This is a genomic window from Sphingomonas sp. URHD0057 (assembly GCF_000620665.1).
Lineage (GTDB): Bacteria > Pseudomonadota > Alphaproteobacteria > Sphingomonadales > Sphingomonadaceae > Sphingomicrobium.
On the sequence record NZ_JIAU01000006.1, the window covers coordinates 224,680 to 279,008 of the forward strand.

Annotated in this window: 59 protein-coding genes, 1 tRNA gene and 2 pseudogenes (1 of these 62 running past the window's edge); 35 read left to right on the forward strand and 27 right to left on the reverse strand. The window is 66.3% G+C overall.

Features of this window, described 5'->3' with window-relative positions:
• Both N539_RS15540 and N539_RS0105060 read right to left on the reverse strand, forming a co-directional pair.
• A protein-coding gene (locus N539_RS15540) for an alpha/beta fold hydrolase (RefSeq protein ID WP_231462888.1) crosses the window boundary here: on the reverse strand, positions 1-714 show its 5' portion. Its footprint begins 246 nt before the window's first position; 714 of the gene's 960 nt are visible here — the first part of the coding sequence; the start codon lies at positions 712-714; the stop codon falls past the left edge of the window.
• 88 nt (positions 715-802) lie between these two features.
• Positions 803-1,753, reverse strand: a complete 951-nt coding sequence (locus N539_RS0105060) for a LysR substrate-binding domain-containing protein (RefSeq protein WP_028969389.1) — start codon at positions 1,751-1,753, stop codon at positions 803-805.
• A gap of 80 nt (positions 1,754-1,833) precedes the next feature.
• Between N539_RS0105060 and N539_RS15545 the strand changes: the two genes are divergently transcribed.
• From N539_RS15545 to N539_RS0105075, 3 genes are read left to right on the forward strand one after another with little or no spacing between them, the layout of a single operon-like run.
• Positions 1,834-2,457: a flavodoxin family protein gene (locus N539_RS15545; RefSeq protein ID WP_051531422.1), complete on the forward strand. Its 624-nt coding sequence runs from the start codon at positions 1,834-1,836 to the stop codon at positions 2,455-2,457.
• The gene (locus N539_RS0105070; RefSeq protein ID WP_051531424.1) at positions 2,454-2,846 is read left to right on the forward strand and encodes a Rid family hydrolase; all 393 of its coding nucleotides are present in this window, start codon (positions 2,454-2,456) and stop codon (positions 2,844-2,846) included. The genes N539_RS15545 and N539_RS0105070 overlap by 4 nt, the downstream gene beginning before the upstream one ends.
• A gap of 32 nt (positions 2,847-2,878) precedes the next feature.
• Entirely contained in the window at positions 2,879-4,306 is a 1,428-nt protein-coding gene (locus N539_RS0105075) for an NAD-dependent succinate-semialdehyde dehydrogenase (RefSeq protein WP_028969391.1), read from the forward strand.
• A gap of 13 nt (positions 4,307-4,319) precedes the next feature.
• Here N539_RS0105075 and N539_RS0105080 read toward each other — a convergent pair whose 3' ends face one another.
• The gene (locus tag N539_RS0105080) at positions 4,320-4,880 is read right to left on the reverse strand and encodes a hypothetical protein (protein WP_028969392.1); all 561 of its coding nucleotides are present in this window, start codon (positions 4,878-4,880) and stop codon (positions 4,320-4,322) included.
• A 129-nt stretch (positions 4,881-5,009) separates the two neighbouring features.
• Between N539_RS0105080 and N539_RS0105085 the strand changes: the two genes are divergently transcribed.
• Positions 5,010-6,758 carry a hypothetical protein gene (locus N539_RS0105085; RefSeq protein ID WP_028969393.1) on the forward strand — a complete coding sequence of 583 codons (1,749 nt, stop codon included), beginning with the start codon at positions 5,010-5,012 and terminating at the stop codon, positions 6,756-6,758.
• Between the two features lie 11 nt (positions 6,759-6,769).
• On the opposite strand, the gene N539_RS0105090 is transcribed toward N539_RS0105085, so the two are convergent.
• A complete protein-coding gene (locus N539_RS0105090) occupies positions 6,770-7,105 on the reverse strand; it encodes a hypothetical protein (RefSeq protein WP_156029766.1) in 336 nt (111 codons plus the stop codon).
• Positions 7,106-7,345: 240 nt separating this feature from the next.
• Here N539_RS0105090 and N539_RS0105095 point away from each other — a divergent pair, with 240 nt between their 5' ends.
• Positions 7,346-8,827 (forward strand): hypothetical protein, encoded by a 1,482-nt coding sequence (locus N539_RS0105095; protein WP_156029767.1) that lies wholly within the window; start codon positions 7,346-7,348, stop codon positions 8,825-8,827.
• A 32-nt stretch (positions 8,828-8,859) separates the two neighbouring features.
• Here N539_RS0105095 and N539_RS0105100 read toward each other — a convergent pair whose 3' ends face one another.
• The gene (locus N539_RS0105100; protein ID WP_028969396.1) at positions 8,860-9,348 is read right to left on the reverse strand and encodes a PilZ domain-containing protein; all 489 of its coding nucleotides are present in this window, start codon (positions 9,346-9,348) and stop codon (positions 8,860-8,862) included.
• A 79-nt stretch (positions 9,349-9,427) separates the two neighbouring features.
• Complete coding sequence (locus N539_RS15550) at positions 9,428-9,901, reverse strand: hypothetical protein (protein WP_037552152.1); 474 nt, start codon at positions 9,899-9,901, stop codon at positions 9,428-9,430.
• Positions 9,902-10,058: 157 nt separating this feature from the next.
• On the opposite strand from N539_RS15550, the gene N539_RS0105110 reads away from it, so the two are divergent.
• Positions 10,059-11,723, forward strand: coding sequence for a thiamine pyrophosphate-binding protein (locus tag N539_RS0105110; protein WP_028969397.1), 1,665 nt, complete (start codon positions 10,059-10,061; stop codon positions 11,721-11,723).
• 1 nt (position 11,724) lies between these two features.
• Positions 11,725-12,201, forward strand: coding sequence for a GNAT family N-acetyltransferase (locus N539_RS15555; protein WP_051531429.1), 477 nt, complete (start codon positions 11,725-11,727; stop codon positions 12,199-12,201).
• On the opposite strand, the gene N539_RS0105120 is transcribed toward N539_RS15555, so the two are convergent.
• The 4 genes from N539_RS0105120 to N539_RS18940 form a co-directional block, all read right to left on the reverse strand.
• The gene (locus tag N539_RS0105120) at positions 12,198-12,386 is read right to left on the reverse strand and encodes a hypothetical protein (RefSeq protein WP_028969398.1); all 189 of its coding nucleotides are present in this window, start codon (positions 12,384-12,386) and stop codon (positions 12,198-12,200) included. The genes N539_RS15555 and N539_RS0105120 overlap by 4 nt on opposite strands.
• Before the next feature lie 100 nt (positions 12,387-12,486).
• Positions 12,487-12,861, reverse strand: a complete 375-nt coding sequence (locus tag N539_RS0105125; RefSeq protein ID WP_028969399.1) for a YybH family protein — start codon at positions 12,859-12,861, stop codon at positions 12,487-12,489.
• Between the two features lie 10 nt (positions 12,862-12,871).
• Complete coding sequence (locus N539_RS0105130) at positions 12,872-14,212, reverse strand: erythromycin esterase family protein (protein WP_028969400.1); 1,341 nt, start codon at positions 14,210-14,212, stop codon at positions 12,872-12,874.
• Positions 14,205-14,858: a protein-L-isoaspartate(D-aspartate) O-methyltransferase gene (locus N539_RS18940; protein ID WP_028969401.1), complete on the reverse strand. Its 654-nt coding sequence runs from the start codon at positions 14,856-14,858 to the stop codon at positions 14,205-14,207. Before N539_RS18940 ends, N539_RS0105130 begins: the two co-directional genes overlap by 8 nt.
• A gap of 63 nt (positions 14,859-14,921) precedes the next feature.
• On the opposite strand from N539_RS18940, the gene N539_RS0105140 reads away from it, so the two are divergent.
• Genes N539_RS0105140 through N539_RS0105150 form a run of 3 tightly spaced genes read left to right on the forward strand, consistent with a single transcriptional unit; the run spans position 14,922 to position 17,640 of the window.
• Entirely contained in the window at positions 14,922-15,728 is an 807-nt protein-coding gene (locus tag N539_RS0105140) for a class I SAM-dependent methyltransferase (protein WP_028969402.1), read from the forward strand.
• A 37-nt stretch (positions 15,729-15,765) separates the two neighbouring features.
• Entirely contained in the window at positions 15,766-16,710 is a 945-nt protein-coding gene (locus N539_RS0105145; RefSeq protein ID WP_028969403.1) for a hypothetical protein, read from the forward strand.
• A gap of 42 nt (positions 16,711-16,752) precedes the next feature.
• Complete coding sequence (locus N539_RS0105150; RefSeq protein WP_156029768.1) at positions 16,753-17,640, forward strand: hypothetical protein; 888 nt, start codon at positions 16,753-16,755, stop codon at positions 17,638-17,640.
• Here the strand turns inward: N539_RS0105150 and N539_RS0105155 are convergent.
• The 3 genes and pseudogenes from N539_RS0105155 to thiS form a co-directional block, all read right to left on the reverse strand.
• Positions 17,637-18,029 (reverse strand): PIN domain-containing protein, encoded by a 393-nt coding sequence (locus N539_RS0105155; protein WP_028969405.1) that lies wholly within the window; start codon positions 18,027-18,029, stop codon positions 17,637-17,639. The two genes, N539_RS0105150 and N539_RS0105155, sit on opposite strands and share 4 nt — an antisense overlap.
• Entirely contained in the window at positions 18,030-18,272 is a 243-nt protein-coding gene (locus N539_RS0105160) for an AbrB/MazE/SpoVT family DNA-binding domain-containing protein (protein ID WP_028969406.1), read from the reverse strand.
• 27 nt (positions 18,273-18,299) lie between these two features.
• Positions 18,300-19,310, reverse strand: a pseudogene (thiS, locus tag N539_RS0105165) (sulfur carrier protein ThiS).
• Positions 19,311-19,349: 39 nt separating this feature from the next.
• On the opposite strand from thiS, the gene aroQ reads away from it, so the two are divergent.
• From aroQ to N539_RS17655, 5 genes are read left to right on the forward strand one after another with little or no spacing between them, the layout of a single operon-like run.
• Complete coding sequence (gene aroQ / locus N539_RS15560; protein ID WP_051531435.1) at positions 19,350-19,820, forward strand: type II 3-dehydroquinate dehydratase; 471 nt, start codon at positions 19,350-19,352, stop codon at positions 19,818-19,820.
• Between the two features lie 48 nt (positions 19,821-19,868).
• Entirely contained in the window at positions 19,869-20,330 is a 462-nt protein-coding gene (accB, locus tag N539_RS0105180) for an acetyl-CoA carboxylase biotin carboxyl carrier protein (RefSeq protein ID WP_028969409.1), read from the forward strand.
• A 10-nt stretch (positions 20,331-20,340) separates the two neighbouring features.
• Entirely contained in the window at positions 20,341-21,684 is a 1,344-nt protein-coding gene (accC, locus tag N539_RS0105185; protein ID WP_028969410.1) for an acetyl-CoA carboxylase biotin carboxylase subunit, read from the forward strand.
• The gene (locus tag N539_RS0105190; protein ID WP_051531437.1) at positions 21,666-22,058 is read left to right on the forward strand and encodes an ACT domain-containing protein; all 393 of its coding nucleotides are present in this window, start codon (positions 21,666-21,668) and stop codon (positions 22,056-22,058) included. Before accC ends, N539_RS0105190 begins: the two co-directional genes overlap by 19 nt.
• Positions 22,059-22,112: 54 nt before the next feature.
• The gene (locus tag N539_RS17655; protein ID WP_051531440.1) at positions 22,113-22,823 is read left to right on the forward strand and encodes a hypothetical protein; all 711 of its coding nucleotides are present in this window, start codon (positions 22,113-22,115) and stop codon (positions 22,821-22,823) included.
• 5 nt (positions 22,824-22,828) lie between these two features.
• Here N539_RS17655 and N539_RS15570 read toward each other — a convergent pair whose 3' ends face one another.
• The gene (locus tag N539_RS15570; protein ID WP_051531444.1) at positions 22,829-24,211 is read right to left on the reverse strand and encodes a L,D-transpeptidase family protein; all 1,383 of its coding nucleotides are present in this window, start codon (positions 24,209-24,211) and stop codon (positions 22,829-22,831) included.
• A gap of 57 nt (positions 24,212-24,268) precedes the next feature.
• Positions 24,269-24,838, reverse strand: coding sequence for a glycine zipper domain-containing protein (locus N539_RS17660; RefSeq protein WP_051531445.1), 570 nt, complete (start codon positions 24,836-24,838; stop codon positions 24,269-24,271).
• 202 nt (positions 24,839-25,040) lie between these two features.
• On the opposite strand from N539_RS17660, the gene arsC reads away from it, so the two are divergent.
• Positions 25,041-25,388: an arsenate reductase (glutaredoxin) gene (arsC, locus tag N539_RS0105210; RefSeq protein ID WP_028969412.1), complete on the forward strand. Its 348-nt coding sequence runs from the start codon at positions 25,041-25,043 to the stop codon at positions 25,386-25,388.
• 10 nt (positions 25,389-25,398) lie between these two features.
• Positions 25,399-26,136 carry a leucyl/phenylalanyl-tRNA--protein transferase gene (aat, locus tag N539_RS0105215; RefSeq protein ID WP_028969413.1) on the forward strand — a complete coding sequence of 246 codons (738 nt, stop codon included), beginning with the start codon at positions 25,399-25,401 and terminating at the stop codon, positions 26,134-26,136.
• A gap of 35 nt (positions 26,137-26,171) precedes the next feature.
• Here the strand turns inward: aat and N539_RS18115 are convergent.
• Positions 26,172-26,405 (reverse strand): annotated as a pseudogene (locus N539_RS18115) (DUF2155 domain-containing protein); the annotation flags it as partial.
• Here N539_RS18115 and N539_RS18735 point away from each other — a divergent pair.
• Positions 26,334-26,564, forward strand: coding sequence for a hypothetical protein (locus N539_RS18735; protein WP_028969414.1), 231 nt, complete (start codon positions 26,334-26,336; stop codon positions 26,562-26,564). The pseudogene N539_RS18115 and the gene N539_RS18735 overlap by 72 nt on opposite strands.
• Here N539_RS18735 and N539_RS0105225 read toward each other — a convergent pair.
• From N539_RS0105225 to N539_RS0105240, 4 genes are read right to left on the reverse strand one after another with little or no spacing between them, the layout of a single operon-like run.
• Positions 26,540-26,935 carry an NADH:ubiquinone oxidoreductase subunit NDUFA12 gene (locus N539_RS0105225; RefSeq protein WP_443027620.1) on the reverse strand — a complete coding sequence of 132 codons (396 nt, stop codon included), beginning with the start codon at positions 26,933-26,935 and terminating at the stop codon, positions 26,540-26,542. The genes N539_RS18735 and N539_RS0105225 overlap by 25 nt on opposite strands.
• A gap of 36 nt (positions 26,936-26,971) precedes the next feature.
• Positions 26,972-27,433, reverse strand: coding sequence for a DUF192 domain-containing protein (locus N539_RS0105230; protein ID WP_037552161.1), 462 nt, complete (start codon positions 27,431-27,433; stop codon positions 26,972-26,974).
• A complete protein-coding gene (locus tag N539_RS15580; RefSeq protein ID WP_231462890.1) occupies positions 27,433-28,029 on the reverse strand; it encodes a cold-shock protein in 597 nt (198 codons plus the stop codon). The genes N539_RS0105230 and N539_RS15580 overlap by 1 nt, the downstream gene beginning before the upstream one ends.
• Positions 28,030-28,070: 41 nt before the next feature.
• Positions 28,071-28,637 carry a regulatory protein RecX gene (locus tag N539_RS0105240; protein WP_037552312.1) on the reverse strand — a complete coding sequence of 189 codons (567 nt, stop codon included), beginning with the start codon at positions 28,635-28,637 and terminating at the stop codon, positions 28,071-28,073.
• 90 nt (positions 28,638-28,727) lie between these two features.
• On the opposite strand from N539_RS0105240, the gene N539_RS0105245 reads away from it, so the two are divergent.
• Together N539_RS0105245 and N539_RS0105250 are read left to right on the forward strand one after the other, a co-directional pair.
• Positions 28,728-30,494: a fatty acyl-AMP ligase gene (locus N539_RS0105245; RefSeq protein ID WP_051531450.1), complete on the forward strand. Its 1,767-nt coding sequence runs from the start codon at positions 28,728-28,730 to the stop codon at positions 30,492-30,494.
• 62 nt (positions 30,495-30,556) lie between these two features.
• Positions 30,557-30,820, forward strand: a complete 264-nt coding sequence (locus N539_RS0105250) for a PilZ domain-containing protein (RefSeq protein ID WP_028969419.1) — start codon at positions 30,557-30,559, stop codon at positions 30,818-30,820.
• A gap of 1 nt (position 30,821) precedes the next feature.
• On the opposite strand, the gene N539_RS17665 is transcribed toward N539_RS0105250, so the two are convergent.
• Positions 30,822-31,514, reverse strand: a complete 693-nt coding sequence (locus tag N539_RS17665) for an anti-sigma factor family protein (RefSeq protein WP_051531452.1) — start codon at positions 31,512-31,514, stop codon at positions 30,822-30,824.
• Positions 31,511-32,008: an RNA polymerase sigma factor gene (locus N539_RS0105260; protein ID WP_028969420.1), complete on the reverse strand. Its 498-nt coding sequence runs from the start codon at positions 32,006-32,008 to the stop codon at positions 31,511-31,513. Before N539_RS0105260 ends, N539_RS17665 begins: the two co-directional genes overlap by 4 nt.
• Before the next feature lie 216 nt (positions 32,009-32,224).
• Here N539_RS0105260 and N539_RS0105265 point away from each other — a divergent pair, with 216 nt between their 5' ends.
• The 8 genes from N539_RS0105265 (at position 32,225) to N539_RS15605 (ending at position 40,063) form a co-directional block, all read left to right on the forward strand.
• Positions 32,225-32,821 (forward strand): hypothetical protein, encoded by a 597-nt coding sequence (locus tag N539_RS0105265; RefSeq protein WP_028969421.1) that lies wholly within the window; start codon positions 32,225-32,227, stop codon positions 32,819-32,821.
• A gap of 46 nt (positions 32,822-32,867) precedes the next feature.
• Entirely contained in the window at positions 32,868-34,442 is a 1,575-nt protein-coding gene (locus N539_RS0105270) for a ShlB/FhaC/HecB family hemolysin secretion/activation protein (RefSeq protein WP_037552164.1), read from the forward strand.
• Between the two features lie 77 nt (positions 34,443-34,519).
• Complete coding sequence (locus N539_RS15590; protein ID WP_081774213.1) at positions 34,520-36,013, forward strand: S8 family serine peptidase; 1,494 nt, start codon at positions 34,520-34,522, stop codon at positions 36,011-36,013.
• A 96-nt stretch (positions 36,014-36,109) separates the two neighbouring features.
• Positions 36,110-37,108: a hypothetical protein gene (locus tag N539_RS18395; RefSeq protein ID WP_028969423.1), complete on the forward strand. Its 999-nt coding sequence runs from the start codon at positions 36,110-36,112 to the stop codon at positions 37,106-37,108.
• Between the two features lie 114 nt (positions 37,109-37,222).
• Positions 37,223-37,699, forward strand: a complete 477-nt coding sequence (locus tag N539_RS0105285; protein WP_028969424.1) for a GNAT family N-acetyltransferase — start codon at positions 37,223-37,225, stop codon at positions 37,697-37,699.
• 44 nt (positions 37,700-37,743) lie between these two features.
• Complete coding sequence (locus tag N539_RS15600) at positions 37,744-38,454, forward strand: ferritin-like domain-containing protein (RefSeq protein ID WP_051531458.1); 711 nt, start codon at positions 37,744-37,746, stop codon at positions 38,452-38,454.
• A 32-nt stretch (positions 38,455-38,486) separates the two neighbouring features.
• A complete protein-coding gene (locus N539_RS0105295; protein WP_028969425.1) occupies positions 38,487-38,915 on the forward strand; it encodes a GtrA family protein in 429 nt (142 codons plus the stop codon).
• Complete coding sequence (locus N539_RS15605) at positions 38,912-40,063, forward strand: glycosyltransferase family 4 protein (protein ID WP_051531460.1); 1,152 nt, start codon at positions 38,912-38,914, stop codon at positions 40,061-40,063. Before N539_RS0105295 ends, N539_RS15605 begins: the two co-directional genes overlap by 4 nt.
• Here the strand turns inward: N539_RS15605 and N539_RS15610 are convergent.
• Entirely contained in the window at positions 40,027-40,617 is a 591-nt protein-coding gene (locus N539_RS15610) for a cytochrome b (RefSeq protein WP_051531462.1), read from the reverse strand. The genes N539_RS15605 and N539_RS15610 overlap by 37 nt on opposite strands.
• A 294-nt stretch (positions 40,618-40,911) precedes the next feature.
• On the opposite strand from N539_RS15610, the gene N539_RS15615 reads away from it, so the two are divergent.
• The 4 genes from N539_RS15615 (at position 40,912) to N539_RS0105325 (ending at position 47,291) form a co-directional block, all read left to right on the forward strand.
• The gene (locus N539_RS15615; protein ID WP_156029782.1) at positions 40,912-42,006 is read left to right on the forward strand and encodes an efflux RND transporter periplasmic adaptor subunit; all 1,095 of its coding nucleotides are present in this window, start codon (positions 40,912-40,914) and stop codon (positions 42,004-42,006) included.
• Between the two features lie 6 nt (positions 42,007-42,012).
• Entirely contained in the window at positions 42,013-45,168 is a 3,156-nt protein-coding gene (locus tag N539_RS15620; RefSeq protein WP_037552167.1) for an efflux RND transporter permease subunit, read from the forward strand.
• Between the two features lie 57 nt (positions 45,169-45,225).
• Complete coding sequence (locus N539_RS0105320; protein WP_028969426.1) at positions 45,226-47,172, forward strand: CocE/NonD family hydrolase; 1,947 nt, start codon at positions 45,226-45,228, stop codon at positions 47,170-47,172.
• 43 nt (positions 47,173-47,215) lie between these two features.
• Positions 47,216-47,291: transfer RNA gene (locus N539_RS0105325), tRNA-Trp, on the forward strand.
• Positions 47,292-47,307: 16 nt separating this feature from the next.
• Here N539_RS0105325 and N539_RS19110 read toward each other — a convergent pair.
• Together N539_RS19110 and N539_RS0105335 are read right to left on the reverse strand one after the other, a co-directional pair.
• On the reverse strand, positions 47,308-48,222 hold the full coding sequence (locus N539_RS19110) for a calcium-binding protein (protein ID WP_028969427.1): 915 nt from the start codon (positions 48,220-48,222) through the stop codon (positions 47,308-47,310).
• Between the two features lie 43 nt (positions 48,223-48,265).
• On the reverse strand, positions 48,266-48,577 hold the full coding sequence (locus N539_RS0105335; protein WP_156029770.1) for a hypothetical protein: 312 nt from the start codon (positions 48,575-48,577) through the stop codon (positions 48,266-48,268).
• Positions 48,578-48,739: 162 nt separating this feature from the next.
• Here N539_RS0105335 and N539_RS0105340 point away from each other — a divergent pair, with 162 nt between their 5' ends.
• Positions 48,740-50,314 carry a winged helix-turn-helix domain-containing protein gene (locus N539_RS0105340; protein ID WP_028969429.1) on the forward strand — a complete coding sequence of 525 codons (1,575 nt, stop codon included), beginning with the start codon at positions 48,740-48,742 and terminating at the stop codon, positions 50,312-50,314.
• On the opposite strand, the gene N539_RS0105345 is transcribed toward N539_RS0105340, so the two are convergent.
• A complete protein-coding gene (locus N539_RS0105345; protein ID WP_028969430.1) occupies positions 50,311-52,383 on the reverse strand; it encodes a TonB-dependent receptor in 2,073 nt (690 codons plus the stop codon). The two genes, N539_RS0105340 and N539_RS0105345, sit on opposite strands and share 4 nt — an antisense overlap.
• 157 nt (positions 52,384-52,540) lie before the next feature.
• On the opposite strand from N539_RS0105345, the gene secE reads away from it, so the two are divergent.
• Both secE and nusG read left to right on the forward strand, forming a co-directional pair.
• Positions 52,541-52,741: a preprotein translocase subunit SecE gene (secE, locus tag N539_RS0105350; protein WP_028969431.1), complete on the forward strand. Its 201-nt coding sequence runs from the start codon at positions 52,541-52,543 to the stop codon at positions 52,739-52,741.
• A 19-nt stretch (positions 52,742-52,760) separates the two neighbouring features.
• On the forward strand, positions 52,761-53,300 hold the full coding sequence (gene nusG, locus N539_RS0105355) for a transcription termination/antitermination protein NusG (RefSeq protein ID WP_028969432.1): 540 nt from the start codon (positions 52,761-52,763) through the stop codon (positions 53,298-53,300).
• A gap of 91 nt (positions 53,301-53,391) precedes the next feature.
• Here nusG and N539_RS17675 read toward each other — a convergent pair whose 3' ends face one another.
• Positions 53,392-54,126 (reverse strand): hypothetical protein, encoded by a 735-nt coding sequence (locus N539_RS17675; protein ID WP_028969433.1) that lies wholly within the window; start codon positions 54,124-54,126, stop codon positions 53,392-53,394.
• Positions 54,127-54,329: the final 203 nt, after the last annotated feature.

The following is a 54,329-nucleotide window of genomic DNA, read 5'->3' on the forward strand; positions in this document are numbered from 1 at the left end:
ATAGCTTCGCCACTCCGCATAACGGGCGTCCTCGTGGCCAAAAGCATACATTAGCTCGACCTGGATATCCTTCCGTCCCGGCTGGTCGAGATGATATTGGTCGACGATCCAGGCCTCTGGCGGAATCGCCTCGGGGTCGACGGCCCCCAGCTTGTGATACTTGATGCGCGTCGTCACCTCGTAGGAATTGCGCAGCCGCGCCTCAGCGGCGGCATCGCGTCGCTCCCAGAACGGATCGAGCCAAACTTTCGGCTTGCTCGGATCCTTGCAGATCACGCCATTCTGGACAGCCAGTATGGTCACCTTGGCCGGGTCGGCCGCCGCAAGCCGAAATCCGACCGACACGCCCCAGTCATGCATCAGGAGCCCGTATCGGCTGATACCCAGCACGACGAGAAGGTCCCGAGTTACCTGCGTCAGGTGATCGAAGGTGTAAGCGAACTGGGCGGGCGCAGGCGCACTGCTCTCGCCGAACCCGGGCAAGTCGGGGGCGATCACATGATACTTACCGCCGAGCAGGGGAATGATGCGCTCGAACTCGCGCGACGACGTCTCGCGGCCGTGCAGGAGGATGAGCGTCGGAGCGCCTGGTTTCCCGGCCTCGCGATAGAAGATCTGCAATCCGTCGACCGTCACCGTGCGGTAATGCACCGTGGTCCGCGCAGCCGCGCTGCATGAAGATGCGCCAAGCAGCGCGGCGACGGCGGTCGCCATCATCGTCAATCCCATCGCTCGGTGCTTTCCCGCACCGCGCCGTCACCGCAAACGAGTCTTGCTCACCTTCGCACAAGATATTCGACGGTCACTTCGGCTCTGCCGCAGCCTCGCTCAGCACCCAATTGCGAAAGGCGCGGATTCTCGCCTCCTGCGAACGATCGCGGCGGCACAGCAGCCAGTAGGAGAAGGCGTCCGGGATCGAAATGTCGAAAGGTTGCGCCAACCGTCCCGAATGAAGGTCGTCGATCACCAGGATTTCGGGAGTGAGCGCCAGCCCCTGGCCGGCCATTGCGGCCTCGACCGTGAGCTGAGTGCTGCCGAAGTGCGGCCCGAGCGGAGCATCGTCGCCAAGCCCCGCGGCGTTGAGCCACGTCGCCCAGTTGAGGCGCCTGAAAAGCTCTCCCCCGGCGGCCCGCGGCGTCGGCTGGGCCGTCCGCAGTAAGCTGAAGCGAAGCACGTCGGCGGGATCCCGAAGCTCGCCGCGCTCGACGATCGCCGGTGCGCACACCATCACGATCTTGCCCGGGGCCCAAAGCTGAATCACCTCGACCCCATGGTCGTCCGGCTCCGGCCCATAGCGCAGCGCGACATCGGTCCCGGGTTCCCGCGCCAGGTCGACGCGACGGTCTTCGCCTTGCAGGCGCAAGTCGATATGCGGATGGAGCGTATGGAAACGGTGCAACCGCGGGGCCAGCCATTTGGCGGCAATGGAGGTTGCCGCCGATACGCTCAAGGAAGCGGGACCGCCCAGCTTCCCCTGGTCCGCAAGCGAGGACAAGCTGCGCTCGAGCGTTCGAAAGGCCTCGTGCGCGGCACGAGCCAGCTGTTCCCCGGCGGGGGTCAGCCGCAACGATCGGTGAAGCCGCTCGAACAGGCTGAGCGCGAGCGCGGCTTCCAGGCTCTTGATCTGGTGACTAACCGCGGCCGGGGTCACCGCCAGCTCGGTCGCCGCGGCCTTGAAGCTGCCGAGCCGTGACGCCGCCTCGAATGCACGCAGGGCGCCGATCGGCAGCGAGTTCAGGCGGGATCGCGACACGTCTTCGGGTTAGCTGAGTTAATGCGAGCGGCAAAATATTGTCGTTTGCCGGCCGGCGGAGTGGCTGCCACTCGACCAGCATGATTGATGGAAATCGCAGCCCTTCGACGGAACTGGCGACACGCCGCTTCCTGTTTCTGCTCACCGGCAGCCGCCGCGATGGCAACAGCGAAGCGCTCGCCCGGCGCGCGGCCGAGCACCTGCGTGAGAATTCGGCGCAGCGCTGGCTGAGTTTGCTCGATCTCGATTTGCCGCCTTTCGAAGATGTTCGCCACGCGGCGTCCGGCGAATACCCCTTCCCCGATGAGCCGGGTGCAACGCTTCTCGACGCGACTTTGTGGGCGACCGACCTCGTGCTGGTCGCTCCGCTCTATTGGTATGACGTCCCGGCGCGGGCGAAGAACTACCTTGATCACTGGAGCGGCTGGATGCGCGTTCCGGGCATCGCGTTTCAAGACAACATGGCCGGCAAGACCATGTGGGCAGTAACGGCGCTCAGCGACGAGGACTATCGCGTCGCCGAGCCGCTTCTGGGCACCTTGCGGCTGTCGGCGGCCTATATGCGCATGGGCTGGGGCGGTGAGCTGCTCGGCTACGGCAATCGCCCCGGCGATATCCTCAACGACGCGGCCGCGCTTGAAAAGGCGACGTCCTTCTTCGCGCCTGCCGTAGCGAACCGTCGGCTACGGACCGCGTCCAGATGAACGTCCGATTCAATTCCATGCCCGTGACGCCGGGTTTCGAGACCATTTATTCGGACGCCGTCGAGGTTCCCGCCGACAGCCGAATCCTCACCGTCTCGGGCCAAATCGGAAGACGCGCCGATGGGTCGGTACCGGCGTCCTTCGAGGAGCAGTTCAGGCTGGCGATCGCCAATCTCGAGGCTGTCCTGGCCGTCACCGGCATGGCGATCGCGGACATCGTCAAGCTGACCTTCTATCTCACGCGCGCGGCGGATCTCGAAACGCTGGGTAAGGTGAGGCGCGAATTGTTGGCGGTCGCGCCCGCCGTGACCACGCTGGTCATTTCCGGGCTAGCCGCTCCGAATCTGCTGGTTGAAGTCGAAGCGATCGCGGCAAGGCTGGCGCGTTGAAGACTGGCGCGGGCCAGCGTAGAGGGCGCGCCATGGGATATGAAACCTCGCTCAAGCTCTTCATCGACGGCGTGTGGAAATCGGGCGAAGGCCGCGATTGCCACGATGTCATCAACCCGGCCGACGCGCAGCCGATCGCCGCTTTGCCCTATGCGACCAAGGCCGACCTCGACGAGGCGCTCGCCGCGACGGACCGGGCCTGGCCCGAATGGCGCGCGCTCGACGTCGAGAAGCGCGGCGCCATCCTGCACAAGGCCGCAGCGCTGCTGCGCGAGCGCGCCGACCTCATCGCCCGGACGATGACTCAGGAGCAGGGCAAGCCGCTCAATGAGGCCAAGCTCGAAGTGCTCGCCTCGGCGCAACTGTTCGACTGGTACGCCGAAGATGCCAAGCGCGATTACGGCCGCACCCTCGTCCGCCCCGCCGGGCAGCTCAGCCGCGTGATCCGCCAGCCGGTCGGCCCGACCGCGACCTTTACGCCATGGAATTTTCCGCTCTACCTGCTGGCGAAGAAGGTCAGCGCCGCGCTCGCCGCGGGCTGCACCATCATCTCGCGCCCGCCGCATGAGACGCCGGGTGTCGGGACCGAGATGTTCCGTGCGCTCGCCGACGCCGGCATTCCGGCCGGCGTTGCCCAGCTGGTCCATGGCGACAGCGCCCTGGTCAGCGAGACGCTGATCGCCAGCCGGGTGATCCGCAAGATCAGCTTCACCGGCTCAACCAATGTGGGCAAGCATTTGATGCGGCTATGCGCGGACTCGATGACCCGGCTGACGCTGGAATTGGGCGGCCACGCGCCGGTCCTGATCTTCGACGATTGCGACCTCGAGAAGACGCTCGATACGGTCGTCCCCCAAAAATTCCGGAACGCCGGCCAGGTGTGCGTCTCGCCGACCCGCTTCTACGTCCAGAGCGGCATCTATGACGCTTTCATCAAGGGCTTCGCCCAGCGCACCGCGAAGGTGAAGGTTGGCAACGGCCTCGAGGATGGCGTGAAGATGGGTCCGCTCGCCAACAAGCGCCGGCCGGACGCCATCGATGCTTTGGTGCAGGACGCCAAGGCCAAGGGCGCGCGGGTCATGGCCGGCGGCGAGCGCGGAGAAGGCGGCTTCTTCTTCCAGCCGACCCTGCTCGCCGATGTCCCCAACGAGGCGAACATCATGAACGACGAGCCGTTCGGCCCGGTCGCGGTGTCGCGGCCATTCGACACGTTCGAGGAAGCGATCGAGCAGGCCAACCGCCTGCCCTACGGCCTAGCTGCCTTTGCCTTCACCGAAAACGGCCGCCGCGCTAATTTGATCGGCGACCTGGTCGAGAGCGGCATGGTCGGCATCAACACCTTCGCCATCAGCGGCGCCGACACGCCGTTCGGCGGGGTCAAGGATTCAGGCTTCGGTTCCGAAGGCGGCAAGGAAGGACTGGAGAGCTACCAGGTGGTGAAGGCGGTTCATCAGGCTTAGGTCAAAGGCGCGATCAGCTGTCCGGGTGCTCGCTTTCGAACCGCCATTTTCGAAAAGCCTGCACTGCCGCAAACAGCACGATGAGCGGCGGAAGAACAATCCACCGCCGATCCCAATGACCGTTGATAGTATGAATGACGGAGGCGGCGCCCACTAGGGCAACAAACGCAAGTCTCCCGTAACTCATCTTCCCGAGAATGACTGCGCGCACTTCCTCGGCGGAGCGCGCGTCGGCGACTGCAGCGCGGTCCTGCAATGCGCGTGCCGGGGAACCGTAGATCCACAGCATCAATGCCGTCCCCACCAGACTGATCGCGACCATGCCGGCGAGGAACTGAACGCGCGGCACCTTGGCAACCGCGCCAGTGCCAGTCCCCAAGATCAGCACGCCGAGCAGGACCGTCACAGCGACCACCATCACGCTGAGGATGATGTAAATGCGAACAACATATTGCCTGATGAAACGGTCGCGCTCTTCCGCCGTGACGGGAATTGCCGCGGCTTTCCAGTTGCGGCGGTACAAATAGCCGCCTTCCCCGGTTGCTTCGAACTGCCATTCGAAGCGCTGCCGCATTCTAGGAACGTTGAACGCCATCGCCGAACAGTATCGCGGCCCGGTCCACGGTCAAACACGCGCAATCGCAACCTTGCCCAAACGCCTTGGCTCCTAGAAGCCTGTCGGCGGAGTAAGGCCGGGGGGTTCATGTTCAAGACTGCGTTGATCGTCAGCGGCGTGCTCGCGCTGATCGCCTTGGCCGCACCGGGGCTGGTGATCCTCGGCTTTTTCCTGCTCATTATTCCGGGCCTGATCCTGTCGCTGGCGCCGACGGTCTTCGTCTATCTGCTCCTCATCGCGATCATCCGCGCGGTCGCGCCAGTTCCTCCCGGCGCAATCGGTTGGATCGCTTCGGTCGCGCTCGCGGCGGGCATCGGCTGGGCAGCGACGCTGCCGCTGCGCGAGGCGCAAACGCTGCGCTGGCGCGCTCAGCTCAAGCCCGAAGTGATTCCCGCGGCCCCGCTCCAGCTGGCCGGCGACATCTCGCTCGATCTTCCACCGCCGTTCCGCCGCAAGCGCGACGGATCGGGCTGCGATTATCTGTGCGCTGCGCTACTCGACACGGCGGGTGTCACCAGCGTCACCGTTTCCGACGGGGAGCTCCGGCAGCGCTTCCGGCTGGTGCCGCGTGGCACGGCGCCCGACACGGGCCTTCGCCCCGACTCTCCCGAGGGCATCTCCAACGTCTTCGACACCATCGATCACAAGCAACGCGCCAAGCGCGGCATGATCCGGCCATGGGAGCAGACCAAGGCCATGCGCGAGGCCATCGCCGCCGCATGGACGCTTCGGCTCAACACCCGCGAAACGCTGGTCGCCGAGCCGGTCGGGGACGAGGTAAAAACCGATTGGGCAATCAAGATCATTCGCGACGACAAACGCGGCGATCCAAAGGTCGAGCGGGTCGAGGTGCTCGACCGTGACGGCAAGGCGCGGCTCCGCCGTTCGCTCGTCACCCATCGAATTCTGGCGGATTTCTTCGCCTTCGATTTCGTCGGCGGGATCGAAAATGCGCATTGGGCGATCGCCCGCAAGACGCTGTCGACCGGCAGCAAATACGCCTCGTTCGACGCACCTTACGAGCTGGTCTCGCACGTCGTCCTCGCCCGGCCGGCCGCGCCGGCGGACGCCAAGGCGACGCTGCGGGCCGCGGTCGTCGCCGCGCTCGACGACCCCAATGCCGGCCCCGAGCGCCTGCTCGCAGCGCGCGATTGGCTAAAGTCGCTTGGGTTCAAGCTGCAGCCCGAGGACGAGCAGCTCGTCGTCCGTATCGTTGAAGATCGGCGCGTGCCGGACATTGCGCGATTGCTCTACGCGTTCCTGAACGAGGAGGCCCCGGTCGCTTTCCGTCGCGGCTTCGTTGCGCGGATCGTCAATCCCGCAACCAGCGCCGACGACCGCGGCTATTATGCGCGGTGGCTGGCGCGGATGCCGGTCGGCACTTTCGCCAACCCCACTGCGGACGAGCAAAAGATCTGGGCGGACCGGACCATGTATACCGACGCGGCCCCGTTCCTCGCGCGCCTTGCCGATACCGGCCAGCCCGGCCTCGAGCGGATGATTGTGCTCATCCAGGAAGCGGCGGCGATCGATTCCTGGCCAAAGCGGAGGCCGCTGGTGCGTGAAATCCGCCGCGGCTTCGCGCGCATGGGAGCGCCTGCGGCACCGGCGCTTCCGGTCGTCCTCCCACTGTACAAGCTACGCTCGTCGCCGCTGATGAATGAATGGCGTGAACGGCAGCTGTGGCAAATGACTTTGGTGCGGATGGGCCTGCCGATCGATCAGATGCCCTACCCGTCCAACTTTACGCCCGAGGACATCGCCAAGGAGCAAAAGGAGACACTCGAAGCCGTCGGGAAGTATGATCCCGACCAGCGCGACGGCTACAATTACTAGCTTGTGCTGCGCTACTCGCTCTCGGTGGTGACGACGCCGTTGGCAACGCTCAGGGAGGTCGGCGACAGGTTGAGGAAGTTCCCCGCCGCCGAGATCGCGACCACCTTGCGGATCGAACCGTCACTGGCGGTCACTATCTTGCTCACTCGTCCGATCGGCTTGCCGCCGCTGTTTTGAACCGGCAACCCGGGCGCCAATCCCGCAAGTGCGCTCGCCGGGACCGATTCTTGAGTCATCCGCTGCGGGCGAGGCCGCGAGGCCCAAATGCCCCCGTCCTGCGCTGCGGCCGCGTCGGCAGCGAACAGCGTCGAAACGACGGCAAGCGCCGTCAAACCCTTGTAACGCATCCGAACCCCTTCGATGCAAAACCTGACCAGAACAACCGGTTCCGCCACCATGTGAGCGCACCGCTGATGCCGGAGGAATTATCCGGGGCTTCTTGCAGAGTCAAAGCGCCAAGGCCCGATCGGCCCCGCGCCGACCTGGGGGCCAATTCGTCCCACGGCGGGACAAACCTCCCGCCGCCTTAACCTTTTCTAAGAACCCCGCGCCGAAAGTCGCGACTCAAACGCGAGGGGAAGCACAGGATGGGCGCGCCCGTTCCACACATGAATCCGGTCGAGGACGCCTCGGCCGAAGCCTTGTTGAGCTCGCTAAGGACGATTGCCGCAGCCGAGCGCCGCAAGCACGCCAGCGTGTTCAATTACTGGCTGTCGATTCGCCGCGACCGCCAGTTCCCGCCGATCCGCGATCTCGACCCGCTCGAAATCTCCGACGCCGGGCCGTACAGCCTCCTGCTCGAGATGATCGGCGGCGGCGAGGACGCCGAGATCCGCCACATCGGCCATGCCATCAAGAATGGCATCGATGTCACCAAGGTCGGCGACGCGCCGAACCCGTCGCTCCTGTCGTGCGTGGCGAGCCGCTTGCCCGTCGTCGCCGCGTGCCGCGAGGCGTTCGCGTTCGAGGACAAGTTCGAGACCCCCGAGGGCAAGGTCCGCTGCTGGGTCACGCTGCTGCCGTTCAGCGCCACCGGAACCTGGATCGATTACGTCTACGGCTTTGTCAGCCTCGACCCCGCGGCAGGCGAAGTGACGGCCGAAGCGGAAGTCGCCGAAGAAACGGCGACACAAGCTACGACGTCGATCGAGGAAGCTCCTTCCCAGCCGATTTGGGAAGCCGTCGCGGAGCTCGCAGAGCCCGAAGCTGCCGAGGAGGTTTCCCAGCTCGAACCGGAAACTGCCCCGAAGCCGGACGCGGCGATGGAGCCGCAAGCGATCGCCGAGACCGACTCTGACTTTGAGCCGGAGCCCGGCACTGCGCCGGTCGCGTCCGCTGGCAAGGCCGGCTTCTCCAAGAAATTCTTCGAGAGCCTCGCCAGCGGCTTCTACGGCCGTCCCGCCGAGGTCGAACTCGACATGGACACCGCGCGCCTCGAGGCGGGCGAGCCGGACGAGCAGGCGGTGGTCGAGGGACCGCCCAAAGAGGAGCCGATCGTAATCGAAGAAGCGCCTGAGCTGGAGCCAAATGCGATCGTGGAAATGCCTGAGCCCGGGCCCGAGCCCGCCGCAATCGAGGAAGCTTCCGAGCCGGTCGCGGATGAAGCGCCGGAGCTCGCAGCCGAGCCCGAACCGGTCGCAATCGATGAGCCGGTTGAAATGGAACTCATAACCCAGGTCGAATCAACACCGGAGGGGACCTTGCAAAGCAAACTGACTGATGTCCGCGCTAAGGCGGACGAAGCGCGCCAGGCCAAGCTCCGCGCCAATGCGGCGCTCTACGAGGGCCTCAGCGCGGCCTACGATTTCGCGCTCGACGCGGAAGACGCGCCGGAAGACTATCTGCGGCTGGTCGAGGCCCAGGGCCTGAAGATCCAGCTGCGCTCGCCGATGAAGCCCGTCGTCAAGCTCGCGTTCGACGGCATGTGCGACGATGCGACGATCAAGCAGCTCGAAGCGATCCTCGCCTGGGCGTTCGACGAGGAGCTGCCGCGCGGCACGCTCGCCGAGCGCATCGAATCCGAGGGAGGAATCGCGCCAATCCTGACCGGTCAGAAGCGCGCCGCCTGACGAATCACCTCTCCCGATCGCGGGAGAGGGTCTCAGCCTTTCGCCTGTTTGGCTTCGCCGAGGCGCAGGCCCTCGACCACCGCATCGACCGCGCATTTGCGCGACAGCTCGGTCAGCGTCTGCCGGTCATCGGCCTCCTGGACCGACAAATGGTGCGCGCGATTGGCGATTGCGCGAAGCTCGCTGATCGTGGTCTCCGACAGCTCCTGCTGGTCCTGCAGGAGGCGCTCGAGGACCGCCTCGGCGAGCGGCGTCGCAAATTCGATGCCGGCAAATTCGTGGCAGCGCCAAACGACGCGGCAATATTGGGTCTCGAGGCCGGCGATGCTGAGCATGACCCATGTGTCTTGCGATGCGCCCGAGGTAATCTCAACGCGGCAACCGTGCATTGAAATGTCGATCAGCTTGGCGCCGGTGCGGCTGCGGCCGGGCTCCCGGATCGATGCGTTGAGCCGAATCGCCATGCGCGGCGCGCGGCGCCGATCGGTCGAACCATCGAATCGTGCGGCAGAATCGGTCATGGCGAGCTCACTCTCGCCACTTGGATGCGCCCCTAGGGTGAACAAATGGTTCTCAAACGGGCAGATTCAGACCTTTGGCCTACTGCCCGCTGCTGTCGGTGACGATCACCGCTCCACCGGAAACGCTGAGCTTGCCCGCGGCCACCGGAAAGCTGCGGCCGGTTGACGACGTGACGATCACCTTGCTGATCGACCCGTCCGGCCCCTTCATGACCTGGCTGACCTTGCCGAGAACCGATCCGTCGCTGCCTTTGACAGCCTGACCGGCGGCGATTCCGGCAATGCTGGATGCGCCAAGCGCGCCGGCGCCCGCGACGACCGCGGCGTTCGCATCCGCTGCAACCGCGCTATTCGCGTTAGCGTTGGCGGCCGGGGCCGCGTCGGCGGCAGGCGTCGGATCTTTCGCCTTCTTGTCGGCCGGCTTGGCCTTGCCGCCCTTCGGCAAGTTGCAGCGCGCGGCCCAGATGCCGCCGCACTCCGTCTGGGCGCCCGCCGCGCCTTGAACCATGATCAGCGCCCCCGCTGCCGCCAGCATGAGTGGTTTGCGCAACATGAGTTCCTCCTGATTTCTGACTTTCGTCGTGCAAATCAAACTCATGAGCGAAGATGAAGTTTGCATTTCTGCGGTGCGTTGCCTTTGTCAAGCGACGGACACTTGCCGCGCCTTCGCGGGGGTGACGGGTGAGAGCGCCGAAGCTACAGCGCCGCGCATGACGATACGCACCGGGGGCCGCATCCTCGTCGACCAGCTCAAGATCCAGGGCTGCGACCGCATTTTCACCGTGCCCGGCGAGAGCTTCCTCGCCGTTCTCGACGCGCTCCACGACACGCCCGAGATCGACCTCGTCGTTTGTCGGCAGGAAGGCGGCGTCGCCTACATGGCCGACGCCGACGGCAAGATGACCGGCCGTCCGGGCGTCGCCTTCGTCACCCGCGGGCCCGGCGCGACCAACGCCAGCGGCGGAGTCCATGTCGCGATGCAGGATTCGACCCCGATGATCCTGTTCATCGGCGATGTCGCGCGCGGCGACCGCGACCGCGAGGCGTTCCAGGAAATCGACTTCCCGGACTTCTTCGGCCCGATCGCGAAATGGGCAGCGCGGATCGAGGATGCCCGGCGAATTCCTGAATATGTCGCCCGCGCCTGGCGTGTCGCGACGGCCGGGCGCCCCGGCCCGGTCGTGCTCGCGCTGCCCGAGGACATGCTTCGCGATGAGGTCGAAACGGCGGATCGCCCCGCCGTGCCGCCGCTGGCGGAAGCGCCCGATCCCGGCGCAGTGCAGGCGATGTTCGAGCTTCTGAAGGATGCGACGAATCCCGTTGCGATCGTCGGCGGCGCCGACTGGAGCCCCCGCGCCGGTCACCATTTCGCCAATTTCGCCTTCCGCCACGGAATTCCGGTCGCCGCCGCGTTCCGGCGTCAAGACGCCATCGACAATGCCTGCGGCGTCTATGCCGGCAACCTCGGTTACGGACCCAACCCCGTGCTCCAGCAGCGTATCCGCGACGCCGATTTGGTCCTCGCTATCGGCCCCCGGCTGGGCGAAGCGACCACCGACGGGTACACGCTGATCACCCCCGATCACCCGGGCCAGACGCTGGTTCACGTCCATCCCGACCCCAACGAACTCGGCCGCGTCTATCACGCCGACCTGCCGATCTGCGCCGACATGGGCGAGTTCGCCGAGATGATCGACGAGTGGATGGATCCCGACTGCGTGCGCTTCTCATGTGGGGAGGACGCGCACCGGCAATGGCTTGACTGGTCCGAGCCCACGGCGCGCGACGGAGTCGCCCTCGACCTCGGCCCGTGCGTTGCGGCAATGCGCGACAAGCTCCCGCCGAACGCGATCATCTGCAACGGCGCCGGCAATTTCTCCGGCTGGTGGCACCGCTACTGGCGCTACGGCGCGATGCCGACCCAGCTCGCGCCGACCAGCGGGACCATGGGCTATGGCGTTCCGGCCGCGGTCGCGGGCGCCCTGCGGTTCAAAGACCGGCCGGTCGTGGCGGTCGCCGGCGACGGCGATTTCCTGATGAACGGCCAGGAGCTCGCCACCGCCGTTCAGCATGGCGCGAACCTGCTCGTGATCGTCGTCGACAACGGCAGCTACGGCACCATCCGCATGCACCAGGAGCGCGACTATCCCGAGCGAATTTCGGGCACCGGCCTCAGCAATCCCGACTTCGCGGCGCTGGCCAGGGCCTATGGTGCAAGCGTTGCCGAAACGGTGACCAGGACCGACGAGTTCGCGCCCGCGCTCGACCGTACGCTCGGCGCCAAGGGCCTGCGCCTGATCCACTGCAAGACCGACGTCGAGCAGATCACCAATGCGACGACCATCTCGAAATTGCGCGCGAAATCCAAGGGCTGAATTGGCCGCCGACATCCGCATTGCCGAAGAACCCGTCACCAGCCCAACGGCGCAACATTGCCTGGAGCGCTATTATAGCGAGCTGCGAAAGCGCTTCGAGGAAGGCTTCGATCCGGGCAAGAGCATCCTCCATACGCTCGACGAATTCGCGCCGCCGAACGGCTGCTTTCTTGTGATCTACGCCGATGGAGCGCCGGTCGCGTGTGGCGGATTCACGCCGCTTGGCGCCGACGCTGCTTACCTGAAGCGCATGTGGGTGGCTCCCGAGGCTCGCGGATTGGGCGTTGGGCGGAAGCTACTGAGTGCGCTGGAAGAAAAGGCCCAGTCGCTCGGATATCGCTTCGCCAGGCTCGAGACGCACAAGGCGCTCGCCGAGGCGCAACGGCTCTACCGCTCGTCGGGCTATACGGAAGTCGAGCCCTTCAACGATGAACTCTACGCTCATCATTGGTTCGAGAAGGCGCTCAACCGCGCTTAGCCGTCGGTGCGGTCCAGGCGCCATGCTTGTTCGAACAACGCGGCATGCACGTCGAGCTTCTCCTTCTGCTTACGATCGCGCGCCCCGCGATTGCTCGGCTTCGTCTCCAGCTCCGGAAACTGGTCCACCAGCTCGTCGAAGTGACCGCCGAAGCTGCCCTTCTTGACCTTTCGTCTATGCGGCATTCCCTCGCTCCGCGACAAATATCCCGAGCACGCAATCGGATACGCGCGATAGCGACGATTCGCTCCCGGAATGTTTGTCCAGTGTGAAGAAATTCCCGGATTAGGTCACGAGGTTGGCGTCGCGGAACAAACGCCAGCGGCCATCATCGCACCGTTTGAGGATGGTCAGGGTGTAGCTGGCGCGGTGAACGGGCTCGCCCCCGGCCGGCGTCATCGTCATGTCGAGGCGGTTGCGGATCCAGGCGCGGTCTCCGAGCACCTCGATCTCGACCGTGTCGGCGCGGCCATCGATCTCCATGCCCTTGAGCGACGCCGATTGAGCCGCGAACTGCTCCTTGCCAAACGGCTCGCGGCCGGGCGTCATGAAGATCACGTCGTCGGTCATGAGGTCGAGCACGGCCGGGGTATCGCCCGCCCTGCTCGCCGCCATCCACCGATCCACGACGTCACGGATCGCGCGCTCGTCGTCGCTCATGTCGCCTCCTTCACAGGCCGAACGGATAGGTCTCTTCGTCGCCGCTCAGCACATGCGGCTCGCCGGGCCGCTGCGCGCCCGGCAGCGGTGTCACGGCATGCGTCTCGTCGAACCATACCCACGCATCGAACTGTTTCGGCAGGATCGCCTCGCTGTAGTGGCTCCAGCGCTCGGACTCGGGCCGATAGATGACGCCGATGAACCGCTCGAGCCGCGGCTTCATCAGCTCGCTCGCGAGCCCCTCGTCGCGCTCGCCTTCGCGCAGGTCGAGGAGGAAGCTCGGCACTTCGCTGTCATGGCTCATCCGCTCATGGCTCTCGGGCATCGAGGGGCGGACTCGCTTGATCTTCATCGGTCCGTCCCAATCGTCGGCGGCGGCGACGGTGCCGGTATGCGTGCCGAAGCCGACCAGCCGCGCCTCGGCGCCGAATTTCTCCTTCGCCAGCTGGCCGATGTTGAGCTCGTCGCGGTGCATTCCCATGTCGGTGAAGGCGGCGTTGCCGATATGGCTGTTGTGCGCCCACACGATCGCCTTCGCATTGGGGCCCTTGGCGTCGAGGATCATGTTCAGCGTCTCGAACATGTGCGTGTCGCGCAAATTCCAGCTCTCCGCCGCTCCGTGGTACATGACGCGGTAATAGGCCTCGGCATTCTTCACCAGCCGCGCATTGGCCTGCGCGTCGAGCCACTCGTCGCACTCCTCGGCGAAGCAATCGACGTCGCGCTGGAGGAGGTCCTTGAGCATCTGGATCACCCCGACCTCGCACCGCGCATAGCCCTCAATTAGCGAATGGCGGCCGTAGAGCGCCGGCTCCTCGGCCCAGGGGTCGAGGCAGCCGTAACGGCGATGCGCGAGGCGGGCGAGCTCGGGATCCTCATGCTCGAGGAAGTCGATCACCGCGCGCATCGACGCGGACAAATTGTAGAGGTCGAGTCCGTAGAAGCCCGCCATCTTGTCGTAGGCGCGCTCCTCATTGTGGCCGCGGAGCCAGCGGATGAACGCATCGACCTCCTCGTTGCGCCACATCCAGGTCGGGAAGCGTTCGAAGGCGCGAAACTCGCCTTCGCGCGGCGGCCGGTGGCGGACGTAGCGGTCGAGCGTCGCCGCATCGGGCCAGTCGCCCTCGACCGCGACGATGGTGAACCCGTGCTTCTCGATCAGGTGGCGAGAAATAGCCGCACGGGCGCGATAGAATTCGCTCGTTCCGTGGCTCGCCTCGCCCAGGAACACGACGCGCGCGTCGGCGAACCGGTCGAAGAACTCGCCGAAGGTGCGATCGTCGATTTCGGGCAGCGGCTCGGCCGCCTGCGCGATCAGCCGCGGCAACAGGTCGAGGTCGGCGTCAATCATCCTTCCAGCCCTCCTCGCCGATCAACGGCACGAAGCGGACCCCGCCAAGGTTCTCCTGACGCAGGATGCCGTCGTCCTTCTTGGTCACCTTGACCAGCTCCTGCACCCAACCCGAATCGCCGATCGGCATCACGATGCGGCCATTGGGCGCGAGCTGCCCGACCAGCGCCCGCGGCACGTGGCTCCCGCTTGCCGCGGCGAGGATCGCATCGAACGGCGCCCGATCGGGACAGCCTTTGGTGCCGTCCCCCTCGACGATCTCGACATTGTCATAGCCGAGCCGCTCGAGCCGCTGGCGCGCGAGCTCAATGAGATCGTGCTGCCGCTCGATCGCGATCACCTGCCCGGCGATGCGGCTGATCACGGCCGCCGCGTAGCCCGAGCCGGCGCCTACCTCGAGCACCTGGTCGCCGCCCTTGATCGCCGCCGCCTGGATCATCAACGCGACGACATAGGGCTGCGAGATGGTCTGCCCCGCCTCGATCGGCAGTGGATGGTCGCCGTAGGCGAGATGCGCATAGTCCGGGCTGACGAATTCCTCGCGCGGCACCGCGAGAAAGGCATTGACGATATGCGGCTCGGTAATCCCGCGGCGCTTCAGGTGGCGCTCGACCATCGCCTCGCGCTCGCGGGAAAAGTCTGTCATGCCCAGGACCATGGGTCCACCTCCGGACGGATGGGAAACCCGCGAGCGAAGGGGGCCGTTCCGATGAAAGACCAGGAGTTGAGATTTTCCGGGTCCGTGCCGGTCAGCTACGACCGGCTCATGGTCCCGCTTATTTTCCGCCCCTACGCGGAAGAGCTGGCGCGGCGCGCGAGCGAGTTTCGCCCGCAGCGGATCCTGGAGACCGCGGCCGGGACCGGGGCCGTCACCGAAGCGCTTCACGAGGCGCTGCCCGGCGCCGAGATCGTCGCTACCGACCTCAACCAGCCGATGCTCGACGTCGCTGCCGAGCGGCTCGGGTCGAACCAGGTCCGCTACGTCGCGGCGGACGCTCAGGAGCTGCCGTTCGAGGATGCGAGCTTCGACCTGGTCGTCTGCCAGTTCGGCGCGATGTTCTTCCCCGACCGGGTCCGCGCGCATTCCGAAGCGCGCCGCGTGTTGCGCAGCGGCGGGCACTATCTGCTGGCGATTTGGGACCGGATCGAGAGCTGCTCGCTGAGCGATATTGCGCAGCAGACGCTAGTCGAGCTGTTTCCCGAAGATCCGCCGCTGTTCATGCGCGAAGGCCCGTATTGCTATGCCGACCCGGCGATGATCGAGGGCGACCTTCGTGCCGCCGGATTCGCCGACATTCGCGTCGAGACCGTCGAGAAGCGGAGCCGCAGCGCCTCCGCTCATGATGCGGCCTCCGCGCTTTGCTACGGCACGCCGATGGGCGTCGAGTTGCAGGATCGCGAGCCCGGGAGCCTCGAGCGGGCGATGGAGATGATCGAGCGCAAGTTCCGCGCGTTCGAGCAGGATGGAGCAATCGACGCGCCAATGTCGGCGCATATCGTCACCGCCACGCACTAACGCTTGGCGAACGTCTCACTTTCGCTAAGCTAAGCCCATGGCGAACTATCAAAAACTGGTGCGGCAGCAGCCGATGCTGCGAGAATTCATCCAAAATCGCGAGTGGGTGCACCGCGGAGAGGCGCTCGTTTACAAGCCGAATGTGAACTGTGGCGCCTTTTCAATCGATGGCGCGGGTTTTCGGCATTCAACCTGCAACGGCGCGCGATTTTCCCTCGCAGATTGCCAGAAAAGCGATCGCTACGGAGTCGTGCTTGGCGCGAGCAACATTTACGGTTTCGGCGTTGTCGGAAACGAAAATACCCTGCCGTCGCTGCTGGCGGAGCGCTTCGGGTTTCCGTTCGCGAACCTGGGGATGCCGGCGGGCAATAGCCGGAACCTCTATACCTTGCTGATGAGCCTGCTCCCGCGGAGCGCCCAGCCCCCGGCGGCGGTGGTTCATTTCAGCGGCGGCGATTACTCAAGCTTCTGCCGCACATCGTCGTCCGATCCGGTGTTCGGATCGCCGGGCAGGCTCGTGTTCAAGGCCGCCGTGCAAGAGGGTCAACCATTTCGCGACCCCGACCGGCATCTGCCCGACCTGCTTGCCTTCTCGTCGCTATGGATTGCGGCAATCGTCGAGGCCTGCCGCGCGCATAACGTTCCGGTAGTCCTGGGGCACGACAGCACCTTCTTCGACAAGTCCTCCGCCAGCGCTGGCGAGACGGAATTCGGGCTGGGCAAACCGGTGAACAAGGTGCAAGTCCGCCAATTCCAGAACCACCGCCGCTTCGGCGACGCCTTCTACGGCCGGCGCAAGGAAGTCGCGGATCAGCTGAATGTGCCCCTGGCGGGCTTGGCGCTCACCAATGACATGACCTTCGTCGACGAGTTTCATTGTGATGCGCCTGGCACTCGCCTGCTGGCCAACGCGGTCGGCGATGCACTGGAACCGCTGCTCAAGGCGAATTCGGCGACGGCGGCCCTGGCGAGCGCTGAATGACGGTCATTCCAGGCTAAGGTTTTGGCCAATTATCAAAATATCATGCGGCTTCGCCCGGAAGTCCGCCAGTTCATCCGCAATCGCCGCTGGGTTCACCGCGGCGATGTCGTCTTTTACGGCACCAACCTCCGCTGCGATGCCTTTTCGACCGATCGTGGCGGCTTCCGCCACAGCAGCTTCAAGGGCGAGACTCTAAGCGTCGCCGATTGCACCAAACGCGACCGCTACGGGCTCGTGCTCGGGCCGAGCAGTGTTTATGGTTTTGGGCTTGGCGGCAATGAGAACACCATGCCGTCACTGCTGGCCGAGCGGTTCGGCTTTCCGTTCGCCAATGTCGGCCTTCCTGAAGGCAATAGCCGCAACCTCTTCTCGATCCTGCTCAGCATCATCGCGCGATCGGCCGAGCCGCCCGCCGCCGTCGTCCACATCAGCGGCGGCGACTTCACCAGCTTTTGCTACACCTCGATTGCCGATCCGATTTTCGGCCCGCCCAACCTCAAGCAGATCCAGATGGTCCTGAAGGAACGCGGCGGGCGCCCGGCAGCGAAGCAGCAGATGCCTGCCCTGCTCAACTTCACCTCGCTGTGGATCCGCTCCGTCGCCCAGGTCTGCCGCGCCAACAAAATTGCGCTGGTGCTCGCCGACGACACGACCTTCTTCGAAAAGACGAACCCGAGCGAGCTCGAGATCCAGTCCGAGCTGGGCAAGCCCTTCAACCCCAGCCAGGAACGGCAGTTCGCGACCCACCGGAGCTTCGTCGAGGACTATCACTCGCGGCGCAAAGCGGTGGCCGAGGCGCTCGGCGTGCCTCTAGCGGGTCCGGGCAAGACCAACGCCATCGGTTTCATCGACGAATTCCACTATGACGCCGACGGCACCCGCGCCCTTTGCCAGGATTTCGGAAACGCGCTGGAGCCGCTGTTGCGCTAGGCCGACCAATCCTCGATCATCAACCCTGGAATATCGCGAAAATCGCGCGAATTGAGCGTCGCCAATGTCAGATCGTTGGCAAGCGCGGTGGCGCCGATCATCCGGTCGACGACGAGCCGGCGGGAAAACCCTGTTGCAGCGATGATCCGCTCATATGCCTCGACCTCGAGCTGATCGAAAGGCAGTTCTTCCACTTCGCCAAGAAACGAGGTGAGACGGTCGGCACGATCGCGCCGCAGCTTTCCCTCAACATAAAGCCCGGGAATTAGCTCAACACGTGAGACCGCGGAAAGGTAAGCGGTGTCGTTCTGATCGCGCCTGCGCTCGATTAAGGCGGGAGCGCCCTCAAGCAACGCTACGGCAACGCTCGTATCCAGAAGGATGGGCAATCAGTCCCACTTGCGCTTGGGGAAGATGATCCGCTCACGCTTCCACGGTTTGTCGGGCTTCGGCAGGCGCTCGAGCGCGGCAATGAGGCCTGCGATCGTCTTTTTGCGTTTCGGAGCAATCGTTAGCGTGTCGCCGACCTTGCGAATCGTGACCTCGATGTCAGGGCCGAGCGCAACTTCTTTCGGCAATCTGACAGCCTCGCTGTTGCCGCTCTTGAATGTTTTGCTGTCGACCTCAATCATCTCTATGTATATACGCGTATATACACCCTAAATCAATCCCGCCAGCGGGCTGCTCGGGTCGGCGTAAAGCCGCTTTTGCATGCGTCCGGCGAGGTAGGCGAGCCGCCCCGCCTCGACCGCGGCCTTCATCGCCCGCGCCATCAGCACCGGCTCCTTGGCCTCGGCGATGGCCGTGTTCATGAGGACACCGTCGCAGCCCAGCTCCATCGCCTGCGCAGCGTCGCTCGCCGTGCCCACGCCGGCGTCGACCAGCACCGGCACGCTGGCGCCCTCGACGATCAGGCGGATGGTCACGCGGTTCTGGATGCCGAGGCCCGAACCGATTGGCGCCCCGAGCGGCATGATCGCGACTGCACCCGCTTCTTCGAGCTGCTTGGCGGCGATCGGGTCATCGACGCAATACACCATCGGCTCGAAACCCTCTTTCACGAGGGTCTCGGTCGCTTTCAGAGTTTCGCGCATGTCGGGGTAGAGCGTCTTGGCCTCGCCGAGCACCTCGAGCTTGACGAGATTCCAGCCGCCCGCCTCGCGCGCGAGGCGCAATGTCCGGATCGCGTCCTCGGCCGTGAAGCAGCCGGCGGTGTTGGGCAGATAGGTGACCTTGTTCGGGTCGATGAAGTCGGTCAGCCGCGGCTGGCTCGGGTCCGAGATGTTGACGCGGCGAACGGCGACGGTGACGATCTCCGCGCCCGACGCCTCGACCGCGGCCGCGTTCTCTTCGAGGCTCTTGTACTTGCCGGTGCCGACGATGAGCCGCGAGGTGAAAGTCCGTCCGGCGACGGTCCACGCATCGGATTGAACTGATTGCGGAGCGTTCACTCAGCCGCCTCCCACGAAATGCACGATCTCATAATCGTCGCCCTCTTCGACGCCGACCTGGCCGAGCGTCGAACGAGGGACGATCTCCAGGTTGCGCTCGACGGCGACCCGCAACGGGTCGAGCCCAAGCTCGCCCAGCATCTCGGCGATGCTGAGTCCGCTCGGCACCCGGCGCTGCTCGCCGTTCACCCTTATCCCCAGGCTTTGCAGGTCCGACATTGACAAAGTGCAGATAGGAAGGTCCACGCGGCGCTGCAAATGACCGACCTTGTTTTCGTACTGAACGGCCCGAACCTCAACCTGCTCGGAAGCCGCGAGCCGCGCCTCTACGGCACCCAGACCCTCGACGACATCCGCGGGATGATGGAGCAGCGCGCCAAGGCGCTGAAGCTCCAGCTCGACGTCCGCCAGTCCAACCACGAGGGCGTGATGGTCGACTGGGTCCAGGAAGCGATGGCCAAGGCCTCGGCGGTCGTGATCAATGCCGGCGCCTACGCCCACAGCTCGATCGCGATCCGCGACGCCGTCGCCGCGCTGCCGATCCCGGTGATCGAGGTTCACCTGACCAATATCTACGCCCGCGAGGGCTTTCGTCGCACCAGCCTTCTTGGCCAGGTCGCGCGCGGCTCGATCGTCGGCCTTGGGGCCTTGGGGTACCTCCTCGCACTGGACGCGGCGGCGCACCTCTGCAAGGGAGCGGCCACGCAGGCCAAGGGCCAGATTCAATAGGGGATGCAAGCCATGGCCCAATCGCCCAAACCTGCGAAAAATGGCGACATGCAGATCGATCCCGCTTTGGTGCGCGAGCTTGCGCGCCTGCTTACCGACAATGAGCTGACGGAGATCGAAGTCCAGGACGGCGCGCGACGGATCAAGGTCAGCCGCGAGCCGGCGCCAATCTATGGTTCGGCGCCAATGATGGCCCCGCCCGCCGTCGCGCCCGCGCTTTCGGGCCCGCCGGCGCATGCCAAGGAAGATCTCGGGACGCAGGAAGAGGAAGTTTCGGGCCACGCGGTCAAATCGCCGATGGTCGGCACTGCGTTTCTGTCACCCGAGCCGGGCGCGAAGCCGTTCATCGAGGTCGGCAAGCCGGTCAAAGCCGGCGACACCCTGTGCATCATTGAGGCGATGAAGGTGATGAACCCGATCACCGCGCCGGAGGGCGGCGTCGTGAAGGAGATCATGGTCGCCGACGCGCAGCCGGTCGAGTTCGACCAACCGCTGCTGATCATCGGCTAGGACCGTCGGCGTGAAGATCCAGAAGCTGCTGATCGCCAACCGCGGCGAGATCGCGCTCAGGATCCACCGCGCCTGCCACGAAATGGGTATCAAGACGGTCGCGGTTCACTCGACCGCCGATGCCGACGCGATGCACGTCCGCCTCGCCGACGAGACCGTCTGCATCGGCCCGCCGCCGGCGACCGAATCCTACCTCAACATTCCCAACATCATCTCGGCCGCCGAGATCGTCCACGCCGACGCGATCCACCCCGGCTACGGCTTCCTGTCCGAGAACGCGCAGTTCGCGGAGATCGTCGAGAGCCACAACATCATCTGGGTCGGGCCCAAGCCGGAGCACATCCGGATGATGGGCGACAAGATCGAGGCCAAGCGAACGGCGGCCAAGCTCGGCCTGCCCCTCGTTCCGGGCTCCGAAGGCGCGATCGTAAGCGTCAAGCAAGCGCATGAGCTCGCGGACGAGATCGGCTATCCGGTCCTCATCAAGGCGGCATCGGGCGGCGGCGGCCGGGGCATGAAGGTCGTCGAGGCCGAAGACCAGCTCGAAAGCCTGATGAGCCAGGCCGCAGCGGAAGCGCGCTCCGCCTTCGGCGACGACACCGTCTACATGGAGAAGTATCTCGCCGACCCGCGGCACATCGAGTTTCAGGTGTTCGGCGACGGCGAGGGCAATGCGATCCATTTGGGCGAGCGCGACTGCTCGCTCCAGCGCCGCCACCAGAAGGTGCTCGAGGAAGCGCCCTCGCCCGCGCTCAGCAAGAAAGAGCGCCACCGGATGGGCGAGATCGTCCGCACCGCGATGAGCGAGATGAGCTATCGCGGCGCCGGGACGATCGAGTTCCTCTACGAGAACGGCGAATTCTACTTCATCGAGATGAATACTCGGCTCCAGGTCGAGCATCCGGTGACCGAGATGATCAGCGACATCGACCTGGTGCGCGAGCAGATCCGCGTCGCTTCCGGCGAAGGGCTGTCCTGCACCCAGGACCAGGTCCATCTGCACGGCCATGCCATGGAATGCCGGATCAACGCCGAGGACCCCGTCACCTTCGCGCCCTCGCCCGGCCTGGTGAAGAATTATGTAGCCCCAGGTGGCATGCATGTCCGCGTCGATAGCGGCCTCTACACCGGCTATAAGGTCCCGCCTTATTACGACAGCATGATCGGGAAGCTGATCGTTTACGGGATGACGCGCGAGGACTGCATCATGCGCATGCGCCGCGCGCTCGAGGAGTTCGTCGTCGAGGGCATGAAGACCACCATCCCGCTCCACCAGAAGCTGGTCCGCGACCCCGAGTTCCTGGCCGGCGATTACACCATCAAATGGCTAGAGGCATGGCTGGAGAAAGCCTGAGCCCCGACGGCGGCGAGACCGATCTTCAGCGGTTGCTCGCCGGCCTCGCGCCGGCGGTGGACGCCCGGCGGTTCACCTTCACGTTGGCGAGCGGAGCGACGCTCGACAGCAACGCGTTCGCGCTCATCCGCGAGGAGGAGGCGACGACTCTGGTCAAGGTCGATCCCGAAGGCGACTGGGCCCGGATCACGCTCAAGATCCACTCGAGCCTGAGCTCGGTCGGGCTGACCGCCGCGGTTGCCGCCTCGCTTGCCGACCGGCGCATCCCGTCGAACGTCATCGCCGCAACCTTCCACGATCATCTGTTCGTGCCCTGGAACCTACGCGACGAAGCGCTTGGGGCGCTTCACGCTTTGTCGCACGGACGCAGCTAGCCCCGCGCAAACTTTCCGCCTCCGCGCGCGTTTCCAAGCGCGAGGAACACTTTCGTGTCGACCTATCGCGCAACCGCCGATCGCCCGGACAAGGCGAAAGCCGTCACGGCGGTCGTCGCCGTCCATGCCGCGCTCGCCTTCATCATCCTCTCCGGCCTCAATGTGCGCATGGTCAGCAGTGTCGTCGAGCAGCTGAAGACCTTCGACGTTACCCCGCCCCCGCCCCCGCCGCCGCCCGAGCCCCCTCCCCCCAAGCCAAGGCCGGAGCAGGCCAAGCACGAAGCCGGCGCGCCGGCCAAAAGGGCGGAGCCGACGCCGATCGTCGCGCCGCAGCCGCGCATCCCGGTCCAGTCGCCGATCCCTGCCGCCAAGATCGCCGGCACCGGCAGCGCGTCGAGCTCAGGTGCGGGAACTTCGGGCACGGGCACCGGCGCGGGCGGCGCGGGCAACGGGCCGGGCGGCGGCGGCAGCGGCGATTACTCGGGTTATATTCCGGCTCGCTTGGTCCGGAATCTCAGTAGGGGCGATTATCGCTCCATTACCGGAGGATCGATGCCCGTCGGCTCTGCAGACGTCGCCATCGTTGTTTCAGCGCGTGGCGCCGTGTCCGGCTGCCGCCTTATTCGGTCGAGCGGCAACGCAATGGTGGATGCGCGGCTTTGCCCATTGATCCAACAACGCCTCGCATTCCGGCCTGCATTGGACGCAACTGGACGCCCAATCGATTTCCGAACCAACTTCCACGCCAGCTGGTCAGTCGGTTAGCACTCTCAGCGGCTGGCGACCGAGCTTCCGTCACCCTGCGCCGACGTCGCCGCGAGCTTGGGCGCGTCCCGCCCGTAGGCGTCGTCGTAATAAGCCACCGCCTCGCCGTCGGGCATCGCGGTCAGATAGGTGATGTAGACCGGCACCGGCGCGTTCAGCATCACCGGCTCCTCGGGAGCGGCGCCTTCCCACGTCAGATCGCGCCCGAACAGCCACTTGCTCAGCCGCCACGCATCTTCCAGCCGCACGCAGCCCCCGCTGAAATAGCGTGTCGACTCCTTGAACAGCTCGCGGCGCGGATTGTCATGAAGGTAGACCCCGAACTGGTTAGGAAACATGAACTTGACGCGGCCCATGAAATTCTTCGGGCCGGGCTTCTGGCGGATCATCACGTTGACGGTGCCGTCGTTCACGCCCTTCCAGTCAACCGTCTTGGGATCGATGATCGCCGGGTTGCGGGTCCAGTCTGAGACGATTTCGTATCCGTAATCGTCAAGATATTTGAGGCCGAACTTGGTCACGTACTGACCGACGTCCTCGCCGGCGAGATCGGGCGGCACATACCAATAAGGGTTGAGCGCGGCGAAGCGGATATAGGCGGTCAGCATCGGGGTCGGCCACTTGGGCTTGCCGACCACGACGACCATCGAATCGACCGGCTTGCCGCCGTCGTACATGTAGAGCCGCTGCTGCGCGGCGTTCACCAGCACATATTTGCCACGGCTGGCGGGGAGCGCCCGCGCGCGCTGCAGGTTGAGCTGGATCAGCTCGCGCTGGCGGTCGTCGCTATATTTGTGCTCGGCAAGCGCGCCGCGGAGCTGCCCGTAGAAGGGATGCATCCAGCCGACGTTGCGAAGGTAGTCGCCGAGCGAGGGCTGCGCGGCGGCTTCGAGGAGAGCTGCCAGCGGGGTCGGCGGCGCCGGCCGAAGCCCGGGATCGACGTAAGTTATGCCGACGCCGGGATCGCGCTTCACGTCCGCGACATAGGCGGCATACGCGATGGACAGCGCTTTGTCGGCGCGCTCGACATGCTTGCGTTTGCCGGACCGGGCCGCCTGCACCAGCTCTTGCGTTTCCGGGGTCAGATATTTGCGCGGGTCGAACCCGTCGAAGGTCGCGGTGCCGAGCAGGGTGATCAGCTGCTGGGCGGCGTCGCCGGCCGTCGGCGAATACCACAGCAACGCGTCCTTGCGCGCGCGGTAGAAGTCCTCGACGCTTTGACCGTTTTGCGGTCGGCTGGCCACAGCAGCGGCAGTCGCCGCGGTTTGCTGCGCCTGCGCCGGGCTGAACGGAGTCGCCGCCAGGACCAGCCCGGCTGCCGCACCCCCCAGCCGTTTAAAAAAGTGCACCGGCACGAGGCCGGTGCACCCATTACGCACTTCGTTCACTACGTCTCCGATCAACGGTTGCCCGCCGAAGCCCAAGCTCCGGCGGGACCCCGTAATTTAGCCGCGCTCACCGCTGCGGGCCGGAGCCGCATAAGTCGGCGCCGGAGCCGGCATCGGAGCAGCAGACGGCCCACCGGCATAATATTGCCCGTTATAGACGTATCCGTCCACTACGCCGTCATTGTTGCGGTCGGCCCAGATCGCGCCGGCGAGACCGCCGACGGCCGCGCCGATCACCGCGCCCTGGAGAATGCTGACGCCCGGGATCACCGCGCCGGCCGCCGCGCCAAGCGCTGCGCCGCCGAGGGCTCCGGTCGCCGCACTGCCGAGAACGCTGCGGGTGTTCGGGTCATAACCGGACGGCGAGCCGGCATAATATTGGCCATTGTACATATAGCCGTCGACGTAACCGTCATTGTTGCTGTCGGACCACACCGCGCCGGCAAGACCGCCGATCGCCGCGCCGACCGCGGCGCCTTCGATTACGCTCACGCCGGGGACGACCGCGCCAACCGCCGCGCCGCCGAGCCCGCCGATCGCCGCATCCTGCGCGACGCGCGGATTCGAAGCGCATGCGCTGAGCGTGACCGTGCCTGCCAGCGCCAGGGCCAAAATGGATTTCTGCATCGTCTTTCTCCCGTTTATTAAGCTTGCGGACTGTGCTCGAGGCGCTGGGAATTACCCCCGGCCTCGGGGCATGTCACATGCGCAGGAACGACGATATCGCGTCATCGTTCCGCAACCGCGACAATGCAATTTGAAGAAACTGCCGGACGGCGGTTAAATGATTGTTTAACCGATTGAATCTCCGCGAGGAACTCCAACGAAAATGAAGGCAACTATTTATCACAATCCGACGTGCGGGACGTCGCGCAAGACGCTCGAAATCCTCCGCGACAGCGGGTTCGACGTGTCGATTCACGAATATCTCAAGACCCCGCCCAGCCGCGCCGAGCTGGCGCGGCTGTATGATCGCGCTGGAATCACTCCGCGCGACGGCTTGCGCGCCAAGGAACCGCTGGCCGAACAGCTCGACCTCACCCGCCCGGACGTGACCGACGAAGAGGTACTCGACGCGATGGTCGCGCACCCGATCCTCATCAATCGCCCGATCGTCGAGACCGACAAGGGCGTTCGCCTGTGCCGCCCGCAGGACATGGTGCGCGAGATCCTGTAACTTCCCTCGCATGAGTCGGCTCGACCCGCGGATCCTGCTTCAGGGCTATGCGACCGGCATCTTCCCGATGGCCGACAGCCGCGACGCTCACGAGCTGTTCTGGGTCGAGCCGCGCAACCGGGCGATCATCCCGCTCGACGCCTTTCATGTCTCGCGCTCCCTCCGCCGCACGCTTCGTTCGGACCGGTTCGCCGTGACCCGCGACCGCGATTTCGCCGCCGTTCTCAAGGCCTGCGCGGACCGCGAGGAAACCTGGATCAATGCCGAGCTCGAACATGCGATGCTCGCGCTTCACGGCTCAGGTCATGCGCATTCGATCGAGGTGTGGAGCGCCAAAGGGCAACAGGGCGCGTTGGTCGGCGGGCTCTACGGAGTGAAGCTGGGCCGCGCGTTCTTCGGCGAAAGCATGTTCAGCCGCGCCACCGACGCGTCGAAGGTCGCGCTCGCCTGGCTGGTCGCGCGCCTTAAGGTCGGCAATTTCACCTTGCTCGACTGTCAGTTCATGACCGACCACCTCGCCTCGCTTGGCGCGGTGGGCATTCCGCGTGAAACCTATGTCGCGTTGTTATCGGCGGCGCTCGGCGGAGGCGTCGAAGGGGCAACCTCGACGGGCGGCGGAACTGGTGGTTCCGTCCCCGACGGCCCGCCCGATTTCGTCGCGCTCGACGCCTTGCTCGACGTGACCGGAGCGGCGGCAGCAGGGCCGGTCGGGTATGTCATCTCGCAGCTCTTGGGCCATACGTCGTAAATCGGGTGCTCGACGACGTTCAGCGACGGCGATTCCTTGTAGAGCCAGCCTGAGAATACCCGCGCCCATTTGCGGTCCGGACGCTGGATGTCGACCTGGACGAACGCCCCCGTCAGCTTCTCCGGCTCCCACGGAGCGGTTGCCTCGCAGGCACGCAGGCGAACGGTGACGTCCTTCCAGCGCGCCGACTGGCCGGGATGAAGCGCGACATTGCGGACGATGCCGTTGCGCTTGTTGAGGATCGCGAGGACGGCGACGCGCTGCGCCATCGGGGTCACGCCCGCGACCGCCGCGGCGCTCGCCCCCGCCCTCTTTGCCCCGGCTTGATTCTGCTGCTCGCCGCCGCGGCCGCATGCCGCGAGCGCGAGCGCAATCAGCAACGGTGCGGCGGCTGCTCTCACGCTTATTCGGGGATCCACGGCTCGTAATCGCCGGTCGAGGCGGGCCGGATCCGGCCGGATCCGAGCGCGCCGTCGGGACGGAACGCGGCCATCGTGCCCGTCAGGTTGGGCGTCGGTTCGCGCTGGAACTTGCGGACCGGGGGCAGCGCCTTTCCCGGCAGCTCGTCGATCGTTTGCTTGAGCCACGCCTGCCACCCGGGCGGTACCCGGCTGCCGTCGTTGCTGCCGTTGTAGATCACCCACCGCCGCCGCGGGTCCTTCTTGTCCTGGTAATAGATGTTGCCGACATCGTCTTTGCCGACCTCGTCGCCGAACCGCCGAGTCCACAGCTGCGTGCCCCAGGTCGCCCCGTTCCACCAGGTGAATGTCTTCGACCAAAAACCCATGGCCGGGCGCATTGCCCCGTCATTGCGAGGAGCGCAAGCAATGAGGCGCTAGTGCGGCCAGTCGACGCGGTCGCCCGGCTCGATCCCGAGCTCGGCCGCCCGCCCGCCGCGCAGCTCGAGCACCGCCGCGACGGGTTCGCCGGCCGGCACCGAGCTAAGGTCGAGGGGCTTCGCGGTGGCGATGCGCGCGATTTGTCCGTTGGCGCGGATGAACAGCATGTCGAGCGGGATCAGCGTATTCTTCATCCAGAACCCTACGTCCTGCGGCGGGTCGTAGGGAAAGATCATGCCGCGGTCGGCGGCGAGCGAGCGCCGGAACATCAGCCCCCGTTCCTGCTCGTCGGCTCGCGCCGCGACCTCGACGGTGAAGCGGTGGTCGCCGTTGCGCGAGTGAACGGTCAGCGGCACTTCAGCCAAGCCGGATTGCGCTCCTTCTTCGGCCGGGACGTTGGCGGCGGGGGCAGAAGGGCTGCACGCCGCGATCAGTCCGGCCGCGGCGGCGATCAGCATTATGGCTCGTCGCCGCGCACCTCGATCGCGGTCAGGCCCTTGGCGCTGGGCGCGATGCGGGCTTCCAGCATCTGCCCCGGCTGGAGTTCGGGCAGCCGCGCCAGGCGGACCGTCTCCATGTGGACGAAGACGTCCTCGCCGCCCGCTTCGTCCGGACGTTTGAGGAAGCCGTAGCCGCGCACCCGATTGAACCATTTGACCTCCACCGGCTCATACTCGCCGGCTGCTTCGGAAAGCGCCTTGCGGTCGGCCCGTTCGGACGGTGGAATGGACGAACGCGCCTGCTGCGGCAAGGCGGACGACAGGTCGATCGAAAGCACCTTCTTGGCCTGCAGGCCGCGGTCCAGCTTGACCGGCACGCATTCGATCACCGCGCCCTCGGGCACGCTCCGGCGGCCATGCTCGCGAAGAACGCTGAAATGGAGGAGGATGTCGCCCTCGAGCTCGTCGCTGACGAGGAAGCCGAAGCCGCGGGTGGCGTCGAACCACTTCACGCGGCCGATGATCGGCGCCAGCTCCGGTGCGTCGGACGAGTTTTCCGGAGCCATTTCGATCAGGGCCTCCCCCTCGGCCAGTTCTGCCCGTACGCGTGACACCCGCGCTCATTATCATGCGCGAGAGTGTCGGCAAACCGACTTTAGTTAGCGGTGAGTTGCGCGCGTTCGGCGATCTCGGCGCGATCGATCTCGCTGCCGGGTGCGAGCCGGATGATCTCCCGCGCCAGCGCGAAGGAGTGGCCGGCGCGGACCATCGCCGCCAGCGCCTTCTCGCGATCCTTGTGGTCGCGCGGCGGAGCGGCGGCGAACGGCCCGAGCCGCCGACGCTCGGCGAATCGCAGGGCGGCGGCCAGCGCTTTGCTATCGGCATGGTCGCGGGCGGCTTCGCTGTCGGCTTCCTCGACGCCGGCCGCCCGTAGCTTGTCGACCAGCCGCCGCTTGCCGTAGCCGCGGCCGCTCAGCGCCTGCGACTTGGCGAGCGCATAGGCGGAATCATCGACGTAACCCTGGCTTGCGAAACGCGCCGCGATGCCCTCGAAATCGGGTTCGCGCTCGCCGCTCCAGCCCCGTTCCCTGACTTTGCGGGCGAGGTAGGAACGGAGCTTCGCGCGGGTCGTCGCGAAGCGCTCGACATAGCGCAGCGCAAGCTGTTCGAGCCTGGCCGAATCGAGGGGCGGACGCTTTCTTTGCACTCTTTGCGGTGGCATGACGCCGTTTTTGTGCCACACTCGCTCGCCAAGGGGAAAGCTTGCCGCGGACGGGCGGCACGAGGATCAATCGTTTTAGGAAGGGACGGCGTGCTCGAACGCAACGCCTCAGTGAAAACCGAGCTTGCTCCACCCGGTGCAACGCCCACCATCGACACGCTGCCACGACGGCTCGCCGATTTCGAGACCCTCGGCGGGGCGCTCGACTATGCTGCCGGGGGACGTCGCGGGCTCAATTTCCACGATGCCCGCGGGACCCTGACCCGCGCCTACCCGTACGCCGAGCTGCGCGAGGACGCGCTCACCATTGCCCGTCGCTTCATCGCGTTCGGGATCAAGCCCGACGACCGCGTCGCCATGGTCGCCGAGACTGGCGCCGAGTTCGCGGCCTGCTTTTTCGGCGCGATCTATGCCGGCGCCTGGCCGGTCCCCTTGCCGCTGCCGACCAGCTTCGGTGGGCGCGACGCGTACGTCGACCAGCTTGGGGTCCAGCTGCGAAGCTGCGATCCGGTCCTGATGCTCTATCCCGAGGAGCTTGCGGACTTCGGCAGCAGTGCCGCCGAACGGGGCGGAGTCGTAAGCAGGACCTGGGAATCGCTGGACGAGATCGCCCAGGCGTCGGGCGACCTTCCCGTCGCCCAGGCCGACGACATCGCCTATTTGCAATATTCGAGCGGGTCGACCCGCTTCCCGCACGGCGTCGCGGTCACCCACCGCGCCCTACTCGACAACCTCCACTCCCACGGCTTCGGCCTCAAGGTTGAGCCGGCCGACAGGGTCATTTCATGGCTGCCCTGGTACCACGACATGGGTCTGGTCGGCTGCTTGCTCTCGCCCGTCGCGATGCAGATGTCGGTCGATTATCTGAAGACCGAGGACTTCGCCCGCCGCCCGCTCGCCTGGCTCGACCTGGTCACTCGCAACCCCGGCACGTCACTCAGCTATTCGCCGACGTTCGGCTACGATATTTGCTCGCGGCGGATGAGCTCGCAGACGCGCGCCGAGGACCGCTTCGATCTGTCGCGCTGGCGCATCGCCGGCAACGGTGCCGACATGATCCGTCCCGACGTCATGCAGACCTTCGTCGACTGTTTTGCCCCCGCCGGCTTCGAGGCGGGCGCGTTCTGCCCCAGCTACGGCCTCGCCGAGGCGACGCTGGCCGTGTCGCTGATGCCGCCGGGCGAAGGCATCCGCCTCGAGCTGGTCGAGGAGAAGGAGCTGTCGGGCGCCGACAACGAGCATGAGGGCCGCCCCCGCCGCTACCGCGCGGTGGTCAATTGCGGCCGGGCGGTTCGCGGTATGGAAATCGAGATCCGCGCCGGCGACGGCAAGGCCCTGCCCGACCGCGGCATCGGCAAGGTGTTCGTCCGCGGCGCCTCGGTCATGGTGGGCTACTTCCGCGACGAGGAATCGACCGCCGCCTGCCTGTCGAAGGACGGTTGGCTCGACACCGGCGACATGGGCTATTTGTCCAACGGCTATGTGTTCATCGTCGGCCGCGCCAAGGACATGATCATCATCAACGGCCGCAACCACTGGCCGCAGGACATCGAATGGGCGGTCGAGCAGCTGCCGGGCTTCAAGTCGGGCGACATCGCCGCCTTCGCCATCACCGGCCCGAGCGGCGAGGAAACGCCGGCGGTGCTGGTCCATTGCCGGGTCAGCGACCCGCATGAACGCGGGCGGCTGCGCGATAACATCCGGGAGCGCGTCCGCGCGATTACCGGAATCTCGCCGGTGGTCGAGCTGATCCCGCCGCGCACCTTGCCGCGCACCAGTTCGGGCAAGCTGTCGCGGACCAAGGCCCGCAACCTCTATTTGTCGGGCGAGATCCAGCCGTACGACATCGCCGCCTGAGCGGCTTAAACGGCAGTTAACTTACTCAGGTTAAAGTCTCCCCGAGTGGAGAATGTCGTTTGATGCAGCGCGTTCAAGGATGGATCGGGCGTAAGGACCGGTTTCCGGTCGCGATCGACGCGGTCGTACATCGCGCCGACGGCTCGACTGCGTCCGTGCGCCTCACCGATTTCTCCGAAGAAGGCTGCCGGATGGAGGGCGAGGACTTCCAGATCGGCGAAAAGGTGCGGATCGACGTTCCCCGCCTCGGCCCGATGGAAGGGCAAGTCCGCTGGGCTCTGCCGGGCAGCGCCGGCACGCGGTTCGTGACCAAGGTCGACGCTTAGTTCAGCGCCAGCCACGCTCGCGCGCCTCCTGCTCCGCTTTGGCGTCAAACGGCGCGCCCGACATCAGTGATCCGACCAACGCCGCCAGCGCCGGGTCCATCCCCGCGGCCATCCGATAGTCGCCCGCTTGGCCCTCGCCCGAAACGAACATGCCGCGAATCCGCCAGCGCTCGCCGCTGCGGCAGGCGAGGCCGCTCAACGCCCCTTCGGTAAAGCTCCGGCAAATCGCGCCGTCGGTGGAGCGGAAGGTGACGCCGATGCGGACCGGTCCTGACGGCGCGCTCGTAAGCCCGCGGTTCAACCCCTCGTCCAGCGCCGCCGCCGCATAAACCTGAGCGCCACTGGCCTGGACTTGCGTGTCCTGGCCCGGCGGGAGCCGCGTCCCCAGCCACACCCCCGCCGCGAGCGACGCCGCAATCGCGACACCCTGCGGAAGCCAGCGGAACCGCCGCTTGTCGCGGGCGGCGTCGAGATCGATGACCTCGTGTCGATCGGTGAGGTTCGACAGTCGCTCGGGGACTGGCGCCTCGGCAATCGGATCGAACGCCGCCTTCAGCTGCGCGTGCAGCGCGCGATGCCGGTCCGCGAGCTGGGCGAGGCGCGGCTCGTCGACCGCGCGCCGCTCCATTTCCGCGGCCTCGTCGCCGCTCAGCTCGCCGTCGAGCCAGGCGAAGAATTTCTCGTCGTCGCTCATCGCGCACCCATCAGTTCAAGCAATGTCGTGCGGCCCCGCGCCAGCCGGCTGGCGACCGTGCCCATAGGCAGGCCGAGCATGTCGGCCGTCTCCTGGTAGCCGAAGCCTTCGACCAGGATCAGCGCGACGATCTCGCGCTGCTCTTCCGGCAGCCGTTCCATGGCGTCCATCGCCCGGTGCAGCTCGACCGAAGCCTCGAGGCCGCCCTCCGGCTCCGCCGCTACTCGCTCAGCAGCCTCCGGCGGGGCTTCGAACCGCTCCTTGCGGGTCCGGCTGCGCAGGCCATCGATCCACTGGTTACGCATGATCTTAAACATCCAGCTGTCGAGCCGCGTCCCCCGCTGCCATTGCGAGCGCGAGCGCAGCGCTCGCTCGACCGTCGACTGGGCGAGGTCGTCGGCGTCGTCGCGGTTGCGGCTCAAGGAGTGCGCGAAGCGCCTCAGCCGCGGCAGCATCGCGGCGATTTGCACATCGAATGACGCGCTTTGATCCATTCGTTTTCATGCCTCGGAAAACGCCACAACCGGGACGTTTCATCCCGACCCGAGCAAGCCCAGTAAACGCCATTTCGGAGCAAGGGTCCACCGCCCGAGTCCAGTTTCGGGACACCGGCGGCCGAGGAACCTAGGATAATTTACGTTAGTTTCATCGTTTAACCGGTTATATTCTCACGGGTTATGGAGGGCCGAACAATGTCCTTGCACCTTGGTTTGCTGCGCCTCCTGCCGGCTGTTGCCCTCGCGGGCTGCTCAACCGCCCATGAATTTCGCGTCGCTTCCGTCGGCAGCGGCTCGGGTTCAGCCGCGGCGGCACCAAGCGGCCCGGCCCCTTCGGTGCGACCGCCAAGCGTCGTCTCCGGGAACGTTATTCTCGGGCGCGGCGCCGGCGTGGTGCCGGCCGCCGCCCATCCCGGCATAGTCCGTGGCACCGTGACCGGCGTGCTCGGCCCAACCGGCCAGACGCTCGTGCAGCTGCGCAACGGCACGTCGCTCCTCGTCAATGCGGTCGGCGGCGCGCTCGGCGATGTGGTTTCGATTAATCTCGCTCAAGGCCAGGTTGTGGGGGGGCCGACGTCCCTCATCGGCGTCAGCATTGGCGGCGGCACGCACTCGAACGGTGGTCAGTTGGTCGGCGTTTCGGTCGGCGGCGCCCTTATCGGAGGGAGCGGCGGCGGATCGAGTTCACTGCTTCCGGTCAACGCCGGTCAGGCGCTCGGCACGGTCTCATCGAGTGTGACAAAAATTACCCAGCCTGTTACGTCCGCGGTGACTACGCTCGGTGGCGCCTTAACTCATCTCTGCTGCTAATCGTTGTTTTCAAACAACAATTTGGCTGCGTTGGAACGGAGGGGGAATGATCCACGGAGTAGTCGCAGCTGCGGCTGCCGCGGCGATGCAGCCGAACCCGATCGCCAATGAGCGGATCGATCAGCGCCCGCCCGCAACGCGCCTGACGCCGCCGCCGCCGCGCCCGCGCCCAACTGTTGCTCCCTCCGGCGCCGAGACGGTCATCAAGACCATCAAGTTCGACGGCGTCGAAGCGCCGAACGTCGTGGCCGCGGCGGCGGCGCCGTTCGTCGGCCGCCCCGCGACGCACGACACCTTGATCGCCCTCGCCGGGGCGCTGTCCGATGCCTATGAGCGCAGCAACGTCGCGCTCTACACCGTCTCGATCCCCGACCAGGATTTCGCCGACGGCGTTGTCGTCGTCGACCTTGCCGAGGGCTGGGTCGATTCGATCGCCGTGAAGAACGCCAACCCGAAAGCTTTCCCGCTCCTCACCGCCCGCGCCTCGAAGCTGGTTGGTGAAAAGCCGCTCAGTCGCGCGCACTATGAGCGTCAATCCTCGCTGATCCAATCGATCCCCGGCCTCAAGCTCGACGCGAGCTTCGAAAACCCCGAGGGCGACGATTCGGTGCAGCTTGTGCTGACCCCGCACCAGAAGCGCGCCGAGGCCGCGTTCGGAGTCAACAATCGCGGCCCTCATTTGCTCGGCGACCTGGTGATGCAGGGCGGGCTCGATTTCTATCGGCTGCTGACCGACGGCGACCGCCTCAGCTTCAGCGGCTACGGAACCTTCGATCTCAAGCATTACCGCGCCGCCGACGCCGCTTATGCGGTCCCGCTCGGGATCGACGGAATGACCCTGACCGCGACCGGCGGCTGGCTCCGGACCAAGGCGCGGCACATCGATATCCGAGGGACCGCCAAGTTCGCCGGCCTGACCCTGACCTACCCGCTGTTGCGCCGCGCCCGGCAGGCCGCCGACGTTAGCTTCGCGGTGGACGGCGTGAACAGCAACAACGCGCTGTTCGGGAACGTCTTCGCGACCGAGCGCTCGCGCGCTGCCCGGCTCGCCGGCTCCTTTGTCGCCGCCAGTGAGCGGCACAACTTCAGAGCTTCGGTCGCGCTGTCGCGCGGCCTCGACATCTTCAACCCCAACGCCGGCGATACCGACGGCGAGGTCGGATTCACCAAGGTCAACGCGAGCGCCGCTCTCGAAACCCTGCTCGCGGCGCGCCTGCTCGGCCGCGTCCAGGGCGTGCTTCAGTATAGCGGGGACCGGCTTCCTGCCGCGGAGCTAATGTCCGCCGGCGGCGCCGATCTCGGCCGCGCCTTCGACACCGGCATCGTCACGGGCGACAAGGGCATCGGCGGGCTGGTCGAGCTGGCCTACCAGCCGGTCCGCGCCGCCGACTTCGACAAGAGCGAGGTCTACCTTTTCGCCGACGCCGCCGACGTCACGGTGCATCGCCGCCTCGGCTTCCCCCGGCAAAGCTTCAGCCTCGCCTCGGCGGGCGGCGGCGTTCGCGCCAGGTACAAGGACCGGATGCAGCTGGGGGTTGAGGGTGCCGCGGTGCTGAACCGCCCCTATTCGGCGTACACCAAGAACGTCCGCGCCTCGGTCTATTACACGGTTCAGTTTTGAGGTTGCCCGCGGGCCTCGGCAACAGCCGTGGAGAAACTGCGGCGACCGAGCGTTCTGCGTGTTGAAGGGTCTGCTCGATGCGGCACTTTGACTTCAGGTGGGGCGGAGCCGTCGCGGCATTGCTCGCCGCGAGCGCCGACGCGCAACTCCTTTCCCAGGCGCCTCTGAAGCCTGTCGTCACGCAGACTCTTCAGGCGACGAAGTCGGCGACGCAAAAGGTCCTGGCCGCGCCCCAGACTTTGGTCCCGGCCGTCAGCAATCTCGTCCCCAAAGTAACCAACCAGCTCACCAACATTGTCGGCAACACGATCGGCACGGTCACGACCATCACCTCGCCCTTGCTCAAGGCGCCGTTGTCGCACCCGGCTTCCGTGGTCACGATATCGTCGCCGACGCTCGCCCCAACTGGCGGCAAAGCCGTTGCTCCTTTGACCCGATTTAGCGGCGTGCGCCTCCAGCCTTTGGCCCCTGCTCCGACCCTGACCGAAGCGTCCCTCGCCAACACTCGCATCCAGCGGCTGCGCATGCTCATCGGCGGTAGTGGCGACCGGCTCGACACCGACGACCTCGGCCGTCCCATCGTTCGCGGCCAGATTCTGCTGCTCGACGCCGATCCAGCCTCCCTCGCGCGGCTCCGGCGCGGCGGCTTCCGAATCCTCGCTGACGTCGCCGACGCCGAGCTCGGCTTTCGCCGCACGACTCTCGCTGCCCCCGCCGGCAAGTCCGCGCGGGACGCACTTCGCGAGGCGTGTGCCGATTGGCCCTCGCTCGAAGCGGACTTCGACCATGTTTACGAGCCCGCCGGGGGCCCGCTTCACCCCGGCGGAACGCTCGCTGCAAGCACCTCGGCGCGAACCGGCACCGTGATCGGCATGATCGACGGCGGGGTTGCGTCGCATCCCGCCATCGCCGGCCGCATCCTCGACCAGCACGGTTTTGCCGGCCCTCCGGCCGCCACCGGGCACGGGACATCGGTGGCCTCGCTGATGGTCGGCAAGCAAGGCCGCTTCTCGGGTGCGGCCGCGGGCGCGTCGCTCCTCGTCGCCGACGTTTACGGGCCGGGCCGCGAGGCCGGGTCGGCGAACGCCATCGCCGATGCCTTGAGCTGGCTCGCCGCGAAGCGGGTGCCGGTGATCAACGTCAGCCTCGTCGGCCCGCCCAACCAGCTGATCCGCCGCGCCATCGCCGCCGTGCAGCGCAAGGGCATCGTCGTCGTCGCCGCCGTCGGCAACGACGGCCCCGCCTCGCCCCCGCAATTCCCCGCATCCTTTCCGGGCGTGGTCTCGGTCACCGGCGTCGATCGGCAGGGGGTAGCCCTGTTCGAATCGGGCAACGCCACGCACATCGACTTCGCCGCCCCCGGGACCGACCTCGCGGCCGCGAGTCAGGCCGGCGGCTACACCAGCGTCCGCGGGACGAGTTTCGCGGCTCCGCTGGTCGCCGGACGCCTTGCGGTCGTGGGATCCCTGCAAAGGCTGACGGCCGAGGCGCTCCCCGGCAAAGGCCGGATCGGACGCGGCATCGTCTGCGCCCGCTGCGGCATCGATCCGCGCCTGCTCGCGGCCCGATGAGCAATCCCAATCAATAATCGGGATGAAATCGGCAACCGCTGCCGTTCTCCTCTGTGAAGGGCACGACTGAAGCCCTTTCGGTGAAGGAGAACGATAATGACGAAGTTCATCCTGATCGCCGGGGGCGCGATCATCCTCCCAACTATGCCCCTGCTGGCCCACGGTAACTCGAGCGGCGGCTCGACCACCGGCGGCACGACCACTTCAGGGTTGAAGACGGGAACCCTCGTCAATGTTTCGATCCTGAACGCCAAGGCACCGACCGCGCGCAGCGCGATCAGCGTGTCGGCCCTCAATCGGACCGCACAGCCGAAGGGCCGCGTCGTCGACGTGTCCGTGCTCAACGGCTACCGCGTGAAATCGATGGGCGGCACCATGCCCGGCACGGGCACCGGCAGTGGCAGTGGCAGTGGCAACCATGGCCATGGCTATGGCCACGGCGGCATCACCATGGGCAACCTCGGCAACGCCAGTCTTGCCAACGTCCGGATCGGCAGCGCCGGAATGGGCCACGGCATCGGGCCCAGCGCGGTGAAGGTGTCGGCGCTGAACGCCCATTCAGGCTCAGCTGGACGGGTCGCCAACGTGTCCATCCTGAACGGCACCGGACCCAAGGGACACAGCCTGGTCAACGTTGCCGCACTGAACGGCAAGGCCGGCAACGCGGGCCGCGTCGCTAACGTCTCGGTGTTGAACGGCAGCGGCTCGACGGGCCACAGCCTGGTCAACGTCGCCGCGCTCAACAAGCACGGCGGGACTGCCGGACGCGTGGCGAACGTCTCGATCCTCAACGGGACCGGCACCAAGGGCCATAGCTTGGTCAACGTCGCCGCGCTCAACGGCGGCAACGGCTCGGCCGGCCAGATCGTCAACGTGGCGGTGCTGAACGGTAGCGGCGGAACCGGCGGATCAGGCGGAACCGGCGGATCAGGCGGAACCGGCGGATCAGGCGGAACCGGCGGAGGCGGAACCGGCGGAGGCGGAACCGGTGGTGGCGGCGGCACCGGCGGCACCGGCGGACAGGGCGGCCCGGGCGCTCAGCACGGCCGCTACCTCCCCGGCCACCCGGACTGGAACCGCCCGAACAGCCGATAGCGAAGCAACCAATTTTCGATCATCCTGGCCCGCCGCGCAAAGTGCCGCAGCGGCGGGCCTTCTTTTTGCCTTCCGAGATTGCCGAGCGCGGCTGGCGCTGCGACACTCGCCGGCATGACCGATCTCACCATCCGCCCGGCCGCCGAAGCCGACTTGCCCGCGATCGGCAGACTCGGCGCAGCGCTGGTCGCCGAGCATCACGAGTTCGATCCGCTGCGCTTCCTCGCCCCGCTCCCCGACATTGCCGAACGCTACGCCCAGTTCATCGGCAGCCGGCTCGGCAACTCGGATGCGGTCGTCCTCGTTGCCGAGCGCAATGGCGTTCTCGGTTACACCTTCGCCACCCTCGAAGGCTTCGATTTCATGGCGCTGCGCGGTCCGGCCGGCGTGATCCAGGACATCATCGTCGACGAGCGCGCGCGGCGCCAGGGCATCGCGCGGGTCTTGCTCGAGGCATTGTTCGCCAGGCTTGCCGCCCAGGGCGCGCCGCGCATCGTCCTCTCGACCGCGCAAAAGAATCTCGGCGCGCAGGCGCTGTTCGAGAGCGAGGGCTTCCGCCGCACCATGATCGAGATGACCCGCGAGCTTTAACCCAGGCGTTTGACCCGGCCCGATCCTCCGCCTAGCGCGGAGCCATGTTGTCCTGGTTTCGCGGGCGTTGGCTCGACATCGTCACCGCCATCTACATCTACAACGAGCATCGCGGCTACACCGCGATCGACAAGGTGCTCTATGCTGTCAGGCGGCATTTCCCCGACGACACCCAATTCATTGCGCAGGTCGAGCGCCACCGCGCCGACGAGCACAAGCACTATCTGATGTTCAAGCGCTGGTTCGAAAAGCGTGGGGTCATGCCGCTCGCCATCGACCGCACCTGCGGCCACATCGACCGCTTCGTCGAGCTGGTCTTCGGCAAGCGCATCGACGACCTCGATCTCGACAAGTTCATCGAGCAGGGCAATTTCGCCGAGCTGTGCCGGGTCATCTCGCTGACCGAGCAGCGCGGTTATCGCCAGATCGAGATCCTGCTCCGTCATCCGGGCGTGCTCGAGGACCGCTCGCTGACCAAGATCTTCCGCGTCATCAAGCAGGACGAGCCGAGCCACTGGGCGCCCTACGACGGCTGGATCGAGCGGCACGGCAGCCGCGATCCCAGATGGTGGGAGCGCGCGATCGACGGCTTCATCCATTCCGAGCTGCTGTTCTTGAAGCTCCCGATGCTGTTCGTGAACCCGGCGCTCAAGCGCCGGAGCGACTGGCCCGACGCCTCCGATCCGCCGAAAACGCAGGCGGCGCTCGCCGCGGCCGCGCCCGAGCTCGAGCTCGCCGAAGCAGGTCCGGTCTGACGAGCACGGAAGCGAAGCTGCTGCCCGAAGGCGTGGCGACTCCCGCCCGCCGCACCCGTCTCGTCGACCGCCTGCTCAGCCGCCGCGGCGCTGTCCTTCTCGTCCGCAACACCGTCGTCAGCACCGGCGTGTTCCTGCTCGGCCTCGGGCTGCTGTGGCTGCTGGTCGAGGAGGCCGGGATGGCCAAGGTATCGGCGGCGGCGCTGTCCTTCCTCGCCGCCAACAGCGTTCACTATGTATTCGGCCGCACCTGGATCTATCGCGGCTCCGATCGGAAGGTGGTCGCGGGCTATGCCTATTTCCTCGTCAATGCGCTGGTCGGACTCGGAGTGACATTGTTGCTGTTCGCCGCCTTCCTCGCGCTCGGCATGCATTACATCCCGGCGCGGGTCGTGACGTCCGTCTTCGCCGGGCTCGTGCTGTTCGTGCTCAACGCAGTCCTCAACTTCCGCAGCCTGTGACCGCCGACCCCAAGCTGCGCATCGCGCTCTTCTCGGGAAATTACAATTACATGCGCGAGGGCGCGAACCAGGCGCTCAACCATCTCGTCGGCTATCTGGAGCGGCGCGGCCACCAGGTGCGTGTCTATTCGCCGGTGACCGACACGCCGGCGTTCGAGCCGGCGGGCACGCTGGTTCCAGTGCCTTCGGTCACGGCTCCCTTCCGCAAGGAGTTCCAGATCGCGCTCGGTTTGCCCGCGGTGACCCGCCGCGACCTCGAGGCCTTTGCGCCCGCGGTGATTCACGTCTCGACTCCCGACTTGCTCGATCTGCGAGCACAGACGTTCGCGAAGAAACACCGCATTCCCATCGTCGCCAGCCTCCACACGCGGTTCGAGACCTATCTCGATTATTACGGGCTCGGCTGGCTGAGGCCGTTGCTCGAAGCGTACCTCAACCGCTTCTACCGCCGCGCCGATCTCGTGCTCGCGCCGACGCCGGCGCTGATCGAGCATCTGAAGCGCATTCGCGGCGATGACCGCGTCGGCCTGTTCAGCCGCGGCGTCGACCGAGCGCTGTTCAATCCTTCGCGCCGCGACGGCGAATGGCGCCGCTCCCAAGGCTGGGGCGACGACGACCCCGTAGTCCTGTTCTTCGGCCGGCCAGTCATCGAAAAGGGCCTCGATATCTACACCGGGGCCATCGAGCTTCTCAAGCATAGCCGCCGCAATGTCCGGGCGCTGGTCGTCGGCGCAGGCCCCAACGCCGACCGCCTTGGCGCGATCGAAGGCGCAGTGCTGACCGGCCACTTGACCGGACCCGACCTCGCCCGCGCCGTCGCCAGCGCCGACCTCATGATCAACCCCAGCGTCACCGAAGCCTTCGGCAACGTCGTGCTCGAAGCGATGGCGTCCGGCCTTGCGGTCGTCTGCGCCGACGCCGATTATTCGCGCGCGATCGTCGATCCCGGGCGTACCGGCATCCTCGAGCCCTCACGCGACGCGCGGGCCTATGCCACCGCCGCGCTGCGCCTGATCGATGATCCGGAGGAGCGGGCACGGATCGGCGCCGCGGCGCGCGAGTCGACCGCCGCCTTCACCTGGGATGCGGCGTCAGCCGCGGTCGAAGCCGCCTACTTCCGGACCGTCGCCGATGGTAGCATGCGCTGAAGCACGCGGTCCTTCAGCACATAGTGATGATAGAGCGCGGCCAGCGCATGAAGCAGCGCAATGACGATGATCGTCCATCCGATCCATTGGTGAAATTCGCGCAGCTGGTGGACCATGGGCCTGCCAAACACCTCGCCGACCGGCGATGGAATCCCCGATCCGAAAAACGCCATCGGCCGCCCGGCGCCCCAGCGGAACGTGAAGCCGAGGGCGGCCTCGGCGGCCAGCAATACATAGAGCAGATAATGCGTCGCCTTGGACGCCAGCCGAACCCAGCCGGCTTCGAGCGACGAAACCTGGTGACCCGGAATCCAGCGCCACACCAGCCGGGCGATAATCACCAGGGTCAGCAGCACCCCGAACGACATGTGGGTGTCCTCGAGCAGCCCGCGGGTCGGCTTGGCGAACCAGTCCCACACCTGTGCGAGCGCAAAGTTCGCGATCACCAGCGCCGCGGTCGCCCAGTGCAGGAAGATCGCCACTCCGTCGTAATTCGTGCCGTCATCGCCCGCGACGATGCGCGTCGCGATGTCGAAACCTGTCCTGTCGTCCATCCAGCGTCCTCGTTGGCGGTTGAACGCCCGATAGCCACCAGAGTCACTGTTGCAAGAGATTCGCAATAAGGAAATTTGCCGACCCTCTGGAACGGCAGTTTCCGCGCACTATCTAGCCGATCCCCGCGGCGCTCTCCCGGCCGCCAGTTTTGCGCGCCCCTTCTGGCCGGAGGCATTGTGAACGTCAGCGTATCCCGTTTCGGCGAATCGAGTGAACGCGAGACCCTGTGGGTCCGCATCCGTCGCAGGCCGGTCGGCCAGCAGGTCGCGCTGGCCGCGGCCGCGATCCTGATCCTGCTGCTCGTCGCCTGGCTGCTGTTCGGCAGAAGCGCGCCGCCCCCGCCCCCGCCCCCCGGCCCGACCCCGGTCGGCGTCGTCATAGTCACGGAGCAGCCGGTTCAGCTTAGCACCGAGCTGCCCGGCCGGACGTCGGCCTATGAAACGTCGGACGTCCGCCCACAGGTCGATGGGATCGTCCGCGCTCGCCTCTTCACCGAGGGCGATTACGTTCGCGCCGGCCAGCCGCTCTATCGCATCGATCCCGTCAGCTATGAGGCCCAGACCGCCAACGCCCGGGCTTCGCTCGCCAAGGCCCGCGCCGCGACCATCGCCGCCGACGGCCAGGTCCGCCGCTACGCCGAACTGGTAAAGCGCGACTTCGTTTCCAAGCAGCTTTACGAAAATGCGCTGTCCGCCGCCGGCGCCGCCCGCGCCGAAGTGGAGGCCCAGGCTGCGGCTTTGCGCTCGGCCCAGATCGACCTTGACCGCACCACCATCCGCGCGCCCATCTCGGGCCGCATCGGCCGGTCGGTCTATACGACCGGAGCTTTGGTCAAGGCCGGGCAGGACAATCCGCTCAGCACCATCCAGCGGCTCGACCCGATCTATGTCGACATCCAGCAGTCGAGCTCCGACCTGCTGCGGCTGCGCGAGCAGATTCTGTCGGGGCAGGTTGCAAGCGACACGGCGCCGGTCCGCCTCAAGCTTGAATCCGGGTCGACCTATCCGCTGGTCGGCACCCTCAGCTTTGCCGACGTTACGGTGGACCCGGCGACGAGCTCGCAAACCGTTCGCGCGGTCTTCCCCAATCCGCAGCACCTGCTGCTCCCGGGGATGTTCGTCCGCGGGCAGCTGACGCAAGGGGTCCAGGCGCGCGCCATCCTCATTCCACAGCGCGCGGTCAGCCGCGACGAGCGCGGCCGCCCGACCGTACTCATCGTCGGCAAGAACAATATGTCGGAGCTTCGCGTCATCCAGGCCGACCGCACGAGCGGCGACGATTGGGTGGTCACCGGCGGGCTCAAACCCGGCGAAAAGGTCATCGTCGACGCCGGCCCGCTGGTGCGCCCGGGCGTGCCGGTGAAGCCCGACACGCAGCGGGGCCGCTGAGCCTTCATGTCGCGCTACTTCATCGACCGGCCGATCTTCGCCTGGGTGCTGGCGATCCTTGCCTGCCTGTTCGGGCTGCTGTCGATCCGCTCGCTCCCGGTCGCCCAGTTCCCGGCCCTCGCTCCGCCGCAGATCGGCGTTACCGCAGTCTACCCCGGCGCCGACGCGACGACGCTCGACAAGACCACGACCCAGATCATCGAGCAGCAGCTTCAGGGCATCGATCACCTGCGCTACTTCGCGTCTCAATCGTCGTCCTCGGGCCAGGTCACGGTCACCCTGACCTTCGAGCAGGGCACCAATCCCGATACCGCCCAGGTCCAGGTCAACAACAAGGTCCAGTCGGCGCTCCCGCTGCTTCCGCAGGAGGTTCAGCGCCAAGGCGTCCGCGTCGAGAAATCGTCCGCCAACTTCGCCCTCGTTCCCGGGCTCTACTCCACGGACAATTCGCACGACCAGTTCGACCTTGCGGACATGATGGCGTCGAAGATCCAGGAGCCGGTCAGCCGGATCAACGGCGTTGGCGGCTTCCAGCTTTTCGGATCGCAATATGCGATGCGCATCTGGGTCGATCCGATGAAGCTCAACAGCGTTCAGCTGACCATGGCCGACGTGACGTCGGCGGTTCAGGCCCAGAACGCGCAGGTCTCGGCCGGCCAGCTCGGCAACCTCCCCGCGCCCGCCACCCAGCAGCTCAACGCGACCGTATCGGTCCAGTCGCGGCTGCAGACCCCAGAGGAATTCGGCACCATCCGCCTCAAGACCGCGGAGGATGGCTCGGTCGTCCGCCTCCGCGACGTGGCGCGGATCGAGCTGGGGTCGGAAGCCTACGGCTTCAGCGCGAAATACAGCGGCCATCCGGCGACCGCGGCCGCGATCCGCCTCGCGCCCGGCGCCGACGCCCTCAAGACCATCGGCGAGGTCAAGGCCAAGATCGCTGAAATCTCCAAGACCCTGCCGCCCGACGTCAAGGTCATTTACCCGTGGGACACGACGCCGTTCGTCAAGGTCTCGCTGAAGCAGGTCGTCGAGACCCTGTTCGAGGCGATGGTCCTCGTCTTCCTCGTCATGTTCCTGTTTCTGCAGAACTGGCGCGCGACCCTGATCCCGACGATCGCCATCCCGGTCGTCTTGCTCGGCACGCTGACGGTGATGGCCATCGCCGGCTTCAGCATCAACACGCTGACCCTGTTCGGAATGGTCCTCGCCATCGGCCTGCTGGTCGACGACGCCATCGTCGTGGTCGAGAACGTCGAGCGGCTGATCCAGACCGAAGGGCTCACGCCGAAGGAAGCCGCGCGCAAGTCGATGGACGAGATTTCAGGCGCCCTGATCGCCATCGGGACCGTGCTCGCGGCGGTCTTCCTGCCGATGGCATTCTTCGGCGGCTCGACCGGAGTCGTCTACCGCCAATTCTCGATTACGATCGTCTCCGCGATGACCCTGTCGGTGCTCGTCGCACTGATCCTCACCCCTGCGCTCGCCGCGACCCTCCTGAAGCCCGGCGACCCCCTGGAGCACGCGGGCAATGGTCCGCTCGCGCGCTTCTTCCGCTGGTTCAATGGCGGTTTCGAGCGCGCCCGGGTCATTCACGAGAACGGCGTCGTCCGGATGCTCGGCGGCAAGCGGCGCTCGGCTCTGGCCTATGCCGCCATCGTCCTCGTGATGGCCTTCCTGTTCTGGCGGCTGCCGACCGGTTTCATGCCCGACGAGGACACCGGCGCCGTGTTCACCCTGGTCGCTGAGCCGTCCGGAGCGACCCTGCCGCGGACCGATGCGGCGCTCGACCATGCCCGCGACTATTTCGAGAAGAACGAAGCAAAAAACATCGAGGGCGTGTTCACCGTCGGCGGCTTCTCCTTCGCCGGGCAGGGCCAGAATGCCGGCATCGCCTTCCTGCCGTTGAAGCCGTGGGACGAGCGCAAGGGCAAGGCCAACACCTCCAAGTCGATCGCCGACCGCGCCACCGGCGCGCTCATGGGCTATCGCGATGCGCTGATCATCTCGTTCATCCCGCCCGCCGCGCTCGAGCTCGGCAACGCCACCGGCTTCGACCTCCAGCTGGTCGACAGCGGCAACATCGGCCACGCCAAGCTGACCGAGGCGCGCAACATGCTGATGGGCATGGCTATGCAGGACAAGCGCATCGTCGGCATTCGCCCGGTCAGCCTCGAGGACGCGCCCCAGCTCACCGTCGATGTCGACCAGGACAAGGCGCGCGCGCTCGGCCTCGACATCGGCCAGATCAACCAGACCATCGCTTCGGCCTGGGGCGGCTCGTACATCAACGACTTCATCGACCGCGGCCGGGTCAAGCGGGTCTATGTCCAGGTCGATCAGCCGTACCGGCAGCAGCCGGAGGATATCCACGACCTCTACGTCCGCGGCTCGGACGGCAAGAGCATGGCGCCCTTCACCGCCTTCTCGAACCTCAAATGGGCCAACGCGCCGGTCCAGCTGTCGCGCTACAATGGCGCGCCCTCGCTGGAGCTCCAGGGCTCCCCCGCGCCCGGCGTCAGCACCGGCACCGCGATGAAGGCGCTGGAGGAGATGCAGGCCAAGCTCCCGCCGGGCACGTCGCTGCAATGGACCGGGCTCAGCTACGAAGAGCGCCAGTCGAGCGGTCAGGCGCCGATGCTCTACGGCCTGTCGCTGCTGATCGTCTTCCTGTGCCTCGCCGCGCTCTATGAAAGCTGGCTGATTCCGGTCGCGGTGTTGCTGGTGGTCCCGCTCGGGATCGTCGGCGCCGTCATCATGGCCAAGCTCACCGGGCTCGAGAACAACATCTACCTCCAGGTCGGCCTGATCACGACGATGGGCCTCGGCGCCAAGAACGCCATCCTGATCGTCGAGTTCGCCGAGAGCCGGCTTGCCGCCGGGGCCGACCTCGTCCACGCCGCGATCGAGGCCGCCAAGCTCCGGCTTCGCCCGATGCTGATGACCAGCCTTGCCCTGGTGTTCGGCGTGCTGCCCCTGGCCATCGCCAGCGGTCCGGGCGCAGGCAGTCAGAACGCCATCGGCCGCGCCGTGGTCGGCGGCGCGCTCTCCGCGACCTTCCTAGCGATCTTCTTCGTCCCGCTGTTCTTTGTGTTCGTGCAGAGCCTGCTGCGGCGGGACAAGCGGGCGCCGTCGACGGAGGCGCAGCCAGTCCCCGCCGAGTGACCGTCCGGTTGCTCGGTCCGTGCCCGGCATGCCATTGATCCCTTAAGAGGGAGCCGCATGCCGAGGCTGTTCGCGTTCTTTGCCGCCGCGCTTGCGCTGGCCGTCGCCGGCTGGGCGCAACCGGCGGTCCAGCCGGGCGGCGACATCCCGTCCAAGTTCCACCCCGCCTTCCCGCCGCCGGCCGAGCCGAAGCCGCCGCCGCGCTATGGCCCGCCGCCCTCCGCTCATCTCTACGACCGGCGCGAGGTCATGATCCGGATGCGCGACGGCGTCTCGCTGTACACCGTGTTGATCATCCCAAAGGGCGCCGGCAAAGCCCCGATCCTGCTCGACCGCACCCCCTATTCGGCCGACAAGGCGAGTGGCAAAGGCGTGCCCAGCGCCTGGCCCGAAGGGATCCTGACGCCGATCTATGCCGAGCTGGTCCGCGCCGGCTACATCGTCGCGATCCAGGACGTGCGCGGCAAATACCGGTCCGGCGGCGACTATGTGATGACCCGCCCCCTGCGCGGGCCGCTCAACCCGACCGCGGTCGACCATTCGACCGACGCATTCGACAGCATCGACTGGCTGGTCAGGCACGTGCCCGAGAGCAACGGCCGGGTCGCCACCATTGGCATCAGCTACGACGGCTTCGCCGCGCTGATGAGCCTGGTCGGCCCTCACCCTGCGCTCAAGGCGGCGGTGCCCATCAACCCGATGGTCGACGGCTGGAAAGGCGACGACTGGTTCCACAACGGCGCCTTCCGGCAGGAGATGCTGAGCTTCGTCTACGGCCAGACCGCCGACCGCCGCTCCGACCAGCAATGGCTGTCGGGCTATGACGATTATGCGACCTACCTGCGCTACGGCTCGGCCGGCGCTTATGCCCGCGCCATCGGCATGGAGCAGCTGCCGTTCTGGCGCCGCCTGACCATCCACCCCGCCTACGACGGCTATTGGCAGGGCCAGGCGCTCGACCGCATCCTTGGCCAGCGGCCACTAACCGTCCCGACCCTGCTCGTCTCGAGCTTCTGGGACCCGGAGGACATTTACGGCGCGACCGCGGTGTTCGAGGCGGTCAAGCGGAATGACCACGGCAATGCCCACCTAGTCCTCGGCCCCTGGTACCATGGCCAGGTCAACGGCGGCGCATGGAACCTCGGCCCGCTGGAGTGGGGCGAGGACACCGGCCGCTGGGTCCGCTCCAACGTCCTCCTCCCGTTCCTCAATCAGTATCTCAAGGACGGACCGCCGTCGGGCATCGCCCGGGTCACCGCGTTCGAGGCCGGCCCCAACCGCTGGCAGCGCCTCGACGACTGGCCGCCCGCCTGCGCCCGTGGCTGCCCGGCCAACCTCAGCCCGCTCTATCTCGCCCCTGGCGGCAAGCTCGGCTTCACCGCCCCTCGGAAAAGCGCGTCCGACTGCTACGTCTCCGACCCCGCTCACCCGGTCACCTACCGTGCCGCGCCCAACCTCTCGCCGTGGGCGGCGGGGTCGACCTGGCGCACCTGGCTCAGCGACGATCAGCGCTTCGCCGCGCTCCGCCCCGACGTCCTCACCTACAGCGGCGAGCCGCTCACGCAGCCGCTCAAGCTCGCCGGCACGCCGCTCGTCCACCTCGTCGCGGCGACCAGCGGGTCCGACAGCGACTGGGTGGTTAAGCTGATCGACGTCTACCCCGACCCCCACCCGGCAAAACCGGGCATGGCCGGCTACGCCTTCCCGATCGCGATGGACGTGATCCGCGGCCGCTACCGCACCGACCCGGCGCGCCCGGCGCCCCTCACCCCCAACGCGCCGCTGACCTACGAATTCGCGCTCCCCGGCGTCGACTATGTCGTCCAGCCCGGCCACCGCCTGATGGTCCAGGTCCAGTCGAGCTGGTTCCCGCTGTACGACCGCAACCCGCAGACCTTCGTCCCCAACATCTTCTTCGCCGAAGCCAAGGATTACCGCGCCGCCACTCAGCGTGTCTTCACCGGCAAAGACGGCAGCTGGATCGGCCTGCCTGTCGTCGACTGACCTTGCGAAGCGGCCCGCCGCTGGCTACCTCCCGCCCCGGCACAGGAGTGTAGCTCAGTTGGTAGAGCATCGGTCTCCAAAACCGAGGGCCGTGGGTTCGAGTCCCTCCACTCCTGCCAGCCGCAACGCGACTAGTTACAGAATGAGATTATTCACCGTCAGCGCGCCCTCGCCCGCAGCCGACCACAGATTGATCATCAGGTCGGGGCCATCGACGTTGTCAGTATAGCCGAGGATCCACAGCTCGCCGCCAAAACCGCCAATGGTCAGCGTGCCCGGCGTGGTCACGGTCGGCGGATGTCCAAAGCTGTACCCGGCGAATACGAACGCCTGGTTTCCGGCGACGAGCGCGTTGGCGTCGATTGCCGACAGGTCGATGCGATCTTCTGCCGACCAATCGTAGATCATTTCGGCGCCATAGGTCTTCGAGAGTTCGGCCAGGCTCAAATAAGCGAAGGTGTCGCTGCCGCCACCGCCCGATAAGGTATCGCTGCCAAGTCCGCCGATAATCCGGTCGTCGCCTGCGCCACCCTTGATAATATCGTCTCCGCCAAGCCCATTGATGGTGTCGTTGCTGCCGGTGCCGTTCAGCATGTCGTTGCCGGACGTGCCCGTGATCGTTCCGGTTGGTCCGCCGCCTGAACCGCCACCGCTGCCGAACTGAAGCGCCGCCTGAACTGTCGTCGCTGTCGCATTCGAAAAGGTAATGGTGTCCGAGGCCGACAGGGTCAGCACCACGTCGCCGCCGACTTGCGCGAGCGATTGGGCGGAGGCGTAGCCAGATATCCTGACGAGATCGCCGGCAGCGAAGTCCGTGACGACGTCCCGACCGTCCGAGATCGCGTACAGGAAAGTGTCGTTGCCGGCTCCGCCGCTGAGCAAGTCGTTGCCCTTCCCACCGTTGATGGTGTCGGCTCCGCCGCCGCCATAAATCCTGTCGCTGCCGCCAAGGCCTTCCAGAAGGTCGTTTCCGCCGTATCCGCGGATAATGTCCGCCGCGCCGGTACCGATGATGTGATTGGCCGCAGACGTGCCCGTGTATGTCGCCATGATCTTCCTCCCGACTGGATGCCGTGGAAATTCGCCCGCCGGTCTAGTGATTGCGCCGCGCGAACCAGTCGCTGCCGAGAACCTCGACGCGATGGTCGGTGATGTACCAGTTGCCGTCCGCTCTGAGCTCACACGGGAAGGCGCGATTGAGGAAGCTCCTGACTTCCCCTTCGCTGGAGAAGAGGTCGGGGAAGAGGTCGATCAGGAAATCGTCGTCGTTGCTCAAGGCGTTGCGCTCGACTTCGCACGCACCGCGGCTGGCGAACGGGTCGTCGAGATGGAGAACGTGATTGGCGTGGGCAGGGCTTGTCAGGATGAAGGCTTCGGCAGCTGCCGCGATGAGAAACTTGGTCATTCGGTCCTCCTGTTCGGACGCTCCGTAGAAGCTCGAATTCGCGTCCTTTGCCTCCCTCAAACGGGAAGGCTCGTGCGTAGAAATGGCCCGGCCGATGTGCCATGATGGAGGTCTGACGATTTGCCGATTATTCGGCGATCATTTGGGGGATGCGCCCAGGCGATGGACCTGCGACGGGCCGCGAACGACTTCATGGTCACGACGGCCGACTTGGCCGCAAGGGACGATTTCCGGCTCGGCAATATCGTCATCAGCCCGCCAACGCGGACCATCCGTGGGCCCGCCGGCAACCTCGATGTGGAGCCCCGGGTAATGCAGGTCCTGGTCGTGCTCGCCGATGCGGCAGGCCAGGTCGTCACTCGCGAAACATTGTTCAATCGCTGTTGGGGCAGCGTCTACGTCGGCGACGACAGCCTTAATCGCGCGGTTGCGGCCGTGCGCCGCGCGCTGGCCGACGTCGGCGGCAACGGTGTCGAGATCGAGACCATCCCGCGGACCGGCTACAAGCTTACCGGCGCAACCGCCGAGCCAGCGCAAATTGGTGGCGAAGCGAATGGCAAAGACATCCGCAAACTGTCTCGCCGACAGCTCGCTGGCGGGGCGGCGGCGGCGGCGGTTCTGGGAGGCGGGATTTGGTGGGGGTCTGGCCGCTGGGATGATGCGTCGCGCTTCGACCGGCTGATGGCACGGGGCGATGAAGCATTCCGCAACGGAACCGCCTTCGAGGAATGGGCAGCGAACGCAAGAGACACTCCGAACATGGTCCAGCTCTATCAACAGGCCGTGCGGCTTCGGCCGGACAGCGCGAAGGCATGGGGCCTGTTGGGCTATTTCACGAGCGCTCGGGCCGAAGACGCCGCCAAGCAGGACGCCCCGAAAGTCGTCGCCAATGCCCAGGCCGCGATCCAGCGCGCACTCGAACTCGATCGGAACGAGCCGAATGCCCGGGTCGGCATGTTCCTGCTTCAGGGCCCGATGTTGGATTGGGCCGCGCGCGACGGCCAATTGCGCGGCATCCTTGCGACCGATCCCACCAACCTCCTGGCGATGATGGAATTGATGCCGCTGCTACAGGCCGCTGGCCTGACGCGCGAGTCCTGGATGTGGAACGAGCGCATGTTGCGGGCATCACCGTTCATGCGAGCGGGCCTTGTCGTTCGAGGTTTGAAACTTTGGATCCTTGGGCGGGTCGGAGAAGCGGACAAGGTGATCAATCGCGTGCGCGGACTCTGGCCCGACTATTGGTTCGGCAATTATGCCCGCTTCATCATCTTCGCCCTGACCGATCGACCCGCCGCGGCTCGAGCCACCCTGGACGAGGTCCACATTTTCGACGGGCTTCAGTCGAAAGGAACGTGGCTGACCGCGCTCGACGCCCTCGAATCGCGCACGCCTTCGGCCCTCGAAACCGCACGCAGTGCGTGTCTCGAAACGGCGCGGCGTGCGCCGCCATTGGCCAACGACATGGTCATGATGCTGTGCGCGCTCGGTCTTGCCGACACCGCATTCGAGGTTACCGAGGGGTTCTTGCTCTGGCGAGGCAAGTTTCTCAGCATGGACCGGACCAACAAAAGAGCCGTCGACGACTACAATCGGCGGATGACGCAGTGGTTGTTCACGCCGCCGGTCGCAGTCATGTGGGCTGATCCGCGCTTTCCGAAGCTCTGCGACGAATTCGGCCTGACCGCTTATTGGCGCGCGCGGGGCGTGCGGCCCGATTATCAGGCCTACGGCTAGAACCGTGATTCCAGCCCGAGGCCGACCTCGCGCGGGTCGGTCAGATCCACTTGTGTGTCGGGACCGTCGAGCGGGCCGTCCAATCCTACGATGTGGAATTTGTTGAACAGGTTCTGCGCGTAAGCGAACATGGTGAAGCGACGCGCGTCCCAGCTGGCGCGGGCATCCACGATCGTCCACCCGGTCGTCCGAAACCGCGGATCCTCGCTGTCGTCGCCCCAGAAGCCACTGTTGTGGCGCAGCTGCGCGGCGATCCGGAAACGCCGAACCGGCTCCCAATCGACGCCGGCGGCGCCGGTGAAATGGGGCGCTCCGCCGAACTCCTTGCCGAGGAAGGGGTCGTTGGGATCGATGGTCCTGGTGATCCGCGTGTCGAGCAACCCCATCGCCGCCGTCAACGTCAGCCGGCCCGTCGGCCTCGCCGTCAGCTCGAGCTCGGCGCCATAGCTCCGCGCCCGCGGCTCGCTGAGGATCTGGAGCAGGCCGACCTGGCCGCCCGGCGAGTTGAAGTCGAAGTCATGCTCGCGCTGGGCGTCGCGCATGGCGTTGTAGAAGAGGTTGCCGACGATCCTCACGCGCCCGCCGAACAGGCTGGCGCGGGTGAACGCTTCATAATCCCATAGATATTCGGGCTTAAACTCGAGCTGAGCGCGATGCGCCGGGTCGAGCGTTACCCCGCCCGGATTGTAGGCGCGCTGCACCAGGACACCGACGCGCACGTCCTCGCTGAGGTCATAGGCCGCGCTGACCTTGGGCAGGATGGCGTGCGTCCGTTGGTTATAGTCGAGCGGCAGATCGGGCGTCATTCGCAGCACGCCGATCCGCCTTTTGCCGTCGCTCTGGTAACGCGCACCTGCAGTCAGCGAGACGCGCGACGATGGGCGCCAGGTCAGCTCGCCGAATGCGCCCGCGCTCCGCTGTCGGTCCTTGAAGCTGCCGGTGCCGAGATGGGCGATCGAAAGGTCGATGAACTGGTTGAGGTCGGTGTTCTGCAGATTGCCTCCCGCGACCCCGCTCAGAGGCCCGCCGGCCTTCCATTCGAACACCGTCTCGAGCGAGCGGTCCCGGCCGCGGATTCGGGTCTGGCCGAAACCCTGCGGCGCGAAACGACGGAACCGCGATCGCCCCCAGGTCAGCGTGGTCCGGGATTCGATCGCGTCGGTGAACGGATACGTGGCCGTCGTCGTCACAGAATCCACGTCCGACTTGAAATAGCCGATGACGTACCGGTTGTTGCGGCGGTCGCGGAACGGCGCTCTGCCGAATTCGGCCTGCGGCGCCTGCGACTGATTATGGGCATAGATCGCCAGCAGCTTGAGCCCCGGCACCGCCCGCGGCTCGGCGAGCAGCTTGGCCCGCGTCGCCCAATAACGGTCGCGGTTGAGGTCGCCGATGCCGACGACCGGCCCGCTTAGCTCCTGCGCCGCGCGCGCCCGATAAACATCGCCGGAGACGCGGAACGCGAGCTGGTCGCCGACCAGCGGGCCCGACAGCACCGCCGAGACTTGTCGCCGCCGCGAACCGCCTGCGATCACCCGTCCCCGGCCTTCGAATGCATAGGTCGGCTCAGCGGTGTGGATGAAGATCGCGCCGCCGATCGAATTGACGCCTTGAGTCGTGGTCTGCGGGCATCGGAACACCTCGACATGGTCGACGTCCCACAATCCTTCGGAGCTGTTGGCGAATTCGTTGAACGTGACCGTCCGCCCGTCGATCTGCGTCACCGTGCGTGGCCGCGCGCCGCCCAGAAACCCGGGCAGCCCGGCGAGCACGCCAATGCTGGCTTGGCCGCGGATGCTCGGCGTCGCACGGCTGTTCAGGATCAGCACGTTGGGCACGAACGCGAGCACATCCTGCACGCGGTCCGGCGCGGCCATCGCTTCGATGTCGCGCTTGTCGAACACCGCCACGCTCGAGGCGGTTTCCTTCAATGAGCGCCTGGCGCGCTCGCCGGTGACGACGATCGCGCTGTCGGTCTTCGCCTCAGGCCCCGGCGGCGCGGCTTGCGCGACCGCCGCGGCCATCGCCAGCGTCAGGACCCCCACTACCGCCTCCCCCTCGAAGCGCATTCGGCGGCCGCATTCTTAACCGAGATTAGGCCGCGCCGACAGTGAACCTTCGCCAGCCTTGAAGACTCGCCGCCGTGTCGCTAAGTGACCCGCAGCCCCGCCGGCCCTTGTGGCCTCGCGGGGCGCTTTTCTATCCGCAAGACGAGCAAGGGCAAACGTGGCACGAGTCTCTCCCGGCGAATTCATCCGTCAGGTCCGCGCCGAGACCGCCAAGGTCCATTGGCCGACCCGCAAGGAAACCGTCGCCACGGCGATCATGGTCATCATCATGACCCTGCTGCTCGCCTTCTTCTTTTTCGGCATCGACGCCGTCTTCTCGACGCTCGTCAAATATCTGCTGAGCCTGCTCAGCAAGTAGCTTCAAGGTCCAACGCTTTATGTCCCGCTGGTACATCATCCACGCTTATTCCGGTTTCGAGAACAAGGTCCGCGACAACATCATGAGCGAGGCCAACCGCCTCGGCCTCACCCGCTTCGTCGAGGCGATCGAGGTCCCGACCGAGACCATCACCGAGATCAAGCGCGGCAAGCGCGTCGAGGCCGAGCGCAAGTTCATGCCCGGCTACGTCCTCGCCCACCTCGAGATGAACGACGACGTCTATCACCTGGTCAAGAACACCCCCAAGGTGACCGGCTTCCTCGGCCCCAACGGCAAGCCCCAGGCGATCCCCGACGCCCAGGCCGCGCGCATGCTCTCGACCAAGGAAGAGCAAGCCGCCAACGCGCCCAAGCAGAAGATCACCGTCGATTACGAGATCGGCGATTCGGTCAAGGTCCTCGACGGCCCCTTCGCGAGCTTCAACGGCATCGTCGAAGAGCTCGATTTCGACCGTGGGCGGGTGAAGGTCAGCGTGTCGATCTTCGGGCGGGCTACTCCCGTCGAGCTGGAATTCGAACAAGTGGAGCGCGTGAAGTAACCCGCTCCGTACCCCTGCGAAGGCAGGGGTCCAGTCTGGGCTCCTGCCTTCGCAGGAGCACATCAAGGGCCGCGTCAGCGGCCCTTTTATTTCACACCCGCCGCACCCGCGGCGGCCCGCGCTTCCGCTCCGGCTGAGCAAACGCCAGCTCCCACTCCGCCAGCCTCGTCTCCATCTGCTCGATCCGCCAGCCGCCGAACAGCGCCCGCTCCGGATCGTGCGCTTGCCTGTCCGGGTCGGCACGCGACCAGCCGCTGACCTGTGCCAGGTCGGGCAAGCCGAAATGCTCGGCCACGCCCAGCTGCTCGCGCACCAGGTGACCGGCCGGTCCCCACGCCGGCTCGCCCCGCTCCATCCGCTCGGCCTCGGCGACCTCGAACGCCTCGCGCTCCCGCTCGTCGCGCGCTTCAGACATCTGCGCCAGCCGCTCGTTGCGCGCCTCGCGGCTCTCCCCGCGCCGCCGCCGCAGCGGCGTCGGCTCGTCGACCAGCAGCGCCGCTTTCTGGTGGAGGTACATCAGCTGCAGCGCCTGGCTGGCGCTCATCGGCGGCATCGCCGGAGGATCGTTGTGGCGCCACTCGTCATGCTCGTGGCTCGCCGGGACGGTGCTTTCGATCAGCGCCAGCTCGAGCGCCTCATAGCCCTGCGCGAGCGCCAGCCGCACCTCGCGCGCGAACGCCGGGTCGCGCTTCCGCCGCCGGTTGAAAGCGTTGAACGCCGCCCCCACCGCCGCCGCCGCGAGGCTCAAGTTGCACGTCGCCGACAAGGCCGCGAGGAACGCCTGCTCAGCCGCCGGAGTAAGCTTACCCGCCTGCGCTCGTTGCATCTGTAACTTCCCATTACGAGTGCGCCGCACGACAGGCTCGCCACCGGCTGTGCGAAACGACGCCGCCGAGCGTAACGTAAGCGGAGCGGAGCGAGTGTCGTTATGCGTAGAGACGGCGAAGGCCGGCCGACGGGTCGCGCTCGTTCGGTTGGCTTGGATGGAACGAGCCACCCAAGCGCGAGCCCGATCGACGTCACGCGATT

Bases quoted from the DNA above. Each gene is read 5' to 3' on its own strand.
- N539_RS0105250 (WP_028969419.1), top strand. From the start codon at position 30,557: ATGCAGCGCGTTCAAGGATGGATCGGGCGTAAGGACCGGTTTCCGGTC.
- nusG (WP_028969432.1), top strand. From the start codon at position 52,761: ATGTCCCGCTGGTACATCATCCACGCTTATTCCGGTTTCGAGAACAAG.
- N539_RS0105230 (WP_037552161.1), bottom strand. From the start codon at position 27,433: ATGCTGATCGCCGCCGCGGCCGGACTGATCGCGGCGTGCAGCCCTTCT.
- N539_RS0105120 (WP_028969398.1), bottom strand. From the start codon at position 12,386: ATGCCGCATAGACGAAAGGTCAAGAAGGGCAGCTTCGGCGGTCACTTC.
- arsC (WP_028969412.1), top strand. From the start codon at position 25,041: ATGAAGGCAACTATTTATCACAATCCGACGTGCGGGACGTCGCGCAAG.
- aroQ (WP_051531435.1), top strand. From the start codon at position 19,350: ATGACCGACCTTGTTTTCGTACTGAACGGCCCGAACCTCAACCTGCTC.
- accB (WP_028969409.1), top strand. From the start codon at position 19,869: ATGCAGATCGATCCCGCTTTGGTGCGCGAGCTTGCGCGCCTGCTTACC.
- N539_RS15590 (WP_081774213.1), top strand. From the start codon at position 34,520: ATGCGGCACTTTGACTTCAGGTGGGGCGGAGCCGTCGCGGCATTGCTC.
- N539_RS17660 (WP_051531445.1), bottom strand. From the start codon at position 24,838: ATGCAGAAATCCATTTTGGCCCTGGCGCTGGCAGGCACGGTCACGCTC.
- N539_RS0105270 (WP_037552164.1), top strand. From the start codon at position 32,868: ATGATCCACGGAGTAGTCGCAGCTGCGGCTGCCGCGGCGATGCAGCCG.
- N539_RS0105260 (WP_028969420.1), bottom strand. From the start codon at position 32,008: ATGGATCAAAGCGCGTCATTCGATGTGCAAATCGCCGCGATGCTGCCG.
- N539_RS0105075 (WP_028969391.1), top strand. From the start codon at position 2,879: ATGGGATATGAAACCTCGCTCAAGCTCTTCATCGACGGCGTGTGGAAA.
- N539_RS0105145 (WP_028969403.1), top strand. From the start codon at position 15,766: ATGGCGAACTATCAAAAACTGGTGCGGCAGCAGCCGATGCTGCGAGAA.
- N539_RS0105285 (WP_028969424.1), top strand. From the start codon at position 37,223: ATGACCGATCTCACCATCCGCCCGGCCGCCGAAGCCGACTTGCCCGCG.
- N539_RS18735 (WP_028969414.1), top strand. From the start codon at position 26,334: ATGAAGCGCGACATTGCGGACGATGCCGTTGCGCTTGTTGAGGATCGC.
- N539_RS0105100 (WP_028969396.1), bottom strand. From the start codon at position 9,348: ATGACCGATTCTGCCGCACGATTCGATGGTTCGACCGATCGGCGCCGC.
- N539_RS0105240 (WP_037552312.1), bottom strand. From the start codon at position 28,637: ATGCCACCGCAAAGAGTGCAAAGAAAGCGTCCGCCCCTCGATTCGGCC.
- N539_RS18395 (WP_028969423.1), top strand. From the start codon at position 36,110: ATGACGAAGTTCATCCTGATCGCCGGGGGCGCGATCATCCTCCCAACT.
- N539_RS0105190 (WP_051531437.1), top strand. From the start codon at position 21,666: ATGGCTGGAGAAAGCCTGAGCCCCGACGGCGGCGAGACCGATCTTCAG.
- N539_RS0105080 (WP_028969392.1), bottom strand. From the start codon at position 4,880: ATGCGGCAGCGCTTCGAATGGCAGTTCGAAGCAACCGGGGAAGGCGGC.
- N539_RS0105095 (WP_156029767.1), top strand. From the start codon at position 7,346: ATGGGCGCGCCCGTTCCACACATGAATCCGGTCGAGGACGCCTCGGCC.
- N539_RS18940 (WP_028969401.1), bottom strand. From the start codon at position 14,858: ATGACAGACTTTTCCCGCGAGCGCGAGGCGATGGTCGAGCGCCACCTG.
- N539_RS0105160 (WP_028969406.1), bottom strand. From the start codon at position 18,272: ATGATTGAGGTCGACAGCAAAACATTCAAGAGCGGCAACAGCGAGGCT.
- N539_RS0105335 (WP_156029770.1), bottom strand. From the start codon at position 48,577: ATGACCAAGTTTCTCATCGCGGCAGCTGCCGAAGCCTTCATCCTGACA.
- aat (WP_028969413.1), top strand. From the start codon at position 25,399: ATGAGTCGGCTCGACCCGCGGATCCTGCTTCAGGGCTATGCGACCGGC.
- N539_RS0105150 (WP_156029768.1), top strand. From the start codon at position 16,753: ATGCGGCTTCGCCCGGAAGTCCGCCAGTTCATCCGCAATCGCCGCTGG.
- N539_RS0105320 (WP_028969426.1), top strand. From the start codon at position 45,226: ATGCCGAGGCTGTTCGCGTTCTTTGCCGCCGCGCTTGCGCTGGCCGTC.
- N539_RS15545 (WP_051531422.1), top strand. From the start codon at position 1,834: ATGATTGATGGAAATCGCAGCCCTTCGACGGAACTGGCGACACGCCGC.
- N539_RS17675 (WP_028969433.1), bottom strand. From the start codon at position 54,126: ATGCAACGAGCGCAGGCGGGTAAGCTTACTCCGGCGGCTGAGCAGGCG.
- N539_RS0105090 (WP_156029766.1), bottom strand. From the start codon at position 7,105: ATGCGTTACAAGGGTTTGACGGCGCTTGCCGTCGTTTCGACGCTGTTC.
- N539_RS15600 (WP_051531458.1), top strand. From the start codon at position 37,744: ATGTTGTCCTGGTTTCGCGGGCGTTGGCTCGACATCGTCACCGCCATC.
- N539_RS0105340 (WP_028969429.1), top strand. From the start codon at position 48,740: ATGGACCTGCGACGGGCCGCGAACGACTTCATGGTCACGACGGCCGAC.
- N539_RS19110 (WP_028969427.1), bottom strand. From the start codon at position 48,222: ATGGCGACATACACGGGCACGTCTGCGGCCAATCACATCATCGGTACC.
- N539_RS15550 (WP_037552152.1), bottom strand. From the start codon at position 9,901: ATGTTGCGCAAACCACTCATGCTGGCGGCAGCGGGGGCGCTGATCATG.
- N539_RS0105125 (WP_028969399.1), bottom strand. From the start codon at position 12,861: ATGAGCGACGACGAGCGCGCGATCCGTGACGTCGTGGATCGGTGGATG.
- N539_RS0105140 (WP_028969402.1), top strand. From the start codon at position 14,922: ATGAAAGACCAGGAGTTGAGATTTTCCGGGTCCGTGCCGGTCAGCTAC.
- N539_RS0105070 (WP_051531424.1), top strand. From the start codon at position 2,454: ATGAACGTCCGATTCAATTCCATGCCCGTGACGCCGGGTTTCGAGACC.
- N539_RS15610 (WP_051531462.1), bottom strand. From the start codon at position 40,617: ATGGACGACAGGACAGGTTTCGACATCGCGACGCGCATCGTCGCGGGC.
- N539_RS0105110 (WP_028969397.1), top strand. From the start codon at position 10,059: ATGACGATACGCACCGGGGGCCGCATCCTCGTCGACCAGCTCAAGATC.
- N539_RS0105225 (WP_443027620.1), bottom strand. From the start codon at position 26,935: ATGCGCCCGGCCATGGGTTTTTGGTCGAAGACATTCACCTGGTGGAAC.
- N539_RS0105085 (WP_028969393.1), top strand. From the start codon at position 5,010: ATGTTCAAGACTGCGTTGATCGTCAGCGGCGTGCTCGCGCTGATCGCC.
- N539_RS15620 (WP_037552167.1), top strand. From the start codon at position 42,013: ATGTCGCGCTACTTCATCGACCGGCCGATCTTCGCCTGGGTGCTGGCG.
- N539_RS0105130 (WP_028969400.1), bottom strand. From the start codon at position 14,212: ATGATTGACGCCGACCTCGACCTGTTGCCGCGGCTGATCGCGCAGGCG.
- N539_RS17665 (WP_051531452.1), bottom strand. From the start codon at position 31,514: ATGAGCGACGACGAGAAATTCTTCGCCTGGCTCGACGGCGAGCTGAGC.
- N539_RS0105345 (WP_028969430.1), bottom strand. From the start codon at position 52,383: ATGCGCTTCGAGGGGGAGGCGGTAGTGGGGGTCCTGACGCTGGCGATG.